Origin of the sequence: Escherichia sp. Marseille-Q3837, from assembly GCF_916618735.1 — a bacterium.
In the GTDB taxonomy this organism is placed as follows: Bacteria; Pseudomonadota; Gammaproteobacteria; order Enterobacterales; family Enterobacteriaceae; genus Escherichia; species Escherichia ruysiae.
Genome location: NZ_CAKAKC010000001.1, coordinates 2186746 through 2244416, shown reverse-complemented (window position 1 = coordinate 2244416; position 57671 = coordinate 2186746). Strand labels below are relative to the sequence as shown.

45 protein-coding genes (2 of these 45 only partly in view) are annotated in these 57671 nt (G+C 51.5%); 12 read left to right on the top strand and 33 right to left on the bottom strand.

The genetic code is table 11. From position 1 onward, the window contains the following. Positions 1-880, bottom strand: partial view of an AI-2E family transporter gene (locus tag LG381_RS10455; protein WP_000892038.1) — the 5' portion only. The gene continues 182 nt to the left of window position 1, outside the view; the window shows 880 of its 1062 coding nt (coding positions 1-880); it begins with the start codon at positions 878-880; its stop codon lies beyond the left edge, outside the window. A gap of 212 nt (positions 881-1092) precedes the next feature. Between LG381_RS10455 and bepA the strand changes: the two genes are divergently transcribed. Next, positions 1093-2556: a beta-barrel assembly-enhancing protease gene (gene bepA, locus LG381_RS10450; protein WP_085461010.1), complete on the top strand. Its 1464-nt coding sequence runs from the start codon at positions 1093-1095 to the stop codon at positions 2554-2556. A gap of 20 nt (positions 2557-2576) precedes the next feature. Further along, on the top strand, positions 2577-2936 hold the full coding sequence (gene arsC, locus LG381_RS10445; RefSeq protein ID WP_000166470.1) for an arsenate reductase (glutaredoxin): 360 nt from the start codon (positions 2577-2579) through the stop codon (positions 2934-2936). Between the two features lie 137 nt (positions 2937-3073). Here arsC and LG381_RS10440 read toward each other — a convergent pair whose 3' ends face one another. The 3 genes from LG381_RS10440 to upp form a co-directional block, all read right to left on the bottom strand. Further along, positions 3074-3775 carry a DnaA inactivator Hda gene (locus LG381_RS10440; protein ID WP_001307333.1) on the bottom strand — a complete coding sequence of 234 codons (702 nt, stop codon included), beginning with the start codon at positions 3773-3775 and terminating at the stop codon, positions 3074-3076. Positions 3776-3869: 94 nt separating this feature from the next. Continuing rightward, positions 3870-5159: a uracil permease gene (gene uraA / locus LG381_RS10435; RefSeq protein ID WP_000198328.1), complete on the bottom strand. Its 1290-nt coding sequence runs from the start codon at positions 5157-5159 to the stop codon at positions 3870-3872. Positions 5160-5244: 85 nt separating this feature from the next. Further along, complete coding sequence (gene upp, locus LG381_RS10430) at positions 5245-5871, bottom strand: uracil phosphoribosyltransferase (protein WP_001295473.1); 627 nt, start codon at positions 5869-5871, stop codon at positions 5245-5247. Between the two features lie 324 nt (positions 5872-6195). Here upp and purM point away from each other — a divergent pair, with 324 nt between their 5' ends. The 4 genes from purM to ppx all read left to right on the top strand — a co-directional run bounded on the left by purM (position 6196) and on the right by ppx (position 11654). Beyond that, the gene (gene purM, locus LG381_RS10425) at positions 6196-7233 is read left to right on the top strand and encodes a phosphoribosylformylglycinamidine cyclo-ligase (protein WP_010344571.1); all 1038 of its coding nucleotides are present in this window, start codon (positions 6196-6198) and stop codon (positions 7231-7233) included. Next, complete coding sequence (purN, locus tag LG381_RS10420; RefSeq protein ID WP_001028605.1) at positions 7233-7871, top strand: phosphoribosylglycinamide formyltransferase; 639 nt, start codon at positions 7233-7235, stop codon at positions 7869-7871. Before purM ends, purN begins: the two co-directional genes overlap by 1 nt. A 170-nt stretch (positions 7872-8041) precedes the next feature. Beyond that, positions 8042-10108 carry a polyphosphate kinase 1 gene (gene ppk1 / locus LG381_RS10415; RefSeq protein WP_010344570.1) on the top strand — a complete coding sequence of 689 codons (2067 nt, stop codon included), beginning with the start codon at positions 8042-8044 and terminating at the stop codon, positions 10106-10108. Positions 10109-10112: 4 nt separating this feature from the next. Further along, a complete protein-coding gene (ppx, locus tag LG381_RS10410; protein WP_001121374.1) occupies positions 10113-11654 on the top strand; it encodes an exopolyphosphatase in 1542 nt (513 codons plus the stop codon). Positions 11655-11698: 44 nt separating this feature from the next. Here ppx and LG381_RS10405 read toward each other — a convergent pair whose 3' ends face one another. Together LG381_RS10405 and LG381_RS10400 are read right to left on the bottom strand one after the other, a co-directional pair. Further along, entirely contained in the window at positions 11699-13942 is a 2244-nt protein-coding gene (locus LG381_RS10405) for a sensor domain-containing phosphodiesterase (RefSeq protein WP_222680739.1), read from the bottom strand. Between the two features lie 181 nt (positions 13943-14123). After that, complete coding sequence (locus LG381_RS10400) at positions 14124-14276, bottom strand: hypothetical protein (protein ID WP_000019881.1); 153 nt, start codon at positions 14274-14276, stop codon at positions 14124-14126. A gap of 17 nt (positions 14277-14293) precedes the next feature. On the opposite strand from LG381_RS10400, the gene LG381_RS10395 reads away from it, so the two are divergent. The 3 genes from LG381_RS10395 to LG381_RS10385 all read left to right on the top strand — a co-directional run bounded on the left by LG381_RS10395 (position 14294) and on the right by LG381_RS10385 (position 15868). Next, on the top strand, positions 14294-14485 hold the full coding sequence (locus tag LG381_RS10395; protein ID WP_000075999.1) for a YfgG family protein: 192 nt from the start codon (positions 14294-14296) through the stop codon (positions 14483-14485). A 309-nt stretch (positions 14486-14794) separates the two neighbouring features. Further along, the gene (locus tag LG381_RS10390) at positions 14795-15313 is read left to right on the top strand and encodes a glycine zipper 2TM domain-containing protein (protein ID WP_010344568.1); all 519 of its coding nucleotides are present in this window, start codon (positions 14795-14797) and stop codon (positions 15311-15313) included. A 15-nt stretch (positions 15314-15328) separates the two neighbouring features. Then, positions 15329-15868, top strand: a complete 540-nt coding sequence (locus tag LG381_RS10385; protein WP_000756785.1) for a DUF5384 family protein — start codon at positions 15329-15331, stop codon at positions 15866-15868. A gap of 92 nt (positions 15869-15960) precedes the next feature. Here LG381_RS10385 and guaA read toward each other — a convergent pair whose 3' ends face one another. Beyond that, a complete protein-coding gene (gene guaA, locus LG381_RS10380; RefSeq protein ID WP_000138265.1) occupies positions 15961-17538 on the bottom strand; it encodes a glutamine-hydrolyzing GMP synthase in 1578 nt (525 codons plus the stop codon). A 68-nt stretch (positions 17539-17606) separates the two neighbouring features. Continuing rightward, on the bottom strand, positions 17607-19073 hold the full coding sequence (gene guaB / locus LG381_RS10375; RefSeq protein ID WP_225762379.1) for an IMP dehydrogenase: 1467 nt from the start codon (positions 19071-19073) through the stop codon (positions 17607-17609). Between the two features lie 161 nt (positions 19074-19234). Between guaB and xseA the strand changes: the two genes are divergently transcribed. Further along, the gene (xseA, locus tag LG381_RS10370; RefSeq protein ID WP_225762378.1) at positions 19235-20611 is read left to right on the top strand and encodes an exodeoxyribonuclease VII large subunit; all 1377 of its coding nucleotides are present in this window, start codon (positions 19235-19237) and stop codon (positions 20609-20611) included. A 68-nt stretch (positions 20612-20679) separates the two neighbouring features. Here xseA and LG381_RS10365 read toward each other — a convergent pair whose 3' ends face one another. From LG381_RS10365 to yfhM, 14 genes are all read right to left on the bottom strand, one after another. Continuing rightward, on the bottom strand, positions 20680-27129 hold the full coding sequence (locus LG381_RS10365) for a DUF823 domain-containing adhesin (protein WP_225762377.1): 6450 nt from the start codon (positions 27127-27129) through the stop codon (positions 20680-20682). Positions 27130-27244: 115 nt separating this feature from the next. Beyond that, positions 27245-28210, bottom strand: coding sequence for a SinI family autotransporter-associated protein (locus LG381_RS10360; RefSeq protein ID WP_000683616.1), 966 nt, complete (start codon positions 28208-28210; stop codon positions 27245-27247). 55 nt (positions 28211-28265) lie between these two features. Then, complete coding sequence (gene sinH, locus LG381_RS10355; protein ID WP_222680736.1) at positions 28266-30446, bottom strand: intimin-like inverse autotransporter SinH; 2181 nt, start codon at positions 30444-30446, stop codon at positions 28266-28268. A 211-nt stretch (positions 30447-30657) separates the two neighbouring features. Beyond that, a complete protein-coding gene (locus tag LG381_RS10350) occupies positions 30658-30873 on the bottom strand; it encodes a zinc ribbon domain-containing protein (RefSeq protein WP_000422359.1) in 216 nt (71 codons plus the stop codon). A 62-nt stretch (positions 30874-30935) separates the two neighbouring features. After that, the gene (gene der / locus LG381_RS10345) at positions 30936-32408 is read right to left on the bottom strand and encodes a ribosome biogenesis GTPase Der (RefSeq protein WP_024165069.1); all 1473 of its coding nucleotides are present in this window, start codon (positions 32406-32408) and stop codon (positions 30936-30938) included. A 117-nt stretch (positions 32409-32525) separates the two neighbouring features. Further along, positions 32526-33704: an outer membrane protein assembly factor BamB gene (gene bamB, locus LG381_RS10340; protein WP_001177079.1), complete on the bottom strand. Its 1179-nt coding sequence runs from the start codon at positions 33702-33704 to the stop codon at positions 32526-32528. 10 nt (positions 33705-33714) lie between these two features. Further along, a complete protein-coding gene (yfgM, locus tag LG381_RS10335) occupies positions 33715-34335 on the bottom strand; it encodes an ancillary SecYEG translocon subunit YfgM (RefSeq protein WP_000409213.1) in 621 nt (206 codons plus the stop codon). A gap of 17 nt (positions 34336-34352) precedes the next feature. Continuing rightward, positions 34353-35627, bottom strand: coding sequence for a histidine--tRNA ligase (gene hisS / locus LG381_RS10330; protein ID WP_032225951.1), 1275 nt, complete (start codon positions 35625-35627; stop codon positions 34353-34355). Between the two features lie 110 nt (positions 35628-35737). Further along, the gene (ispG, locus tag LG381_RS10325) at positions 35738-36856 is read right to left on the bottom strand and encodes a flavodoxin-dependent (E)-4-hydroxy-3-methylbut-2-enyl-diphosphate synthase (RefSeq protein ID WP_000551807.1); all 1119 of its coding nucleotides are present in this window, start codon (positions 36854-36856) and stop codon (positions 35738-35740) included. Positions 36857-36882: 26 nt separating this feature from the next. After that, the gene (rodZ, locus tag LG381_RS10320; RefSeq protein WP_032225953.1) at positions 36883-37890 is read right to left on the bottom strand and encodes a cytoskeleton protein RodZ; all 1008 of its coding nucleotides are present in this window, start codon (positions 37888-37890) and stop codon (positions 36883-36885) included. Positions 37891-38174: 284 nt separating this feature from the next. Further along, positions 38175-39329 carry a bifunctional tRNA (adenosine(37)-C2)-methyltransferase TrmG/ribosomal RNA large subunit methyltransferase RlmN gene (locus LG381_RS10315; protein ID WP_000003318.1) on the bottom strand — a complete coding sequence of 385 codons (1155 nt, stop codon included), beginning with the start codon at positions 39327-39329 and terminating at the stop codon, positions 38175-38177. A gap of 149 nt (positions 39330-39478) precedes the next feature. Then, positions 39479-39910, bottom strand: a complete 432-nt coding sequence (gene ndk, locus LG381_RS10310) for a nucleoside-diphosphate kinase (RefSeq protein ID WP_000963837.1) — start codon at positions 39908-39910, stop codon at positions 39479-39481. Between the two features lie 148 nt (positions 39911-40058). Continuing rightward, entirely contained in the window at positions 40059-42371 is a 2313-nt protein-coding gene (gene pbpC, locus LG381_RS10305) for a peptidoglycan glycosyltransferase PbpC (protein WP_225762376.1), read from the bottom strand. After that, a complete protein-coding gene (yfhM, locus tag LG381_RS10300; RefSeq protein WP_225762375.1) occupies positions 42372-47330 on the bottom strand; it encodes an alpha2-macroglobulin in 4959 nt (1652 codons plus the stop codon). 205 nt (positions 47331-47535) lie between these two features. On the opposite strand from yfhM, the gene sseA reads away from it, so the two are divergent. Together sseA and timP are read left to right on the top strand one after the other, a co-directional pair. Beyond that, complete coding sequence (gene sseA, locus LG381_RS10295; RefSeq protein ID WP_000108601.1) at positions 47536-48381, top strand: 3-mercaptopyruvate sulfurtransferase; 846 nt, start codon at positions 47536-47538, stop codon at positions 48379-48381. A gap of 336 nt (positions 48382-48717) precedes the next feature. Further along, the gene (gene timP, locus LG381_RS22345; RefSeq protein WP_249940739.1) at positions 48718-48843 is read left to right on the top strand and encodes a small toxic inner membrane protein TimP; all 126 of its coding nucleotides are present in this window, start codon (positions 48718-48720) and stop codon (positions 48841-48843) included. A gap of 31 nt (positions 48844-48874) precedes the next feature. Here the strand turns inward: timP and sseB are convergent, their stop codons facing one another. From sseB to trmJ, 11 genes are all read right to left on the bottom strand, one after another. Then, a complete protein-coding gene (gene sseB, locus LG381_RS10290) occupies positions 48875-49651 on the bottom strand; it encodes an enhanced serine sensitivity protein SseB (protein WP_065227411.1) in 777 nt (258 codons plus the stop codon). A 141-nt stretch (positions 49652-49792) separates the two neighbouring features. Further along, positions 49793-51076: an aminopeptidase PepB gene (gene pepB / locus LG381_RS10285; RefSeq protein ID WP_225762374.1), complete on the bottom strand. Its 1284-nt coding sequence runs from the start codon at positions 51074-51076 to the stop codon at positions 49793-49795. Positions 51077-51133: 57 nt separating this feature from the next. Further along, positions 51134-51334, bottom strand: a complete 201-nt coding sequence (gene iscX, locus LG381_RS10280; RefSeq protein ID WP_000523619.1) for a Fe-S cluster assembly protein IscX — start codon at positions 51332-51334, stop codon at positions 51134-51136. Between the two features lie 11 nt (positions 51335-51345). Further along, positions 51346-51681: an ISC system 2Fe-2S type ferredoxin gene (gene fdx / locus LG381_RS10275; RefSeq protein WP_001124471.1), complete on the bottom strand. Its 336-nt coding sequence runs from the start codon at positions 51679-51681 to the stop codon at positions 51346-51348. A 1-nt stretch (position 51682) separates the two neighbouring features. Further along, positions 51683-53533, bottom strand: a complete 1851-nt coding sequence (hscA, locus tag LG381_RS10270) for a Fe-S protein assembly chaperone HscA (protein WP_001196584.1) — start codon at positions 53531-53533, stop codon at positions 51683-51685. Between the two features lie 16 nt (positions 53534-53549). Then, on the bottom strand, positions 53550-54065 hold the full coding sequence (hscB, locus tag LG381_RS10265; protein WP_000384413.1) for a co-chaperone HscB: 516 nt from the start codon (positions 54063-54065) through the stop codon (positions 53550-53552). A gap of 95 nt (positions 54066-54160) precedes the next feature. Continuing rightward, positions 54161-54484, bottom strand: coding sequence for an iron-sulfur cluster assembly protein IscA (iscA, locus tag LG381_RS10260; RefSeq protein WP_000028953.1), 324 nt, complete (start codon positions 54482-54484; stop codon positions 54161-54163). A 16-nt stretch (positions 54485-54500) separates the two neighbouring features. Beyond that, the gene (gene iscU, locus LG381_RS10255) at positions 54501-54887 is read right to left on the bottom strand and encodes a Fe-S cluster assembly scaffold IscU (RefSeq protein WP_000331707.1); all 387 of its coding nucleotides are present in this window, start codon (positions 54885-54887) and stop codon (positions 54501-54503) included. Positions 54888-54914: 27 nt separating this feature from the next. Further along, positions 54915-56129, bottom strand: a complete 1215-nt coding sequence (gene iscS / locus LG381_RS10250; RefSeq protein ID WP_001295373.1) for a cysteine desulfurase — start codon at positions 56127-56129, stop codon at positions 54915-54917. A gap of 240 nt (positions 56130-56369) precedes the next feature. Then, a complete protein-coding gene (gene iscR, locus LG381_RS10245; protein ID WP_001241357.1) occupies positions 56370-56858 on the bottom strand; it encodes a Fe-S cluster assembly transcriptional regulator IscR in 489 nt (162 codons plus the stop codon). A gap of 269 nt (positions 56859-57127) precedes the next feature. Then, a protein-coding gene (trmJ, locus tag LG381_RS10240; RefSeq protein WP_000940019.1) for a tRNA (cytosine(32)/uridine(32)-2'-O)-methyltransferase TrmJ crosses the window boundary here: on the bottom strand, positions 57128-57671 show its 3' portion. 197 nt of this gene lie beyond the right edge of the window; 544 of the gene's 741 nt are visible here — the last part of the coding sequence; its start codon lies off the right edge, out of view; its stop codon occupies positions 57128-57130.

The following is a 57671-nucleotide window of genomic DNA, read 5'->3' as shown; positions in this document are numbered from 1 at the left end:
TGCCATCCAGCGCCTGAATAATCAGATATACCGCGAAGCAGCTCCAGAATTCAGTGCCAGCGCCAAACTGGAATAGCGCCACGCCGACCACCGGAATGGTCACCACAAATGCGCCAATGTACGGAATAAGCACAGAGAAACCGACCAGCACCGCCAGCAGCAGTGAATAGTTCAACCCGAAAAGCAAGAACCCCAGCCAGGTGGCTATCCCCACCACAATCATCTCCAGTACCTTGCCACGGATGTAGTTGGTGATTTGCTGGTTCATCTCCTTCCAGACCTGACCTGCCAGCCCACGGTTACGCGGAAGCACCCGGCGGACGGCATTCAACATTTGCTCTTTATCTTTCAGAAGGAAAAAGACCATCAGCGGCACCAGAACAAGATAGACGGCAATGGTCAGCAGGCCCACCAGCGAGGCGAGAGAGATTTTCACCACCGAATCGCCCATGGTGAGCATCCGGCTGCGCATATTGTCGGCCATCGCATCAATAATGCCCGCATCCATTAACGCCGGATAACGGCGCGGCAACGTGGCGGCAAAATCAGATAGCTTATTGAGCATCCCCGGCATATCGCGGATTAAATATATGCCCTGCTGCCAGGCGATAGGCAGTACCACGAACGCCATCAGCAGCAAAATTCCAACGAAAACCACCAATACAATCGACGTTGCCCAACGGCGGGAACAGCCAATAGATTGCAGGCGCACGGTTGGCCATTCCAGCAAATAGGCCAGCACAATAGCAACCAGCAACGGTGCGAGTAGGCCACTAAAGAAAAAGATAATGCCAAATCCGGCAACTAAAATAACCAGCAAGGCAATCGCTTCCGGATCACTAAAACGGCGGCGATACCATTGCATCAACATTTCGAGCATAAAGACCTTCCCTGAACCTCAAGAGCGGGATTGCGATCCGCAATTGTATCGAAATGTCACAAAAAAGACTTCGCTTTTTATGACGGATTCAGGAAACTGAAAAGTCATTTGAGTGGGTTAATCTTCGCCGTTACACTCAAAGGCGGCGCGGTGGGAACGATATTTTACAGTATCGGTCAAATGACTATCTCCAGAAATACAGGACAGAGGTTATGTTCAGGCAGTTGAAAAAAAACCTGGTTGCAACCCTCATTGCTGCTATGACCATCGGTCAGGTAGCCCCGGCGTTTGCCGATAGCGCAGACACCTTGCCGGATATGGGAACCTCCGCAGGAAGCACGCTTTCCATTGGTCAGGAAATGCAGATGGGCGACTATTATGTCCGCCAGCTACGCGGCAGCGCACCGTTAATTAATGACCCGCTATTAACGCAATATATTAATTCGCTGGGGATGCGTCTGGTTTCGCATGCCAATTCGGTTAAGACACCGTTTCATTTCTTTCTAATCAACAACGACGAAATTAACGCCTTTGCTTTCTTTGGCGGCAACGTGGTGCTGCACTCTGCCCTGTTCCGTTATTCCGATAACGAAAGTCAACTGGCTTCAGTTATGGCACACGAAATCTCCCACGTCACCCAACGTCACCTGGCGCGAGCGATGGAAGATCAGCAGCGCAGCGCGCCACTGACCTGGGTCGGGGCGTTAGGTTCTATTTTACTGGCAATGGCCAGCCCGCAGGCGGGGATGGCGGCGCTGACCGGTACACTGGCGGGAACGCGCCAGGGGATGATCAGCTTCACCCAGCAAAATGAACAGGAAGCGGATCGCATTGGTATTCAAGTGCTGCAACGCTCGGGGTTCGATCCGCAGGCGATGCCGACCTTCCTCGAAAAACTGCTCGATCAGGCGCGTTACTCTTCGCGTCCGCCGGAAATTTTGCTGACTCACCCGCTGCCGGAAAGCCGTCTGGCTGATGCCCGTAACCGTGCCAATCAGATGCGCCCAATGGTGGTGCAGTCGTCGGAAGATTTCTATCTGGCGAAAGCGCGCACACTGGGGATGTACAATTCCGGACGTAATCAGCTCACCAGTGATTTGCTGGATGAATGGGCAAAAGGTAACGTTCGTCAGCAACGGGCAGCGCAATATGGTCGCGCTTTGCAGGCGATGGAAACCAATAAATACGACGAGGCACGGAAAACGCTGCAACCGTTACTGGCGGCAGAACCCGGCAACGCGTGGTATCTCGATCTGGCTACCGATATCGATCTTGGGCAAAACAAAGCCAATGACGCGATCAATCGCCTGAAAAATGCCCGTGATTTGCGCACCAATCCTGTGTTGCAGCTCAACCTGGCGAACGCTTATCTGCAAGGGGGGCAACCACAGGAAGCCGCCAATATTCTGAACCGCTACACCTTTAACAATAAAGATGACAGCAATGGCTGGGATTTACTGGCACAGGCGGAGGCCGCGCTAAATAATCGCGATCAGGAACTGGCAGCGCGAGCAGAAGGTTATGCGCTCGCCGGGCGACTCGATCAGGCAATTTCCTTGTTGAGTAGCGCCAGTTCGCAGGTGAAATTAGGCAGCCTGCAACAAGCGCGTTACGATGCGCGCATCGACCAGTTGCGCCAGTTGCAGGAACGCTTTAAGCCTTATACCAAGATGTAATTTGCATTAAAGGAAGAACAATGACCAAACAGGTAAAAATCTACCATAACCCACGCTGTTCAAAGAGCCGGGAAACGCTGACCCTGCTGAAAGAAAACGGCGTGGAGCCAGAAGTGGTGCTCTATCTTGAGACTCCCGCCGATGCGGCAACGCTGCGCGATTTGCTGAAAATGCTGGGGATGAATAGCGCCCGTGAATTGATGCGCCAGAAAGAAGATCTTTATAAAGAGCTGAACCTGGCTGACAGTTCGCTTAGCGAAGAGGCGCTGATTCAGGCGATGGTGGATAATCCGAAGCTGATGGAGCGCCCGATTGTGGTCGCCAATGGCAAAGCGCGGATTGGACGTCCACCGGAGCAAGTGCTGGAAATCGTGGATTAAGATGTGCCCCATCGCTAGTTAAGGCACATTGCCGGATGCGACGCTTGCCGCGTCTTGTCCGGCCCAGGAATACTATGGATTAACTTCGCGTAGGTCGGATAAGGCGCTCGCGCCGCATCCGACAATAAACACCTTATCTACAACTTCAGAATTTCTTTCACAAACGGAATGGTCAGCTTACGTTGCGCGGTAATCGACGCACGATCCAACTGATCCAGTGTCATAAATAGCGTGCGCATCTCTCTGTCGAGCCGCTTCAGCAAGAAGCGTCCCACATCTTCCGGTAGTTCAAAACCACGCAAACGCGCGCGTAACTGTAGCGCCTGCAACTTATCTTCATCAGAAAGTGGCTGCAATTTGTAGATCTGCCCCCAGTCAAGACGCGACGCGAGATCCGGTAATCCCAGATTCAACTGACGCGGTGGGCGATCGCCGGTGATCAACAACCGTGTTTTGCCCGACTCCAGAATCCGATTGTAGAGATCGAAAATCGCCATCTCCCACAACTCATCGCCGGCAATACACTCAATATTGTCGATGCAAACCAGCGACAAATGCTCCATACCGTCGAGCACTTCAGGTACAAACCAGGTGCGTTTATCCAGCGGGACATAGCCCACCGCATCACCACGCTGCGACAATTCCGCGCAAGCCGCGTGCAGCAGATGGCTGCGCCCCGCGCCTTCGCGTGCCCAGAGATAGATGTAACCGCTATGTTCCTGACGCAGCACGTTTTGCAGCGCGGCCAGTAGAGAGGAGTTATCCCCCGGCCAGAAACTTGCAAAGGTTTCGTCGTCAGGAAGATAAAGTGGCAAAGAGAGCTGTGCCGGTGTGTTCAGAGATACCTCAACCAGGATTTCACAAAATCGCGAGAAGTTTACCACAGAATCCCATGATGTTTGAACCGGGCAGCAGCACTGCCCGGTCAGTACATTATTTGTCTGTTATATCTGCGTCTTCTGCGTCCAGCACCACTTCTTCAGGGCGCAGCACGCTAATCAGTTTGAAGATCAGGCTTAAGCCGATACCGACGATAGTCGCCAGCGCCATACCTTTCAGCTCCGCCGCGCCGATGTTTACCTTCGCGCCACTGACACCGATGATCAAAATCACGGAAGTCAGGATCAGGTTCTGTGCTTTGTTGTAATCCACTTTCGATTCGATCAAAACACGAATACCGGAAGCACCGATGACACCATAAAGCAGCAGCGAAACGCCGCCCATCACCGGCAATGGAATCATCTGGATAGCAGCAGCCAGTTTACCGACGCAGGAAAGCAGGATAGCGAAAATCGCCGCCCCGCCGATAACCCAGGTACTGTAAACACGGGTGATCGCCATCACGCCAATGTTTTCCCCGTAGGTGGTGTTTGGCGTGGAGCCAAAGAAGCCGGAGATCACGGTCGACAAGCCGTTAGCAAACATCGAACGGTGCAGACCTGGATCGCGCAGCAGATCTTTTTTGACGATATTAGCCGTTACTACCAGGTGCCCTACGTGTTCGGCAATAACCACTAACGCCGCTGGCAGAATTGTCAGAATGGCAAACCACTCGAAGCGCGGCGTATAGAGGGTTGGCAGCGCAAACCAGTGAGCATTAATAATCGGCGTGGTATCGACAATTCCCATGGCGAAGGAGAGCGCGTAACCCACCAGCACGCCAATTAAAATCGGGATAATTGCCAGGAAACCACGGAACAGCACGGAACCTAAAACCGTGACCGCCAGGGTGGTAATAGAGATGATGATGGTTTTGGAGTCTGGCGTTTGCCCTTCAGCCGGGAGTAAACCCGCCATACCAGCAGCTACGCCCGCCAGCTCCAGACCGATGACGGCAACGATTGCGCCCATTGCCGCAGGTGGAAACAGCACGTCCAGCCAGCCGGTTCCCGCTTTCTTCACGATGAAAGAGACCAGGCAGAACAGCACGCCGCACATAATAAAGCCGCCCAGCGCGACTTCATATCCCAATGGCAACAGTAACAATACCGGTGAAATAAAGGCAAAGCTGGAACCAAGATAAGCCGGGATTTTCCCTTTACAGATGAAGAGATACAGCAGCGTCCCGATACCGTTAAATAACAGTACAGTCGCCGGGTTAATATGAAATAAGACGGGCACCAGGACGGTTGCACCAAACATGGCGAACAAATGTTGCAAACTAAGCGGGATTGTCTGTAAAAGTGGCGGTCTTTCACTCACCCCGATAGCACGGCGCGTCATAGTATATTCCTCTGTATTATGTGTTATAGGCGCTTTACTCAAAAAAAAGCCGACTCTTAAAGTCGGCTTTAATTATTTTTATTCTTTATTTTGTACCAAAGATTTTGTCACCGGCATCGCCAAGACCCGGAATAATGTATCCGTGCTCGTTCAATCCCTGGTCAATCGATGCAGTATATAGCTCGACGTCCGGGTGCGCTTTTTCCAGCGCAGCGATACCTTCTGGTGCAGCGACCAGCACCAGAACTTTGATGCTGCTGCAGCCCGCTTTTTTCAGCAGGTCGATAGTCGCGATAACGGAACCACCGGTTGCCAGCATTGGGTCAACGATCAGCGCCATACGCTCATCGATGTTAGAAACCAGTTTCTGGAAGTACGGTACTGGTTCCAGCGTTTCTTCATTACGGTACATACCGACTACGCTGATGCGCGCGCTCGGAACGTTTTCCAGCACGCCATCCATCATCCCCAGACCAGCGCGCAGAATCGGCACCACGGTAATTTTCTTACCTTTAATCTGGTCGATTTCCACCGGGCCGTTCCAGCCTTCGATGGTTACTTTTTCAGTTTCGAGGTCAGCGGTCGCTTCGTAAGTCAGCAGGCTACCCACTTCGGAAGCGAGTTCGCGAAAGCGCTTGGTGCTGATATCTTGCTCACGCATCAGTCCCAGCTTGTGTTTGACGAGTGGGTGTTTGACTTCCACGATCTTCATACTCTTTCTCCTTTGAGGGCAGCCACAAAAAAAATCGACGGATTATACCGCCTTTCTTCAAGGCGGCAATATTATTTTCGTTGACTTCAGTCAAGATCATAAAGATTTTAGATAAAGTTATTTTATAATCAAATAGTTAATATTGGTAATTATCCTGGCAAAAAATCATTCATCCTCTCTATGTACACATTTTTTTTGTCACTCTCTCGGTAAAAAGAGGTTAAAAAAGGTTATGTAAAGCAGTCTCGCAAACGTTTGCTTTCCCTGTTAGAATTGCGCCGAATTTTATTTTTCTACCGCAAGTAACGCGTGGGGACCCAAGCAGTGACCGATAAAACCTCTCTTAGCTACAAAGATGCCGGTGTTGATATAGACGCAGGTAATGCTCTGGTTGGAAGAATCAAAGGCGTAGTGAAGAAAACGCGTCGCCCGGAAGTGATGGGCGGTCTGGGCGGCTTCGGTGCGCTGTGTGCGTTGCCGCAAAAATATCGTGAACCCGTGCTGGTTTCCGGCACTGACGGTGTAGGCACCAAGCTGCGCCTGGCAATGGACTTAAAACGTCACGACACCATTGGTATCGATCTGGTCGCCATGTGCGTTAATGACCTGGTGGTGCAAGGCGCTGAGCCGCTGTTTTTCCTCGACTATTACGCAACCGGAAAATTAGATGTCGATACTGCTTCATCAGTGATCAGCGGCATCGCCGAAGGTTGTCTGCAATCCGGGTGTTCGCTGGTAGGTGGCGAAACGGCGGAAATGCCGGGGATGTATCACGGTGAAGATTATGACGTTGCGGGTTTCTGCGTTGGCGTGGTAGAAAAATCAGAAATCATCGACGGTTCTAAAGTCAGCGACGGTGATGTGCTGATTGCGCTTGGCTCCAGCGGCCCGCATTCGAACGGCTATTCGCTGGTGCGCAAAATTCTCGAAGTCAGCGGTTGTGATCCACAAACCACCGAACTTGATGGTAAGCCATTAGCCGATCATCTGTTGGCACCGACCCGCATTTACGTGAAGTCAGTGCTGGAGTTGATCGAAAAGGTCGACGTGCACGCTATTGCGCACCTGACCGGTGGCGGCTTCTGGGAAAATATTCCGCGCGTATTGCCGGAAAACACTCAGGCAGTCATTGATGAATCCTCCTGGCAGTGGCCGGAAGTGTTCAACTGGCTGCAAACGGCGGGTAATGTCGAGCGCCATGAAATGTATCGCACCTTCAACTGCGGCGTCGGGATGATTATCGCCCTGCCTGCTCCGGAAGTGGACAAAGCTCTCACTCTGCTTAATGCCAACGGTGAAAACGCGTGGAAAATCGGTATCATCAAAGCCTCTGATTCCGAACAACGCGTGGTTATCGAATAATGAATATTGTGGTGCTTATTTCCGGCAACGGAAGTAACTTGCAGGCAATTATAGACGCCTGCAAAACCAACAAAATTAAAGGCACCCTACGGGCAGTTTTCAGTAATAAGGCCGACGCGTTCGGCCTTGAACGCGCCCGCAAAGCCGGTATTGCAACGCATACGCTCATCGCCAGCGCGTTTGACAGTCGTGAAGCCTATGACCGGGAGTTGATTCACGAGATCGATATGTACGCTCCCGACGTGGTTGTACTGGCCGGTTTTATGCGCATTCTCAGCCCGGCGTTTGTCTCCCACTATGCTGGTCGTTTGCTGAACATTCACCCTTCCCTGCTGCCAAAATATCCCGGTTTGCACACCCATCGTCAGGCGCTGGAAAATGGCGACGAGGAACACGGTACATCGGTGCATTTCGTTACCGATGAACTGGACGGTGGACCGGTTATTTTACAGGCAAAAGTCCCTGTATTTGCCGGTGATACAGAAGATGAAATCACCGCCCGCGTACAAACCCAGGAGCACGCTATTTATCCGCTGGTGATTAGCTGGTTTGCCGATGGTCGTCTGAAGATGCACGAAAACGCCGCGTGGCTGGATGGTCAGCGTCTGCCGCCGCAGGGCTACGCTGCCGACGAGTAACGCCGCCGTAGTTAAAGCGCCAGCCCTGCGTTGGCGTTTTTCAATTCACCTGTAAATCGCAGGCTCCAGCAGTTTTTTTCTCCCTTTTCTGGCATAGTTGGACATCTGCCAATATTGCTCGCCATAATATCCAGGCAGTGTCCCGTGAATAAAACGGAGTAAAAGTGGTAATGGGTCAGGAAAAGCTATACATCGAAAAAGAGCTCAGTTGGTTATCGTTCAATGAACGCGTGCTTCAGGAAGCGGCGGACAAATCTAACCCGCTGATTGAAAGGATGCGTTTCCTGGGGATCTATTCCAATAACCTTGATGAGTTCTATAAAGTCCGCTTCGCTGAACTGAAGCGACGCATCATTATTAGCGAAGAACAAGGTTCTAATTCTCATTCCCGCCATTTGCTGGGCAAAATTCAATCCCGCGTGCTGAAAGCCGATCAGGAATTCGACGGCCTCTACAACGAACTGTTGCTGGAGATGGCGCGCAACCAGATTTTCCTGATTAATGAACGCCAGCTCTCTGTCAATCAACAAAACTGGCTGCGTCATTATTTTAAGCAGTATCTGCGTCAGCACATTACGCCGATTCTAATCAACCCTGACACTGACTTAGTGCAGTTCCTGAAAGATGACTACACCTATCTGGCGGTAGAAATTATCCGTGGCGACACTATTCGTTACGCGCTGCTGGAGATCCCCTCAGATAAAGTGCCGCGCTTTGTGAATTTGCCGCCGGAAGCACCGCGCAGACGCAAGCCTATGATTCTTCTGGATAACATTCTGCGTTACTGCCTTGATGATATTTTCAAAGGCTTCTTTGATTATGACGCGCTGAATGCCTATTCAATGAAGATGACCCGCGATGCTGAATACGATTTAGTGCACGAGATGGAAGCCAGCCTGATGGAGCTGATGTCTTCCAGTCTGAAGCAGCGTTTAACCGCAGAACCGGTGCGTTTTGTTTATCAGCGCGATATGCCCAGTGCTCTGGTTGAGGTGTTGCGCGAAAAACTGACGATTTCCCGCTACGACTCCATCGTACCCGGTGGTCGTTATCATAATTTTAAAGACTTTATTAATTTCCCCAATGTCGGCAAAGCGAATCTGGTGAATAAGCCACTGCCACGTTTACGCCACATTTGGTTTGATAAAGCCCAGTTCCGTAACGGTTTTGATGCCATTCGCGAACACGATGTGCTGCTCTATTATCCTTATCACACTTTTGAACATGTGCTGGAACTGCTACGCCAGGCCTCGTTCGACCCAAGCGTACTGGCGATTAAAATTAACATTTACCGCGTAGCGAAAGATTCGCGCATCATCGACTCGATGATCCACGCCGCTCACAACGGTAAGAAAGTCACCGTGGTGGTTGAGTTACAGGCGCGTTTCGATGAAGAAGCCAACATTCACTGGGCAAAACGGCTGACTGAAGCGGGCGTACACGTGATTTTCTCTGCGCCGGGGCTGAAAATTCACGCCAAACTGTTCCTGATTTCACGTAAAGAAAACGGCGAAGTCGTGCGTTACGCGCATATCGGAACCGGGAACTTTAATGAAAAAACCGCGCGTCTTTATACCGACTACTCACTGCTGACCGCCGATGCGCGCATCACCAACGAAGTACGGCGGGTGTTCAACTTTATTGAAAATCCATACCGTCCGGTGACTTTCGATTATTTAATGGTGTCGCCGCAAAACTCCCGTCGTTTGCTGTATGAAATGGTTGACCGTGAGATAGCCAACGCTCAACAAGGGCTGCCTTGCGGTATTACCCTGAAACTGAATAACCTTGTCGATAAAGGTCTGGTCGATCGACTGTATGCGGCCTCCAGTTCCGGCGTGCCGGTGAATCTACTGGTACGCGGAATGTGTTCGCTGATCCCCAATCTGGAAGGTATTAGCGACAATATTCGTGCTATTAGTATTGTCGATCGTTACCTTGAACATGATCGGGTTTATATTTTTGAAAACGGCGGCGATAAAAAAGTTTACCTTTCTTCCGCCGACTGGATGACACGCAATATTGATTATCGTATTGAAGTGGCTACACCGCTACTCGATCCCCGACTGAAGCAGCGGGTGCTGGACATCATCGAAATTCTGTTCAGCGACACGGTCAAAGCGCGTTATATCGATAAAGAACTCAGTAATCGCTACGTCCCCCGTGGTAACCGCCGCAAAGTACGGGCGCAATTGGCGATCTACGACTACATCAAATCACTCGAACAATCTGAATAACCCTATGCCAATACACGACAAATCCCCTCGCCCACAGGAGTTTGCTGCGGTCGATCTTGGTTCAAACAGTTTCCACATGGTCATTGCCCGTGTGGTTGATGGCGCAATGCAGATTATTGGTCGCCTGAAACAACGGGTACATCTGGCGGACGGCCTGGGGCCAGATAATATGTTGAGTGAGGAAGCGATGACGCGTGGCTTAAACTGCCTGTCGCTGTTTGCCGAACGCCTGCAGGGTTTTTCTCCTTCCAGCGTCTGTATTGTCGGAACCCATACTCTACGTCAGGCGCTGAATGCCACTGACTTTCTGAAGCGAGCAGAAAAGGTTATCCCCTACCCAATTGAAATTATTTCCGGCAACGAAGAAGCGCGTCTGATTTTTATGGGCGTGGAGCATACCCAGCCGGAAAAAGGCCGCAAACTGGTTATTGATATTGGTGGCGGCTCAACAGAACTGGTGATTGGTGAAAATTTCGAACCTATTCTCGTGGAAAGTCGCCGGATGGGGTGTGTCAGCTTTGCCCAGCTTTATTTCCAGGGCGGCGTCATCAATAAAGAAAATTTTCAGCGCGCACGCATGGCAGCAGCGCAAAAACTTGAAACCTTAACCTGGCAATTCCGTATCCAGGGCTGGAATGTGGCAATGGGCGCTTCCGGCACCATTAAAGCTGCTCATGAAGTGTTGATGGAAATGGGCGAGAAAGACGGGATAATTACCCCGGAACGTCTGGAAAAACTGGTAAAAGAGGTTTTACGGCACCGTAATTTCGCATCGCTGAGTTTACCGGGTCTTTCCGAAGAGCGGAAAACTGTCTTCGTTCCTGGACTGGCGATTTTATGCGGTGTGTTTGATGCCTTAGCCATCCGTGAACTGCGACTTTCTGACGGTGCGCTTCGTGAAGGCGTACTGTATGAGATGGAAGGACGTTTTCGCCATCAGGATGTGCGTAGCCGCACCGCCAGTAGTCTGGCTAACCAGTATCATATCGACAGTGAACAGGCACGACGGGTGCTGGATACCACTATGCAAATGTACGGACAGTGGCGAGAACAACAACCGAAGCTGGCGCATCCGCAACTGGAGGCGCTACTGCGATGGGCCGCCATGCTGCATGAGGTCGGGTTGAATATCAACCATAGCGGTTTGCATCGCCACTCCGCTTATATTCTGCAAAACAGCGACTTGCCGGGTTTTAATCAGGAACAGCAGTTGATGATGGCGACACTGGTGCGCTATCACCGTAAAGCGATTAAGCTCGACGATCTGCCGCGCTTTACCTTGTTTAAGAAGAAACAGTTCCTGCCACTGATTCAGCTATTACGCCTTGGCGTATTACTCAATAATCAACGTCAGGCTACCACCACGCCGCCAACATTGACGCTGATTACCGATGACAGCCACTGGACCCTGCGTTTTCCGCATGACTGGTTTAGCCAGAACGCGCTGGTATTGCTTGATCTGGAAAAGGAACAAGAATACTGGGAAGGCGTGGCTGGCTGGCGACTAAAAATTGAAGAAGAAAGCACGCCTGAAATTGCGGCTTAATATGAAATGAAAACGGGCCAACATGTTATGTTGGCCCAAATAAATTACGCGCTTTCCCGGACTGGCTCTCTTTCACCCAGTATCGCCACTAACGGCTGAGGTTCACCAATCAAAAATCCTTGCAGATAATCAATACCTAAAGAATGCACCGCTTTGCGAATCTCTTCATTTTCAACATATTCCGCAACCACTTGCATTTTCTTCATTCGCGCCAGATGACAAATTGACGCCACTATCTGGTAATCCAGACTATTCGAGGCAATATTGCGTATGAAGCTGCCATCAATTTTTAATAAATTGGCATTCACATTTTTTAGCCGCGCATAACTGGCGTAGCCGGTGCCGAAATCATCAATTGCAATTTGACATCCTAACTCCTGAAGATGCAGCAACGTATTCTGCGCCTGCTTAATATTAGTCAGGGTATTACTCTCGGTTACCTCAAAGATAAGCTGCCACGCTTCTATTTGATATTTACTTAAAAATTTACTGATATCTAAAGGGAAACTCGCCTGACAAACGGAAGTTGGCGACAGGTTAATAGCAAACCGACGAGCTGGCATTTTTTCTCTATTTCCCGCCATAAATTGCAGTGTATGCTCGATAACCCACATGTCGATACTGGACGATAAGCCAAACTCATGCGCGACCGGTAAGAAATTGTCAGGATTGATGAGTTCGCCATTATCTCCTTTCATGCGCAGCAGAATTTCATGATAAACATCACCGCGCACCCCTGTAATCGGCTGAGCCATCAGGCAAAAATCGTTATGCTCAAGCGCCTGTTGTAGCCGATTCATCATCGCCACCTTGTCTTTCAATTCACGTTGTAAATACATTGCCCCGCGACGCTGCATATTTTCCGGAGTATTGGTCACGATAGAAAGTTCGGCAACCGTATTTAGCTCTCCCAGCAGCAGATATATATGATTAACCGGTGAGCGGACATAGCAATAACTGACGCCAATCTGAGGCTGTAACGGCATTCCATCCCAAAAGAAACGAAACTGCTTCAGATGATTATCCAGCGTGGTAATGCGCTCCTGGTATGATTCTGTATTCAGTCGCAACGCAAGGTCGTTACCGGAAAGCTGATAAACAGCTTCGCCCGGTTCCAGCAACGGTGTCAGCCAGTGTGAAAGTTTTTGTTTATATTGAATGCGTAGCATGATGCCATAGTTCTTTACCAGCATTTCCATGCCAGGGATGCGTAAATAACATAGCGCGGACCAGGGAGCATCACGCAATGCGCGATTCAGGGCACGAATGTTTGGCAGATGAACAACCGGATCCACATATGCAAGCCGTTGAATGCGTCTGACCACCGCTCGCTGACGGGTTGCCAGAACAGCCATATAATTCACAATAAAAGAAAATACCAGATAACTGGAGGAAGTTATGGTCAGTTGCGTGGTATATCCAGGATAAAGGGGAATGTAATTCTGATAGCTGTGAATGCTGATCATCAGCACTACCGCCCAGAGCAGTGATATAAACTTATAGCCATAGCGCATTGCTCCCCACATCATCAGCGGTAGCAATAACGATAACGTATAGTTGGTGCTAAAAATTGTGCTTTTTTCATTTAATGGCATACATAGCAACAACAACAACGCACCCAATGCAAGCAACCAGATCGCAAATTCTTTTTTGGTAACCTTTTTGTCAACCTGCTGTTTTAATTGCGAATAATAGCTACGTAAATAAAACGGATTCCGCACCACCCGAATGATGAAGTAGCACAGTGGGACGCCGATAAGATTACCTACCAGCAAGGCCTGGTAATTGATTAATGTCCCGAGGTTAAAGGGCATAACCCCTACCAGATTATCTCTGCTCGCCAGTAACCCTACAAATGCCGCAAACTGGAAAAGCACCAGAAACAACGTTGCAGGAAAAACAATCTGCCAGAAAATTCGCTGGGAAATTAAGCGGATATCACCATGTGAAACGTTGTTACGCCGGGGAGAAAAGACCCTGTAACCGCCCCAACAAATAATAATAATGATAATAAAATTAGCTGTTAACGAAAGCGTTTCATAAAGGCCAAGCTCCGCATACTTACGAACAAAAATGCCTAATGCTATACCCGGTAATGCAGCCCAGCTAAAAAACATCATCATGCTGATCATCAGAGCCAGGGGCAGATAAAAGAGAAAGACTTCACCGGAGGAAATATGCGCAAAAGTATTTATTTGTGCGAAAATGGGCAAGATTAAAGAAGGCAGGATCAGCGGAAGCCCCCACCATTTATCACGTATTTTTATATAAGTTGCATTCAGTTTCATAGATGCTCAACAGAATTCCCCACATCCTGAAAGGGGTGTATTCAGACAGGCATCCCACCTGAATTCGACGGATGATTATTCATCACTATAGAGAGTATCGATTCTAAGTGTCATATGAAAGTTCCAATTGATATATATCAAACAAAATAACCATGATTAATGAATTATTACGTTTATCATGTTAAGCCATCATTATTACATCATTGTTGTAAATAATTAAATCAACTTCCATAACATTAGAATATGTATCCGCTGACGCTTTTTTACATAATAGAGAATTGACCATTTTGCCCAGGTGTGCCTTAATGTAAGTACCGTCCACAGAGTGGGACATACTTCAAGGAACCTTTTGTGAGTCAGGCAACCAGTATGCGAAAACGACACCGATTTAACAGTCGCATGACCCGTATCGTACTGCTCATCAGCTTTATCTTCTTCTTTGGTCGCTTTATCTACTCGTCCGTGGGTGCCTGGCAGCATCATCAGAGCAAAAAAGAAGCGCAGCAATCCACTCTCTCTATCGAATCCCCGGTACAACGTTAGCGGTTACCTTCTCCATTTTAACTTAACAAGACGGCGCATTGCTGCCCGATGTTTTTGCTCTTTGTAGTTAACAAAGCGGCAGGTATTCTTTCACCTTAAATTTCACCCATTGTCCCGACTGACGTAGATCCTGCCTTAGAAGGCATAAGCTCTAAATTAATACATATATTTAAATTATATTTATTTAATAATTTATTTCTCGCATGAATTTTCATAAATTTAATCTATTACTTTATACGCAATACATTTACTTTGCTCTTTTGATGATCTTAAATATCTTATTTTTCGTAATGTGTATAACAAGGAATAGTGATGAAATTTAAAAAATGTCTTCTGCCTGTGGCAATTTTAGCGTCATTCACCCTGGCTGGATGCCAGTCAAACGCTGACGATCATGCCGCCGATGTTTATCAAACCGATCAACTGAATACAAAACAAGAAACCAAAACTGTTAATATTATTTCTATTCTTCCTGCCAAAGTTGCCGTAGACAACTCACAAAATAAACGGAACGCACAAGCCTTCGGCGCACTTATTGGCGCAGTCGCTGGCGGCGTTATTGGCCATAACGTCGGCTCCGGCAGTAACTCTGGAACGACGGCAGGTGCAGTTGGCGGCGGAGCCGTAGGTGCGGCGGCAGGTTCTATGGTGAATGATAAAACCTTAGTGGAAGGTGTTTCTTTAACATACAAAGAAGGCACCAAAGTGTATACCTCCACCCAGGTGGGTAAAGAGTGCCAGTTCACGACGGGTTTAGCCGTTGTTATTACCACTACGTATAACGAAACGCGTATTCAGCCAAATACAAAATGTCCTGAAAAAAGCTAATAATCAGGAGGATTCATGAAGAAGGTTTTACTTTGCGCCATCTTAGCCGCCTTAAGTAGTTCAACTTTCGCCTCTTCATTACAGGATCAACTCTCTGCTGTCGCAGAAGCGGAACAGCAAGGTAAAAATGAAGAGCAAAGGCAGCATGACGAATGGGTAGCGGAGCGCAACAGGGAAATCCAGCAAGAGAAGCAACGGCGTGCAAATGCCCAGGCCGCCGCTAACAAAAGAGCGGCAACGGCAGCGGCAAATAAGAAAGCTCGTCAGGATAAACTGGACGCCGAAGCCACTGCGGACAAAAAGCGCGATCAAAGTTATGAAGATGAGCTGCGCAGCTTAGAGATTCAGAAACAAAAACTGGCGCTGGCGAAAGAAGAAGCCCGCGTTAAGCGAGAAAACGAATTTATCGATCAGGAACTGAAGCACAAAGCCGCGCAAACCGATGTTGTGCAATCAGAAGCTGATGCTAACAGGAATATGACTGAAGGCGGTCGCGATTTAATGAAGAGCGTAGGTAAAGCAGAAGAGAATAAATCGGACAGTTGGTTTAATTAATCGATGTTAGTAACTTCAAGCCTATAATTCTTGAGGATAAAAAACCCTCTGTAGTAACAGAGGGTTTTGTTCATTCATAGTGCAGGGTCAAATCATTCCCACTCAATAGTCGCAGGCGGCTTGCCGCTGATGTCATACACCACGCGGGAAATACCGTTCACTTCATTGATAATGCGATTGGAAACACGACCGAGGAAATCGTACGGCAGGTGCGCCCAGTGTGCGGTCATAAAGTCGATAGTTTCGACAGCACGCAGAGAAACAACCCAATCATACTTACGACCATCGCCCATTACGCCAACGGAACGAACTGGCAGGAAGACAGTGAACGCCTGGCTGACTTTGTCGTACAGATCCGCTTTACGCAGCTCTTCAATGAAGATGGCATCCGCACGGCGCAGCAGGTCGCAGTACTCTTTCTTCACTTCGCCCAGAACACGAACGCCGAGACCCGGCCCCGGGAACGGATGACGGTACAGCATGTCGTACGGCAGGCCCAGCTCCAGACCAATCTTACGCACTTCGTCTTTGAACAGCTCTTTCAGCGGTTCAACCAGGCCCATCTTCATCTCTTTCGGCAGGCCGCCAACGTTGTGGTGAGATTTGATAACGTGCGCTTTACCGGTTGCAGACGCGGCAGATTCAATAACGTCAGGATAGATAGTTCCCTGCGCCAGCCACTTCACATCTTCCAGTTTCAGGGCTTCTTCATCGAATACTTCAACAAAGACACGACCGATGATTTTACGTTTTGCCTCCGGATCGTTTTCGCCAGCCAGTGCTGACAGGAAGCGATCTTCTGCCGGAACGTGAACAATGTTCAGGCCGAAGCGATCGCCAAACATATCCAGAACCTGCTCTGCTTCGTTGAGACGCAGCAGGCCGTTGTCGACAAATACGCAGGTCAGGTTTTTACCAATTGCACGGTGCAGCAGCATCGCAGTAACGGAAGAGTCCACGCCACCAGAGAGGCCAAGGATCACTTTATCGTCACCCACCTGCTCGCGGATGCGGGCTACCGCGTCGTCGATAATTTTCGCCGGTGTCCACAGGGCTTCACACTGGCAGATATCACGCACAAAACGCTCCAGCATACGCATACCCTGACGGGTGTGAGTCACTTCCGGGTGGAACTGCACACCATAGAAGCGTTTTTCTTCGTTAGCCATAATGGCAAACGGGCAGCTTTCGGTGCTGGCTACGGTGACGAAATCTTGAGGAATCGCAGTTACCTTATCACCGTGGCTCATCCACACGTCAAGCAGCGGTTTGCCATCTGCGCTTAATGCATCTTCGATACCATGAATCAGCGCGCTATCAGTTTGTACTTCAACCTGCGCATAACCAAATTCACGTTCGTTAGAGGCTTCAACATGACCACCTAACTGCATCGCCATAGTCTGCATACCATAGCAAACGCCAAATACCGGTACGCCTGCTTCAAAGACATACTGCGGCGCACGCGGGCTGTTTTCTTCGGTGGTACTTTCCGGGCCGCCGGAAAGAATAATGCCGCTTGGATTGAAGTCACGAATTTGTGCTTCTGTCACATCCCACGCCCACAGTTCGCAGTAAACACCCAGTTCACGCACGCGGCGCGCAACCAGTTGAGTGTACTGAGAACCGAAGTCCAGAATGAGGATGCGATGCTTATGAATGTTTTCCGTCATTGACGCTTATTCCGAGGCAAGTGAAACAGATAATATAAATCGCCCGACATGAAGTCGGGCGAAGAGAATCAGGAGCCCAGACGGTAGTTCGGGGACTCTTTGGTGATGGTCACGTCGTGAACGTGGCTTTCCTGAATGCCCGCACCGCTGATACGTACAAACTCCGCTTTAGTACGCAGTTCGTCGATAGTACCACAGCCGGTCAGCCCCATACAGGAGCGCAGGCCGCCCATCTGCTGGTGGATGATCTCTTTCAGGCGGCCTTTGTACGCAACGCGACCTTCGATACCTTCCGGCACCAGTTTGTCAGCGGCGTTGTCGCTCTGGAAATAACGGTCAGAAGAACCTTTGGACATTGCGCCCAGAGAGCCCATCCCACGGTAAGATTTGTAAGAACGCCCCTGGTAGAGTTCGATTTCACCCGGAGATTCTTCAGTACCTGCCAGCATGGAACCTACCATCACCGCGCTTGCACCAGCAGCGATAGCTTTCGCAATATCGCCAGAGAAACGAATACCACCATCAGCGATAACCGGAATACCGGTGCCTTCCAGGGCTTCTACTGCATCAGCAACGGCAGTGATCTGCGGAACACCTACACCAGTAACGATACGAGTCGTACAAATAGAGCCAGGACCAATACCGACTTTAACCGCGCTGCAACCTGCTTCTGCCAGCGCGCGAGCACCAGCAGCCGTTGCCACGTTGCCGCCGATGATTTGCAGATCCGGATATTTAGCACGGGTTTCACGGATACGCTGCAGAACGCCTTCAGAATGGCCGTGAGAGGAGTCGATCAGCAGAACGTCAACACCTGCGGCAACCAGCGCATCAACACGCTCTTCGTTTCCAGCACCCGCGCCAACCGCTGCGCCAACACGCAGACGACCTTGTTCATCTTTACACGCGTTCGGTTTACGTTCCGCTTTCTGGAAGTCTTTCACGGTGATCATGCCGATCAGGTGGAATTCATCATCAACCACCAGCGCCTTCTCAACGCGTTTTTCGTGCATTTTTGCCAGCACAACTTCGCGGGCTTCACCTTCACGCACGGTTACCAGACGTTCTTTCGGCGTCATGTAAACGCTAACCGGTTGGTTCAGATCGGTCACAAAACGCACGTCACGACCGGTGATGATGCCGACCAGTTCGTTTTCTTCAGTAACGACCGGGTAGCCCGCAAAGCCATTACGTTCAGTCAGTTCTTTCACTTCGCGCAGCGTCGTGGTTGGAAGAACCGTCTGTGGGTCAGTCACCACGCCAGATTCGTGTTTTTTCACACGGCGAACTTCTTCAGCCTGGCGTGCAATAGACATGTTTTTGTGGATAAAGCCGATACCGCCTTCCTGAGCCAGAGCAATAGCCAGGCGCGCTTCCGTTACGGTATCCATTGCTGCGGAGAGCATAGGGATATTCAGACGAATAGTTTTCGTCAGCTGGGTGCTGAGGTCAGCAGTATTCGGCAGAACGGTAGAATGAGCAGGAACGAGGAGAACGTCGTCAAATGTGAGAGCTTCTTTAGCGATACGTAGCATGGGCAATATCTCGACCAGAGTGGTTAATAAATATTGCCGTGGCATTATACAGAGCGTAACCGATTGCATCTACCCCTTTTTGCAAATAATGCTTGCTATCCCCAGAAGGCGGGTTACTATCGATTGAATAACTTGCTGATTTAGAATTTGATCTCGCTCACATGTTACCGTCTCAATCCCCTGCAATTTTTACCGTTAGCCGCCTGAATCAAACGGTTCGTCTGCTGCTTGAGCAGGAGATGGGACAGGTGTGGATCAGCGGTGAAATCTCGAACTTCACACAACCGGCCTCCGGTCACTGGTACTTTACGCTCAAAGACGATACCGCCCAGGTTCGCTGCGCGATGTTCCGCAACAGCAACCGCCGGGTTACCTTTCGCCCACAGCACGGGCAACAGGTTCTGGTTCGCGCCAACATTACGCTGTATGAGCCGCGCGGTGATTATCAGATTATCGTCGAGAGTATGCAGCCAGCCGGTGAAGGCTTGTTGCAACAGAAATACGAACAGCTAAAAGCGAAGTTGCAGGCTGAAGGTTTGTTCGATCAGCAACTAAAAAAACCTCTCCCCTCCCCCGCGCACTGTGTCGGTGTGATTACATCCAAAACCGGCGCGGCGCTGCACGATATTTTGCATGTGTTAAAACGTCGAGATCCTTCTCTGCCGGTGATTATTTACCCTACCGCCGTACAGGGCGATGATGCGCCGGGGCAAATCGTTCGCGCAATTGAACTGGCGAACCTGCGCAACGAATGCGACGTCTTGATCGTCGGTCGCGGCGGCGGTTCGCTGGAAGATTTGTGGAGTTTTAACGACGAGCGCGTGGCGAGGGCGATTTTTGCCAGCCGTATTCCGATTGTCAGCGCCGTCGGTCATGAAACCGATGTGACTATCGCCGACTTTGTTGCCGACCTACGCGCACCAACCCCCTCTGCCGCCGCCGAAGTGGTGAGCCGCAATCAGCAGGAGTTACTGCGCCAGGTGCAATCTTCCCGCCAGCGGCTGGAAATGGCGATGGATTATTATCTCGCCAACCGTACCAGGCGCTTTACGCAGATCCACCATCGTTTACAGCAGCAACATCCGCAGTTACGTCTGGCGCGCCAGCAAACCATGCTGGAGCGGCTGCAAAAGCAGATGAGCTATGCACTGGAAAATCAACTCAAACGAGTCGTGCAGCAACAGCAACGGCTTGAACAGCGTCTGAATCAGCAAAATCCTCAACCACGCATTCATCGCGCGCAGACTCGCATTCAACAACTGGAATATCGCCTGGCAGAAACTCTGCGAGCACAGCTTAGTGCCACGCGTGAACGCTTTGGTAATGCAGTGACACATCTGGAAGCCGTGAGTCCACTATCCACGCTGGCGCGTGGCTATAGCGTCACCAGCGCCGCCGATGGGACAGTGCTGAAGCAAGTTAAGCAGGTGAAAACGGGCGATACGTTGACCACGCGGTTAGGTGATGGCGTGGTGATTAGCGAAGTCAGTGCTGTAACAAAAACGCGTAAACCGCGTAAGAAAGCGGCTAATCCGTAGGCCGGATAAGATGCGCCAAGCATCGCATCCGGCACAGGCTCTCGCTCATGCCGGATGCGGCGTAAGTGTTACTGGAAGCAGGTGGCAAACCCTGATGTCGTCGCCGGGGAGATTGCACAGTCCAATGAGCCCGCAGGTTCAATGATACCGCAATAGAGGCTGCCAGAGCGGCTTTGCGATAAATACGGGAAGCTGGGCGATGACGGCCATCCCAACGCGCTAAAGCTGGAATGCAGCGTTTGCAGTTCGCTGTATTCCGGTGCATTCCCCAGTCTGCCGCACTGTTTCGCCAGATCCCATTTACTGCTGTCAACCGTATGCGCCAGCGCCCAGATTTCATTATTGACGACCGGCGTTACCGCTGCGACAGCATTCGACGGCAGTTCTGACTTCAGCAACGGACGGTGCAATGTTTTGCCGCTTACCGTCTCGGTGTCGCTCATATGCCCCCAGAAGTAGGCACTTGCCACGTTCGGGCTGGTCACTACTGTGAAAATGGCATCCATCGTCGCGGTGATGCTGGTGTTATCGGTCAGTGTCACCGTCAGCGGCGTTTTATATCCAGGCGTATTATCCTGTTTAATCATAAACGTCGCCGTACCGTCAGAACCGGTGGTTCCCTGAAGTGTATTACCGCTATCGGATAACGTGACCATCGCGCCAGTGGACGGCTGAACGCGCAGGTCATCCATCGCCGCCACGTCGCCATACAAAGTCGCCCCTGGGTTGCGTGGCACGGCATCACCGCGCGTCAGTGTAAAGGCCACGTTCGGCACCGGTTTCCCGGCGCTGTCTTTCACTGTGACCGTCACCGGCATAGATTCCCCTTTCTTCACCTTCGCAGCCTGAGTGGTAGCGTCAAATACCGTTGAGGTGAGCGTTACGGTAGACACCGAAACGTTAGGGTTCAGCAAGCAGGCCTGCAATGCGCGGCTTCTGCTCGCCGCCTCAGCCTGACCATTATACAAATCGACAGTCGCGCATCTGTTGGCTCCGCTGGTATCACACGTCGAGTCCACTGCCCACCAGGCATACCCCGATGACTCCACCGGCCAGCCGGTATCAGCCATCAATGTTCCATTGGGATGACGGTTATACAGCGATATAAGTTGCTCGTTGGTCGGCCAGCGCGCGGCCTCACACGCCGCCGTGCCGCTACGTTCCCTTTCCTGAACAGTAGGCACAAGCCAACTTTCACTATTTAAATCCTTAACGTGAACGCCTGAGGTGTTCGTTAACTCAGCCTTTATTTTAGGCCGCACAAAAACGGTGCCATCTGCCGCCGTCACCGTTTCCGCCATATGCCCCCACATGTTGGCTACTCTAACGTCCGGGCTGGTGAGAACCGTGAAAATTGCGTCCAGCGAGTCGGTTAGCATAGGGCTACTGCCAAGTGCTGATGCGGTTATCGGTGTTCTAAGACCGGTCGAGCTATCCTGGTGAAGATTCAGCGTCGCTTTACCCTGAGCATCGGTCTGAATAACCAGATAACTGGTATTACTCCGACCATTCATGCTGGCGCTTTGTATGGTTTGTGCTGGGTTGAACGTATCGGCCACCAAATCATCCGTCGTTACCGTTTCGCTGAGCGATGTGCCCGCACGATTGTAACTGGCGGCACGCAAAATCCCCACCGACTCAAATGCCGCAGGAGAGCCATCTGGTCGGGTCACCGTAATCGTCAGCGGCAGCGGTGAGCCTTTATGCGCTTTTCCGGCCGGCAACGAACTATCCCAGTTTTCCGCCGCCGTGGTCAGGGTAATTTTGCCTACCGACTCCGCACTCTCCAGGCAGGTCTGGAAGTTGAGATCTGTAGCATCTGAAGCTGCCTGCCCAGTCGTTCCCGATTTGAGATTAATGTACTGATAACTGATCTTCGCTGTGCCTGGACTGGTGACTACGCTTCGCGACCAGAAGTACGGTCTTGGCAATGTTGACTTATCCAGCGGCCAGCCCTGTGCCGTTTCAATGATTCCCGAAGGATACGCTTCATATAACGATTGCAAATCGTTAATAGACGGCAGTTTATCTTTACAACCTCCCTGCATACCACTCAGCGCATTAGCGATAGTCAGTCGCTGCCAGTTCTCATTGTTGACAATAAGCCCGTTTGAAGAACCTGCCTCCACTTTTAACAATGGACGTTTAAATACCTTGCCGTTATGTGCTGTTAAGGTTTCCGGCATATGCCCCCAGAAATTCGCTTTTGGCGTATCCGGGCTGGTGATGGCAGTGAAAATAGCACTCAGGGTATTCGACGTTATTGCGCTACCGTCATCGATTTCCGCCGTCAGTGGAATACGCGTCCCCTTCCCATTATTGGGCTGATATAGCGTAAATGTCGTCGTACCATCAGCCCCAGTCACGCTGTAATATTTATTGCCATCATCAAGGTAGTCGCTACTGTTACTGTAGCTGTCCCCTACATGTAACAACCGTGACTGGTTATCTATGCTAATCGAATTCGGGTTACGTGGCAGTGTGATACCATGATTCAGCGTAAACGGTACATAGCCCAGCGGGTTACCCTGCGCATCTCGGGTCGTCACTACCATAGTGATTTGATCCCCGACTTTGTTGTAATCTGTTCTGACTTTTACCGCATCGTTACCATCATATTTAGCCGCCTGGGCTGACCTCAACTCAATGGTGCTAACCGACGGGTTTGCCGTTGTCTGACAGGTCAAATACCCGTTGTCCGTTGCCGCCAGACTACTGCTGGTGCCGCCGTTAAGCTGCACGCCTTTGTATTTACGATCGTCAATACTGTTCTGGTCCGGCGTACTGGAGTCATAGGATTTCAGTATCGGCCAGCCGTCAACCGAGTGCCCGTGCCAGGCGCCAGAGAGCGCGACCAGCGAGTTCATGGAGGGGACATAATCCGTACCACAGCCGCCATTACTGTTCTTCGCTGCCTGCGCTTCTGTAAACAGCGCCCAGATTTCGTTATCTTCTTCCGGCCCCTTGCGTTTATTGCCGGGGCTACCGGTCAACTCTGAAAACAGGATCGGGCGCTTAAACGTCAGACCACCTGCCGTTAGCGTTTCCGGCATGTGCCCCCACATTTTTGCTTTTGCACTATCCGGGCTGGTGACGACGGTGAAAATGGTATCCATCGATGCATTTTTTGTTGGATCGGAATAGAGCCCAGCGGTGAGTGCCGTTTTCGTGCCATAGGTATCCGGGCGCGTAATGTTGAGTATTTTACTGCCATCGCTACCTGTCAGGGCGGCATACGCCGTAGCGGTATCATTGAGCGCCATTTCATCTGGCAGACCAGCATCAACCACCACCGATGAGACAACCCCATCGCTGCTGCCTGCCGTATGACGCTCACCTGGGCGGGTATAGCCATCACCGCGTTTCAGGGTAAACGGCATATCTGCCATCGGGTTACCGGCAGCATCTTTTACCGTCACTTTCACCTGCAACGTCTCGCCCTTTTTCAGCTTCGCTGCGTTAAGCGAACTGTTCCACTGCGCCTGGTTCACAACTTCAAGCATGATGATACTTGCAGGCGGATTAGCGGTAGCTAAACACGTCATATACGTTGGCGTGGTATTCGCACTCTCTATACTGCCGTTATTCAACCAGACCGCCGCCAGATGCGGCACTTTATCGACAGGTGTGCTGCTCCAGTACTCTTCACGCTGGGTTGGCCAACCGTGAACCGTCTGGATAGTATTATTGTCGTTGGCGGCATAAAGCATATTTAGCTGTTCTTTGCGCGGCACTTTATTGACTCCGCAACCGCCCGCCGCCGTATTTTCAATATCCGCCTGCGCCACGCGTACCCAGGTTTCGTTATTTTCAGCCAGTTGACTGGTTTCACCACTGACTTCATTAATCAGTTTTGGGCGTTCAAAGGTTAGCGACCCAACGGTGATGGTGTTATCCATGTGACCCCACATTTTCGCACCGGTCACATCCGGGCTGGTGGGAACGGTAAAGATCACGTAGTAGTTGATTGTGTTCGGCAGCACGGAATTGGTCGGTGTGACGATAAGTTTGGTTCTTAAACCTACCCCCTGCGGCTGCTCGATAACGACGGTCGCCATGCCCTGCGCGTCCGTGGTGCCAGAGTAGACCATCGAAGGCTGTGAGGTGCCATATTGCGTGCCGTTCAGGGTTATCGCACCATTGCTGGAATCGCTATAGTCGGTTGCCTTTCCTTCTCTATCAAGGCTGATATCTTTCGTGATAGTAAAGTCAGCATAAGGAATGGGCGCATTATTTTGACCATTGACTGTACGCACCGTCATGGTGATTTTTTCGCCGACTTTTGCTCTTGCCTGTTTAGAGGTGGGTGAAACATCTTTATCGGTTTCCACCACCACCCGCGCAATCAGTTCGTTGGCAGAACAGGAGAGATAGTTGGGTTTAAAACCGGAATAGGTATCCACTCCCCCCGTTCCCAGGTCTACAGACGAATGCAATTCGGCTTGCTGGGCGGCGGTAAGATAATCATAGTTTGCCGTCGGCCAGCCATGTTCAGTGCCTATCGTATTTCCCTGATGACCCGCAAATAAAATCTCCAGAGAACTTTGCGGGGGAATATGCCCCACACCGCATTCCGCCTGCATACTGGTATTCTGGTCAAACAATGCCCAGTCTTCATTATTTTCACGCATCATCCCTACTTCATGCGTCGTTTCATCCGCCAGGCGTGGGCGTTTATAGAGATTCCCCTCCGCCATAATCCCACTGCCCATATGGCCCCACATGCGGGCATATTCGCTGTCCGGGCTGGTGACCACGGTGAAGATGACGTCTTTGGCATCCGATGCGTTATAGTTACTACGCATCGCCGCCGTGATGTGTGTTTTCACACCAACGCCGTCTGGCTGACTTAACGTCAGCGTGGCCTGGCCATTAGCGTCAGTAATCCCTTCGTAATTATGCGCATCTACCTGTTGTAGGTTGGTGCCACCACTGATTTGAACCGGGTGCGTCTCCCAGGTGGGATTGGATTGATTTTTACGGTTAACGCCGTCGTCCAGATGCAAAGAGAAATAGTAATACGCTAACGGCTGATCGTTATTTTTGTTGTCAGTAATAGTCAGACGCATGATGGCGTCTTCCCCAACCTTCGCTTTCATCGCCTGCGCCGTATCATTAAAACTCGCGGGCGTGAGAACAATTTTCGGTTCGACGTCCGGAGCTTCTTTATCGACACAACTGACCAGGAATTTCGTCGCATCTGGTTTTTGCGCCTCGCTACGGTTAGAAACGTCAGCCGCGTGGTGCATTCCACTTGCCCCCGCCAGCGAAGACCAGTAATAGTTTCCCTGCATTGGCCATCCCGCCACTTCCTGAATCGAGGTGGGAATGACCGTTGCCAACGCGCCGAACTGACGCATACCCGGCAAAATGTCACAGTGGTTATCAGCCCCACTCCAGACAAACGTGGACCAGGTTTCATTGTGATCGTCTGCGGTGCCATCCTCATTGCTGACTTCCGCCGCCAGTTTTGGTCGGCTGAAGGTGTACTGCTGCGCTTTCAGCGTATCCGGCATGTGACCCCACATACTGGCGACCGCAACGTCCGGGCTGGTCAGAACGGTAAAAATCACTGCCGTTTCGCTGGTTTGTGTAATGCCTGGCAGACTGACAACCAGCGGAGTTTTTACGCCTGGTCCGGCAGGCTGCGTGACGGTGACGGTCGCGGTGCCGTTGGCATCGGTTGTGCCGTGATACTCTGTTGTGGTCGTGGTAAGTTCCGTGCTATCGATGCTCACCGGGCTGGTGTTATTGACAACATCCTGGCGATTCCTTGCGTCTTTCCGTTTGATAACAAAGGGAAGATTTCCTGTTGGGTTACCCTCGCAGTTTTTGGTGGTCACCGTTAAGGTTATCGTACTGCCGACGGTGGTTTTTGCTGCCTTTAGCGTATCGTCATAACCACTGACGCTTGCACTCACTAAATCCCCCTGGGCTGCGGCAATATTGAGCGTCACCTGCTTTTCGTTCAACAACACCGAACCCTGATTTGGCACGCCGGTCAGGGTAAAAAGATTCAGCGTCGGAAGCGTTTCTTTAGGGTCAAACTGTGGAATGACTACCAGCTTATGCCCCGCCAGGTTTTGCGCGCAGAAGGAGCGATCGGCGCGAGGCTGCGGGTCGAGCGGCACATTAGACGTGGCAGCCTCCGCCCATACCAGCGAAACGTCAGGTAGCGTTTGGTTTTGCCAGCGCAGCAGCGGCGGAGTGCTGAACATGTCACCTTCGGTATCGCCCGGGTTAATTAAAATCATACTGGTTGCGCTGGCATCCACGCTGAAGTTCCCCGGCGTGGCCGTACTGGCGACATTGTGCTCTTTGGCGGGATCAAGCTGGACGCTGCCCTGATAAACGGGCACGCTGGCGCTGTCTGCTATGGGAGGGGTGCCATTTATGGCATCCGTTGAAACGGCGGTATGTTGCCACTGGCTCCCTTTCAATGCTGCTACTGCTGGCGTAGCCAGAGTAAGCATTAAACATGCCATCACCATTTTTACGCGTTTCAATTTCCCGTCCATGAGTGAAACCTGCCCGTTAACGTTACTTTCTTACCTCAACCCACTTTGCTTAACGTTGGCTAAGCAAAGTGTGCGGAAAAGCACCATTCCCATACGGGAATGGTGCCGGTAAAGATTATTTTCTCTGGTAGTCGATAGACAAACCGTAGCCCTGAACACCGTCTGCGCCAATAGTGAGGCCGCCTTCGGAATAGTCGAAAGAGGTCTTCGCTTCGGCGTTGGTAACCGGGATGACCAGGTCGTTGTTGTTGTGGCTCGGGTTGACAATCCCGCCGTTAGTACCCAACTGCAAACTGGTGCCTGTAAAGCGCCAGCGGTAGTTGTACTGGTTGGTAACTTCTTCACCCGTATCATAGGTTCCATTGCTGTTTCCATCTTTCCACAGCATGACCTGATAGGTGGTATTGGTTTTGAGTTTGGTTGCTTTGCCCAGCAGGTTGGTATTAACGCCCTGTTCATGAATGACCACTTTAACCGCATCATCAAACACCGGACCTTCAGGAATATCATCGCTGTCAGAACCACCACCAGCATTTGTCGAGAGGTCAAGCATCACCAACTGTTCTGCGACGTTAGGGTCACCGGTTGTGGTGGTTGGTGTGATCTTCAAGCCGATGTATCGATCCGCATCTGCTGCAGCGATGGTGTAAGTGTCACTGCCAACTGTACCAATCTCTCTTGGGTCACCACCCGCTTGATCTTTGTAGCTCATCCATTGCAGCGTGGCTTTTGTCGCTGTGTTGTTGTCATCAAGATCGCCCTGGGTATCGCCAATGGCCCAGTTTGCCGTTAACTTATCGCCAACATGAAATTGCTTTTCGCCATCCGTTGAAGCAGTTCGCGCACCGCGATCAATAGTAATAGTCACATGAGATTTATCAGCATCGCTCGTTTCTGTCGCGCTACGAGTTATCCACGGCACTGTACCCTGAATCGTTCCGGTTGATTGCGTCTCTGATTGCCACTGACCAGCTCTTAGATTACCCTGCCCTTCTGCCATGGCTGCTGGCACTGCGCAGTACCCTGCTAAAGCCAGCGCCAGCGCAACTTTGGTCATCGGTCGCTTTAAATAATGTTTCATTCAACTCTCTCCTTGATTAATATCCAGTGACTGGCCGATCGAGCATTACGCCGATCTAGTGCTTGCTGTAAACCACACGTAATCCATACCCCTGCACGCCATCTTGTTTTTGGGCACCAAATTTCTGCACGGCTTCTTCGTTAGTGGCAGGGATGACAATATCTTCATTGCTGGTATTTGTTTGGGCACCGGTGTAGCCGTTAACGCTTTGCCCGGTAAATTCCCACTGGTAGTCGTATTGCGTCATTTCCTCTTCCGTCAGTTTTTCCGACTGCTGGAAAACGCCATCTTTGTTGGCATCGCGCCACAAAACAAAGCGGTAGGCGTTATCCACAGGCAAATGCTCTTTCTCATTGTCGATAAGATTGACGGGATTAGTCGCAGATACACGGTAGATAAACGCATTAACATCATTCCCTCCCGCACCAAGGAATGTCACATCCACATAGTTGCTGTCGTCATACGGAGCAGCTTTTGCTTTCCAACGGAAAGTGCCGGGTAACGTACTGGAGAGTGTGACGGTTCCTTTTTCTTTATCTTGTTTGGCGATAAAGACGCAGGGATTCTCGGTTGAACAAGGTTTATTGGTGAGCGTGACTTTTTTATCCTGCGCATCGTAAAGCTGCGGGGAAAGGTTATCTTCTGGCAGTGTATTGCCGTTGCGGTCAGTGTCATCACCGAAGCTGTCAGTGACGTCGAGATCCATCACCACGCCATCAACGCCGTCTGCCTGGGCGCTGGCTTCGTGGCTGTGATTGTTCTCTTCAGGTACATCCGCAATATTGTTGACGATCAGCTCAATTTTACGGTCTTGCTGCACGGTGATTTCCACCACACCGGAATTCTGCCGATTACCCTTTTCATCCTCCAGCGCCAACCGTACCCGCCAGGTATTCAACTTTTCCTGCTCTGCTTTATCGGAACTGTACTGCCAGGCGGGCAGCACCAGATTCCAGTGGTTGTTGTTACCTTCAGTGATGGTATTCGCTTTAACAACAGGCATGACCAGCGTGCGGGCAGCGTTATTTTTCGCCTGCCACGAGGCGGAAATAATTTTGTAATGATGGTTGATCAGCGCGTTGATGGTCCATTTACATTTTTCCAGTCCAACCGCTTCTTCTGGCGTGTCTTTAATCACACATTCCGGGTGCTCATTGGTGGCGTCCGCTTTAAGCCACAAGGTGACATCAAGTGGGTCTTTTTCTTTGTATTCCAGCACGATAAAGTTATTACGTTCGACGAAGTCATGGCGGCTCCCCATCAGCGAGTGAGCGACTTTGACGTTATCGCTATTCAGTTGATCTTTTAGCGGAACACCGAACTGATAATTAATCGTGGCGTTAACACTAAGATCACTGTTATCTCCAGTGCCTGCTTTATAGTCCGCCCCGACTGTCAATAACGGAACTGGTTGATAGTTCACGCCGAGCGTCACTGCATAGGGATCTTTTTCTAAATTATCGGTGCCGAACAACGCAACTTCGTCACCATAATATTGCTCGAAAACAACTTTGCCCCCCAACTGTGGATAAGAAGGTAGCCAGGCTTCCGCACGAACATCCCAACCACGCGCAGGTCGTTCTAAATAGAAGTCGAAATCTTTTGAATCTTTCCAGTCAGAAAGTGGATGATAATAGTTACCAGAAAGTTTTAAATAATCCGTCCAGGCTTCAGTCCCTAACCCTAAACGGCGATGTCCACGAGTGAAATCATAATCATAAAATATATTTCCACCCAATAACCATTTATCTAAATTATGTCTAACGCCGAAGCCAATATTACCTATCGTGCGTTCCTCTTTACGTTGAGCGGATAACTGGCTGAAATAAACACTTTTTTGAGAATCATATAAAGGAACAAAATAGTCGATTGAACTGCCGTCCAGCGAGCCATCATGACCGATAGAAAGATTCGAACGGACTTTACCGTATGGAGAAAGCGCACCTTCGATATAAGACTGTGCAGATGAGGTGATTTGCCCTTGCAGATAGCTTCTTGCTTGAGATTCCAGAGCTTCTGGGGTCAGGTTCTCAAATCCCTGCTGGGCGGATTCGGCGACGTAGTTGACACCACGCTCTTTCAAGGATTTACCTTTATTATTTTGTTCTTCTTGTAAGGCAGCTTCGCTTCCCAAATCCGGTAATGAAGAGTCACTTTGCTTAACATTTATCTCTGGTGTCGCATAAGCAGCACCAGAGATAAAAATTAGCATAAAATAGCGTATCCATCGCAACATGCCTTTTCCCTGTAACGATTTTATAATCTGAAATCAGCTTCGGCATTGTATTCCAGATAGTTCAGATATTACACACCAGAAATGCTAAATATATTCTTAAAGTTATAACAATGGGAGTTTGTTCACTCTAATTACGTGTTAAGCTAATAGAAATTGGCTCATTATATTTATACCAGGAATATATAAAAGAAAAATATATATTCCCGTGATATTAAGCAGTGGTAAATTTAACGCGCTTTTTAGAAATTAAACCGTGTCCATTCTGGCAGAAATAATCCACCGCGCCACAGGCTTTTAATACCTGTAACGGCTGATGACAGTCAGGGCAAAGCGCCTGAACAGTGAAATCTTTATCGCAAGTTGTGCAGTGAGCCGTCTCGCCATTGCGTTCGAGAGGGTTTTGGCAGACAGGGCAGTTGAGTTCCATATTTGTTCCTCGCGATTGGTTGGGTTTCTCTTCCTGGATGGCAAGAGAAACCCAATAAGTAATTACTTACTTTTCTTAATGTGCTTCATCAGACGCTTACGTTTACGCATCTGGGTCGGCGTCAGAGTGTTACGCTTGTTCGCATACGGGTTTTCCCCTTCTTTGAACTGAATACGAATCGGCGTACCCATCACGTCCAGAGATTTGCGGAAGTAGTTCATCAGGTAACGTTTGTACGAGTCAGGCAGGTCTTTCACCTGGTTGCCGTGAATCACCACAATCGGCGGGTTGTAACCACCGGCGTGGGCATATTTCAGTTTCACACGACGCCCGCGAACCAGCGGCGGTTGGTGATCTTCAACAGCCATCGTCATGATGCGCGTCAGCATAGAGGTCCCCACACGACGGGTGGAGCTGTCATACGCTTCACGTACTGATTCAAACAGGTTACCAACACCGCTACCGTGCAATGCAGAAATAAAATGCACACGGGCGAAGTCGATAAAGCCCAGACGGAAGTCCAGCGTCTCTTTCACCTGCTCTTTCACTTCCTGGCTCAGGCCGTCCCACTTGTTCACCACAATCACAAGTGAGCGCCCGCTATTGAGAATAAAACCAAGCAGGGAGAGATCCTGATCGGAAATACCTTCGCGTGCGTCAATCACCAACATCACAACGTTGGCATCTTCAATCGCCTGCAATGTTTTGATTACCGAGAACTTCTCTACCGCATCAGTAATTTTTCCGCGTTTACGCACGCCCGCAGTATCAATGAGTACATACTCACGTCCGTCACGTTCCATCGGAATGTAGATACTGTCACGCGTCGTGCCTGGCATGTCGTAAACCACGACGCGCTCTTCACCCAGGATACGGTTAGTGAGTGTAGACTTACCGACGTTTGGACGACCCACAATCGCCAGTTTGATCGGCAGACTTTGCGGGTCGAAGTCGTCTTCCTCTTCTTCTTCACCGTTCTCTTCCGCTTCAAATTGCGCCCAGTATTCAGCGTCTTCGTCGACTTCTTCTTGCGGTGCGAGATCTTCCATCCACGGCAGCAGCACGTGCTCCAGCAGACTTAATACGCCACGACCATGCGAAGCGGCAATTGGGTAAATTTCACCTAAACCAAGTGAATAAAAATCAACAATTGCTTGATCCGGGTCCAGTCCATCGGTTTTGTTCGCCACCAGGAAGGTTGGCTTTTCACGGGAACGCAAATGTTTGGCAATGGCTTCATCCGCAGGCATCAGACCCGCGCGCGCATCGACCATAAACAGTACGACGTCCGCCTCTTCAATCGCCAGCAGCGATTGTTCCGCCATGCGGGTTTCTACACCGTCTTCTGTACCGTCAATCCCGCCGGTATCAATACAGATAAACTCGCGGCCTTCAATTTCTGCACGACCGTACTTACGGTCACGAGTCAGACCCGGGAAATCCGCAACCAGCGCATCTCGGGTGCGAGTTAGACGGTTAAATAACGTGGATTTTCCTACGTTAGGGCGCCCGACAAGCGCGACCACAGGTACCATGTTTAAAGCCTCATTTTTATAAATCATCAGACAACGCACGCTATTTTCGCGTCGTTGTTAAAAACAGGAAAACGGCTCCTGTCCAGGAGCCGTTTTCAAAGTGAACGACAGAGACGATTAACGTGTAATGGAGTACACGGTTCCGTCTTTTGCCTGGATCAGCAGTTTGCCATCAGCGGCAACCGGGTCAGTCTGGAAACCAGAGCTATCAACTTTTTGTTGGGCAACGAAACGTCCATCTTCCACATTAATCCAGTGCAGATAACCTTCGCTATCACCCACCACCAGGTTGCCATTATACAACACCGGGGAAGTCAGCAGGCGGTGCAGCAGATCGCTTTGTGTCCACAGCGTCACGCCACCATCGATGGTCAACGCCATTACCCGGTCATTTTGATCAACCAGATAGATACGGTTACCGTCAACGATGAAATCATTCACCGAGCCCAGTTCGCGTTTCCACATAATCTGACCACTGCGCAAATCAAGCGCCGTCAGGTTACCATTATAGGCCAGCGCGAAAACAACACCGTTCACAACTACAGGCGTAGTATCAACATCGCTCAGACGGTCAATTTCGGTAGAACCCGTCGCCTGGGAGATACGCTGTTGCCAAATCATCTGTCCCTGCTGCATCAACACAGCACTGACGCGACCATTATCGCCACCAACGACTGCCGCACCAAATGCGGTTGCTGGCGCAGACTCGCCACGCAGAGAGAGCGAAGGCATATCAAGGTTAACGGTCCATTTAACAGCGCCATCAGCTTCGTTCAGCGCCTGCAACTGGCCGTTGCTGGTGTGAATCAACACCAGACCATCGCTGACCACCGGGCGAGAAAGTGCTTCACCCGCTACTTTGGTTTGCCATGCCACAGTACCATCGCTGGTGTTCAGCGCGTAAACCTGCGCTTTTTCGCTGCCAATATAGACATGACCACCTGCGACGGTCACGCCGCCGGAAAGTAATGCCGGCTCTTTAGATAACCAGCCATCTTTTTCAGCCAGGCTGACAGACCAGATTTCTTTACCGTCATCCGCATTCATCGCCTTTACCAAACCAGCGCGATCGGCTGCATAGACAACGTTATCCGCCAGTGCCGGATGAAGATTAGAGTAGAAGTTACCAATGCCGCTACCAACGGAAGTGCTCCACGCCGTGGTCGGCGTAAACTGGTTTTCAACGGTCGGCAATGGGGACATCTTGACCACATCTTCTTCACTGTTAAACAGCGAACAGCCGCTTAAAAGGGTAACGGAAAGCACTCCTGGCAGCAGTAATTTACGCAATTGCATCGGGTCCCTCTCAGATGGACAAATTATTAATTTTCATCTGCATCATTTCACTCAGTGCCGGGGTCACATCGCTTTTCACGCCTGCTTCCCACGCACTACGCGCACCTTGCTTATCACCTTTGCTCAGTAATGCTTCACCACGCAAGTCGGCAACAATAGCAGCCCAACCTTCACCTTTAATGGTATCGAGGGTTTTCAGCGCGGCATCAGTCTGCTTGAGCTGCACCTGAACTCGGGCAAGACGCAGATTTATCACGGCTTTGAGATTTTCATCGCTCGTGTCCGCCAACCCTTGTTGCAATTGAGCGGCGGCTTTCTCTAGTTCATTTTTGTCAACAAATTGCTGCGCAAGTTCCAAAGAAGCCAGCGCGCCGTAAGTATTTTTATTTTCAGCAGCGAATTTTTCCGCCGCCGGGATGCTGTCAGGTTTGCCTTCGCTAACTGCGGTAACCGCATTTTGATAGGCAAGAGAAGCGGAGCGTGCAGACTCAACCTGATGGCTGTTCCAGTAGCGCCAGCCAATCAGTGCGCCAACGCCTAAAATCACCCCAACAGCCAGTGCCTTGCCATTTTCAGCAAAAAAGCGTTTAACCGCTTCAACCTGGTCGTTTTCGTTCTCGTAAATTTCCACGCTGTCCTTCTCCTTCCTTAACCCAGTAACGTGTGCAAATGCGCGGCTACGCTATCCTGCGCAACTGCCGTTTGCTCACCAGAGCGCAAATCCTTCACTACTGCCGTACCATTAGCCACTTCGGACTCACCCAGCACCACAGCAACGCGGGCACCCCATTTATCAGCGCGGGCAAACTGTTTCTTAAAGTTGCCGCCGCCGTGGTTGGTCATCAGTTTCACGCCCGGTAATTCATCACGCAGACGCTCTGCTAATGCCATAGCCGCAGATTGTGTATCAGTACCCGAAGCCACCAGGTATATATCGACAACAGGATCGGCTTTAAATTCCGGATTAACTGCCTGAACTAACAACACCAAACGTTCCAGGCCCATCGCAAAACCGACTGCCGGTGTGGCGCGACCGCCCAGTTGTTCCACAAGACCGTCATAACGACCGCCTGCGCACACGGTGCCCTGGGAACCGAGGCTGTTAGTGACCCATTCGAAAACGGTACGATTGTAGTAATCCAGACCACGCACCAGACGCTGGTTTACGGTATAGGCAATACCTGCGCTCTCAAGCAGTTTGCACAAACCGTCAAAATGCTCGCGAGACTCCTCATCCAGATAATCGCCCAACGCCGGAGCGTCGTTGAGAAGCGCCTGCACTTCCGGATTTTTAGAATCCAGCACACGCAGCGGGTTGGTATACATGCGACGTTTGCAGTCTTCGTCCAGTTTTTCTTTATGCTGTTCAAGGAACGCAACCAGCGCATCGCGGTAATTGGCACGTGCTTCCAGCGAACCGATAGAGTTCAGCTCAAGAGTTACGTGTTCGGAGATACCCAGCGCGCGCCACCAGCGGGCAGTGAGCATAATCAGTTCGGCGTCGATATCGGGGCCTTGCAGACCGAAAACTTCGCACCCCAACTGATGGAACTGACGATAACGCCCTTTCTGCGGACGCTCGTGACGGAACATCGGCCCGATATACCACAGACGCTGTTCCTGATTGTACAGAAGACCATGCTCGATGCCGGCGCGTACACAGCCCGCCGTCCCTTCAGGGCGCAAAGTCAGGCTGTCGCCATTGCGATCCTCAAAGGTGTACATCTCTTTTTCAACCACGTCGGTGACTTCACCAATCGCACGTTTGAATAGCGGGGTCTGCTCTACAATCGGCAAGCGGATTTCACTGTAACCGTAGCTGCCGAGCACGTTTTTCAGTGTGCCTTCAATGCGCTGCCAGATGGCCGTTTCGCCAGGCAGGTAATCGTTCATGCCGCGAATGGCTTGAATGTTTTTTGCCACGTTTATTCTCTTTCTGAATATAAAAATGAACCCTCAACGCTTCCCTCAATGTTTCGGGAGCCATGCGGGTTCAATCATACACGGGAAGCGAGGCGCTTCCCATCACGTTATTATTTTTCAACCTGCTGAACGTCAATTCGACGCGCTTCGTCCAGTTGGCTGGCTTTCGCACGAATGCGTGCTTCCAGCTGGTCGATCATGTCGTTGTTGTCCAGACGGTCTTTGCGCACGCCATCTTCATAGAGGCCGCTTTTCTTGTTGCCGCCCGTAACGCCAAGCGTAGAAACCAGCGCCTCGCCCGGGCCATTCACCACGCAGCCAATAATCGAAACGTCCATCGGGGTAATGATATCTTCCAGACGTTGCTCCAGCGCGTTAACCGTACCGATAACGTCAAATTCCTGACGCGAGCAGGTCGGGCAGGCGATGAAGTTGATGCCGCGCGAACGGATGCGCAGCGATTTCAAAATATCAAAACCGACTTTGATCTCTTCGACCGGATCAGCCGCCAGCGAGACGCGCAGTGTGTCGCCAATACCTTCCGACAACAGCAGACCTAAACCAATAGCCGATTTCACCGCCCCGCTGCGTGCGCCACCGGCTTCGGTGATCCCCAGGTGCAGCGGCTGATCGATCTGTTTTGCCAGCAGACGATAAGACTCAACGGCGAGGAAAACGTCAGACGCTTTCACGCTGACCTTGAATTGATCAAAGTTCAGACGATCGAGATGATCAACATGGCGCATGGCAGATTCCAGCAGCGCCTGCGGCGTCGGTTCGCCATACTTTTCTTGCAGATCTTTTTCCAGCGATCCGGCGTTAACACCAATACGAATCGGAATGTTTTTATCGCGCGCACAGTCAACCACCATGCGAATGCGTTCTTCATTACCGATATTGCCAGGGTTAATGCGCAGACAGTCAACACCGTATTCCGCTACTTTCAGCGCAATGCGATAGTCGAAGTGGATGTCGGCTACCAGCGGCACGTTAACCTGCTGCTTGATGAGCTTGAACGCTTCTGCCGCGTCCATCGTCGGTACAGAGACGCGAACGATATCAGCGCCGACACGTTCCAGCGCCTTAATTTGATTGACCGTAGCTTCGACGTCTGTCGTACGCGTATTGGTCATGGACTGTACGGCGATGGGTGCACCATCGCCAATCGGCACATTCCCAACGTAAATACGTGTTGATTTTCTACGTTGAATTGGAGCCTGGTTATGCATGAAAAATCTCCCGCGTTACCCGTCTGTTACTGCGCCGGTGATTGTTCGGCATTGAGGGTCAGACGCGCAACCTGGTTAGTTCTGATAAAACGACTCAGATCGACAGGTTTCCCTTGATACTGGATCTGCACTGCAGCTGGGGCACCAATTTTCAGTTTATACGGTGCCTGACCGCTTAAATTCAAATTACCGCCTTTACGCTGCATCCCGCTAAACAGTTTTTTGCCGGTAGAATCGGTGACTTCCAGCCAGCAATCAGCAGTAAAGTTCATCACCAGCGCATTAGGATCAGCCGCTGGAGTGGTCACGCCAGCCTGATCGATTGGCAACGGCGCTGCGCCATCTGGCGTTGTTGTTGCGACCGGAGCCGCTGGTGTAGTAGCCGCGATATCAACATTTGCCTGTGAAGGAGGAACAACTGCGTCCTGCTGCGGCGCTACAGCGGGTGCTGGCGTCGTCACGGCTGGCGTTTGCGTGTTCGTGGCGGTGGTATCTACAGCCGCAGGCGATGTAGTCGTCTGGGTTTCGGTAGCAGACGTATCTAACGGTACACTCTGGCTCTGGTTATTATTCAGCTCCGCAGTGGATTGATCAGCCATAGTGCTGATCTCTTCCTGCTGGGCTTTGTGATCCTGCCACCACCAGGCGCCGCTCAGGCCAATCACCACAAACAGCACCAGCCAGGTGAAAGTCATCAGCCAGCCATCGCGTTTTTTGCGGCGTTTGCCGAGGGAAAAACTCTGCATTGGCGCAACTTTTGCCGCCCGCAGTGGTGCCTGCTTTTCCAGTCCCGGCAGCAGTTCTTCTTCCGGAATATGAACCAGACGCGCATAAGAGCGGATATACCCGCGCAAGAATGTTGAAGCAAGATCGGCTGGCGCCTTATCTTCTTCAATGTCGCGTACCGTGGAAACCTTCAAACAAAGTCGTTCGGCAACGGCTTGCTGGCTAAGTCCAAGTTGTTCACGGGCATTACGCAAGCGAGCGCCGGTGGTAAGTGCTTCATTTTGGTCGTGCGTGGCTTCAGTATTCATTCGCTGCAGGTACGTTTAAAAGAGAATTGGGATGCCGGTGAACCATCACGCCCACCCACACCGCGAAACATCCGTAAAGTTAACCTTTATCATACAGTATAAGACTGTCTGTGTGCTCGTGACAAAGCCCACATGAATCAAAGCTAACTTACTGTTGCATCGTTACATACTGCCTTAAAGTCAGCAAAAACGCACCGTTAATATTGATCAGACAATTGCAACTTAATGCTACATTCATAAAACATTACGCCACGGTACATAAAGTAACCGTGGCGTAATAACTATCAGACCGTTTTAATGTCGATAGCTTCACCCTGCATCCGTTTACGCAGAGTACGTTTAGTACGGTCAATGACATCACCTGCCAGCTGACCACAGGCGGCGTCGATATCATCACCACGAGTTTTACGCACAATGGTGGTGAAACCGTAGCTCATCAGCACTTTTGAGAAACGGTCGATACGGCTGTTCGAACTGCGTCCATACGGCGCGCCGGGGAACGGGTTCCATGGGATCAGGTTAATCTTACACGGCGTATCTTTCAGCAGTTCAGCCAGTTGGTGCGCATGTTCAGTGCCATCGTTAACGTGGTCAAGCATCACGTACTCGATAGTGACGCGCCCCTGGTTCGCATTGGATTTCTCCAGATAACGGCGCACTGCAGCAAGGAACGTTTCGATATTGTACTTTTTGTTGATTGGTACAATTTCGTCACGAATTTCGTCGTTCGGCGCGTGCAGGGAAATTGCCAGTGCAACGTCAATCATATCGCCCAGTTTATCCAGCGCCGGAACTACACCGGAAGTGGAAAGCGTCACGCGACGTTTAGACAGGCCAAAACCGAAATCATCAAGCATGATTTCCATCGCCGGAACGACATTGTTCAGGTTGAGCAGCGGCTCGCCCATACCCATCATCACTACGTTAGTGATCGGACGCTGACCGGTGACTTTTGCTGCGCCGACGATTTTCGCCGCACGCCACACCTGGCCGATAATTTCCGACACCCGCAGGTTGCGGTTAAAGCCCTGCTGGGCGGTGGAACAGAATTTACACTCCAGCGCACACCCCACCTGCGAAGAGACGCAGAGCGTGGCACGGTCGTCTTCCGGGATATACACCGTTTCGACGCGCTGATCGCCAACGGCGATCGCCCATTTAATGGTGCCGTCAGATGAACGCTGTTCTTCAACCACTTCCGGTGCGCGGATTTCCGCCACCTCTTTCAGTTTGCCACGCAACACTTTGTTGATGTCGGTCATCTCATCAAAGTTGTCGCAGCAATAGTGATACATCCACTTCATCACCTGATCGGCGCGGAAGGGTTTTTCACCTAAATCTTTAAAAAACTCCCGCATCTGCTGACGGTTGAGATCCAGCAGGTTGATTTTTCCATCTTTCGTGGTGACGTTTTCAGGTGTGACTAATTGTTCAGACATATGCTATTCCGGCCTCGTTATTACACGTTATGGCCCCTGGAGGGTTGAAAAAAGAAACGCCCCGGTGAGCGGCTGCTCGTCCGGGGGCGCTGCATTGTACAAATTCTGGCGCACGGATGCCACGTTTGCACGCGGCATTTACGAAATTATTAACGAGTGCGCGGGCACACTTCGCCTTCACCGAAGAAGTAGGCGATTTCGCGAGCGGCAGATTCTACGGAATCAGAGCCATGTGTGCCGTTTTCGGTCAGGCTGTCAGCGTAGTCTGCGCGCAGAGTTCCCGCCAGAGCGTTCGCCGGGTTGGTCGCGCCCAGCAGATCGCGGTGACGCTGAACGGCGTTTTCACCTTCCAGCACGGAAACGACGATCGGACCAGAGGTCATGAACTCAACCAGACCATCAAAGAACGGTTTCCCATCGTGTTCAGCATAAAAGCCACGAGCCTGTTCAACGGTCAGGTGCAGCATTTTGGTGCCGACAATTTTGAACCCTGCAGCTTCAAAGCGCGCAAAGATATTACCAATGACGTTTTTTGCTACCGCGTTCGGTTTGATGATGGAAAAAGTACGTTCAATAGCCATTTTTACCTCTGTAAATTATTCTGTTGTTGTCTGTACCAGCGTACGAGATGGCGCGGATTATAATGAGCAACAGAGCCGTTGACCATTGACGAAGGTAACATTTTTTTAAAATAAACCTAGTTTAAGCAACAAACATGGTGGAAACAGACTATTGCATAACAAATCTCACTGTCGCTACCTGCCCCACTTCATCCATTACCAGCAATTGATAATCGCCTTTTTCCGTTAAATGCAGAGTCACACTGCGCCCACGTTCAGCTAACGGTTCGCCATTCAGAAACCACCAGCGTTCTCCGGCACCACCGCTGGATTGCACCGGCAAAGTCGCTTCCGCCGCACCAGGTAAACGCTTGATAATGGCGCCATCACGGATGCCAGTCAGTTGCAGCGGGAGTTGGGCGTCGTGACCATACGGTGGGCAAATTGTCGAGACCGCTGGCAAGCGTGCGGCACGGCGTTCCGATGCGGGCAGCCAGGGTTCCAGCGGTAGTGGCCAGACATTCATCATTTCTTGTCGCGCCTGTGGGCAATCGGCGGCGACGCGTTTGCCATTTTCATCCAGCCAGATGGGAAAGCGGATGCCATTAATCCCTTCTTGCTCTGGCAGTAACAGGGTTGGCGGCTGGCTTCCATCCAATAACCAGGTTGCCAGACGACGACGGCAATTACTGTCACCCACGGGCAAAGACTGCCCACCTGGCCAACAGATAACACCACGAGTGACGGAGTTCGGGCGCGGATCTTCCGGCAGATTTGCACTGCGTGACAGTAAGATATTATTGACCTGATTCATCAACGGTACGGCGCTGGCAAAACCAAACTGACCGACAACGGGCGTGCCATCCGGCCTGCCAGTCCATATTCCTATCACATAGCGAGCATTTACACCTATCGCCCATGCATCGCGATATCCATAACTGGTTCCTGTTTTCCACGCCAGTGGTACAACGCGCGGCAAGGCGCCGTCCGGCAGGGGCTGCGCTTCATCAGCCATGATCCGGCGAATGATCCACGCGGCGCCCGGCGACATTAAGGGGCGTTCAAGCAGGGGATCGTCAGGCTGTAAGCGCAATTTGCCTGCCTTGCCGTGGCGAGCAAACGCGGTATACGCTGCCGCTATATCTTCCAGTTTTGCACCTGCGCCGCCGAGGATCAGCGAAAGGTTCGGCGCAGCACCGTTGGGCAGGTACAACGGCAATCCAACATTGCGTAATTTTGCCGCAAACCGTTTCGGGCCATAGGCTTCCAGCACCTGCACGGCAGGTAAGTTCAGCGAGCGTACCAGGGCCTCACTCATGCTGATTGGGCCATGAAAACCGCTGTCAAAATTACCAGGTCGGTAATCACCGGTGCGTCGGGGAACGTCTTGCAACAGCGATGCCGGATGGAGCAATCCCTCATCCAGCGCCAGACCATAAACAAACGGTTTGAGCACCGATCCTGGCGATCGGATCGCACTAACCATATCGACATGGCCAAAGCGTGAATCATCATTGAGATCGACCGATCCCACCCAACCGCGAACGCGCATATCAGTATGATCAACCACGATCATCGCCAGCGAGCTGCGCGGCGGCAATCGTCCTTTCCAGTTTTGTGCCAGTTCTTCCAGACTCCTCTGAAGGCCGGCATCCAGCGTAGTAACGATTTTGTCGCTTTTGCTTTTACCGAGCATCATGCGCGAAAACAGCGGTGCCAGTTGCGGCATTTGTCGGGGTGCCAGCCAGATGGGTTCTTCCCTTGACTCTTTTACCTGCTCACGGGACCACACACCTTGCGCAGCCATCCGTTCGAGCACTTTATTACGCGCGGCTTCGGCACGTTCCGGCCAGCGATCCGGGCGAAGACGGCTGGGCGCTTGCGGCAAAACAGCCAGCATCGCCGCCTCGGAATAGCTTAAATTCGCAGGCGCTTTTCCGAGGTAAGCCCAGCTTGCCGCACCTATCCCCTGCAACGTACCGCCAAACGGAGCGCGGTTAAGATACAGGGTCAGAATGTCACGTTTAGACAGATGCCACTCCAGTTGAAACGCGCGCCAGAGCTGGCGAATTTTACCGCCAAACGTTTTGGGGTGAGGATCAAGCAGACGAGCAACCTGCATAGTGAGCGTGCTCCCGCCGGAGATAACTCGACCAGAAGTCAGATCCTGCCAGGCAGCGCGCGCCACCGAGAACGGGTTTACGCCTGGATGCTTCCAGAACCAGCGATCTTCGTAATTGATCAGTGCTTCAAGATAACGCGGAGAAACATCTTCGATAGTCACGGGATAACGCCAGATACCGTCAGCATCGGCGAAACGCCAGAGCGGCGTACCATCCTGCGCCACGACCACACGTGCGGGATTGACTTCATGCAGCGGCAGAGGCCAGAGTTTATCTGCTCCCCACGCCGCCAGAATGATAATAAAGGGCGCGGCTGCCAGCGTTATCCAGCAGCCGCGTTTACTTAACAGACGAGGCATTTACGGTCTGACAATCAACAGATCTTCAGCCGCGCCGGTCGCCCGCCATTGAGGAACATACATCGATTCCACCATCGGCTGCGGCACCTGATACGTTCCCGGCGTCACCGCCCGCGCCAGATATACCAGCGTAACCGGCTGGTATTCATCAACGGCAACCGCCGCCACAAAGCGATCATCACGAAACTCAATGTGCTTAATGCTCGCCTGCTGCATTTGATTAAGCAGGTTTTGCACTTCGCTACCACTTTGCTCCAGACTGGCGTTGCCGTTAGCCAGGTTCTGGTTTTCCAGCTCCAGACCCGCTGGCAGCAAATCAACCACCAGCGCATCTGGCACGCTGTTACTGGCTTTTACCTGCAACCAGACCAGTACCAAATCACCGCTACGTAACGAGTCCAGCGATTTGCTCTTACCGTCAGTACCAAGAATATGACGCTCGATTTGCAGCACATTGTTCGCCGGTAAAGGTGCGGATTGCGGATAACCGCTGGCATCCACACGCAGCCATAACGGCTGGGAGCCACTGTTAGTTACCTGCAAAGTTGCAAGTTGATCGCTATTCAGATTGCTGTTTTGCGCTTTCTCGCCTGTCAGCGGCTCAGATGAGAAAGAGGTTTGCGCCTGCCATTTACCCGGTAAATCCTGAATCGTACGGGCAGCCAGGAACAACGAGTTACTTTCCTGCGTCGATAGCCAGCGTTCACCAAACGCCTGCTGCGAAAGCGTGTTCAGCAAAGTGTACTGCTCATCTGGTAGCAGTTTATTTTCTTCCAGCAAGGAGAGCATTAACGCGTTGTCGCGCAGTGGGCTACCGTAATCGCCCAGCCATTTCCGCTCATCATTACGCGGCGTTTTCAGCGCCAGCGCAATCGCTTCTTCACCACGCGTCGCATCACCCATGGTTTTCAGCGCAACGCCAAGTTGCAGCAGCGGTAAACCAGAAGCGGCATCTGCACGATGCTCCCAGATTTCACGCAGCGCACCCAGCGGAGCCTTTTGCTGACGAGCCAGTACCAGCGCAGCGTAAGACTGTACGGCGAATTTACTGGCTTTGAGATTATCGGCGTACGGGATCGACATCATGCCCGGATCTTGTAAATAGCGCAGCAGACGCTCATTCCCTTGGTTAATGGCTTCTGTCGGCACGCTGTAACCCTGCTCACCTGCGCGAACCAGGAAATCCATCACATAAGCCGTCAGCCAGTACTCTTCGTCGCTGTATTTATCCCATAGCGCAAAACCGCCATTATCGCGTTGCATTTGCAGCAAGCGGGAAATGCCAATATCAACTGCCGCACGGCGTTTATCATCACTGTCGCCTTTGATGCCCAACGCCTGTAGCTGGGCTGCATTGGTATAGAGCGACGGGAACAGGCCGCTGGTGGTTTGCTCCAGACAGCCGTACGGATATGCTTTTAACTCTTTGATATAACGTGCAATGTTCAGCGGTGGCTTGCCGCTCAACAACAATTGCCCTTCCAGCGTAACAGGCGAGAAGTTTTGCAGTCCGCCAGCCGGAATCGCCCATGTTTCACCAGGCTGCAACACCGTACCATAATTGACTGTTTGTGCCGGGAATGCCGGACGGACGCCAATTTTCCACTGCTTATGCTGATCGGCAACGGTTTCTCCTGGCAAATTAAGGCCACTGATAGTCGCCTGAATTTCACCATCGCCATAACCCGGCAATGCTCGCACCGGGATAAACAGCGTGGTTCGCACGCCTGGCGCTAATTCAACTGGTGCGGGTGAATCGCTTACCAGTTCAACCAAGCCGCTGGCGGTCAGGGCAACGTTCAGTTTTTGCGGTTTATCAGTAAGATTAGTGATATCCAGCGTCAGACGCGAAGTGTCGCCACTCGCCATAAAGCGCGGCATGTTCAGTTCGGCTATCACCGGTGCAGCAACAATCACTTTGCTTTCGTTGCTGCCGAAGTCATCTGCCGTCCAGGCTTGCGCCATGACGCGCAATTCACCGTTAAAATCGCCAATCGGCAGTGTAACCGTACCTTCGCCCTGTTCGTTGAGCGTTACCGGCTGTGCCTGTTGCGCGACAATATTGACGTGATTGACCGGTGGCTTACCACCACGTTTCAGTTCATCGCCATCGCCACCAAAACGCAGTGCTGCCAGGCGTCCCTGTCCTTCAATGACCTGACCGTAAATATCGTATATGTCTGCGCCATAGCGTTTCTGACCGAAGAACCCCTGCCACGGATCTGGCGTAACGTAATCAGTAATATTCAACACACCGCTATCAACGGCAGACACCAGCACATTCACCTGTTTTGGCATCTCACCATTTTTATTGCTGGCTTTGATTTTCACAGTTAATGGCTGATTGGGGCGCATTTTTGCCGGTGTTTCCAGCGCCAGATCAAGACGACGGTTTTCATCGCCAAGCGGCAAATGCAACACACCAACCGCACGTTTTGGCGTCGCGGAGCGAGATTTATCGCCTGGACGCACCACCAGCGTACTCAAATAAAGATCATGACGATTCCAGGTTTTATCGACCGGAATCGTCAGATCCAGCCCTTGAGCCGGAACATCAATCTCTTGCCACCACAGCGGCCCTTCACTGGACTCAACCATCGCGTAGCCTTTACCCGCCGTTGGCGCGGCAATATGCAACTTAATGGTATCGCCAGGGCGATAACTGGCTTTATCCAGTTTCATCGTGACGCGATCTGGACGCACCGCACCGCCACCGTCGCTGTTGTCCTGCCAGCTATAGCCAGCCCAGAAACGCACACTACTGACCGCTTCATTCGGCGCTTTGACTTCCAGACGATAAGCGCCCCACTCTACCGGAAAACTGACCTTACCGGTTTCATCCGCCTGAAGATCCAGCGTTTGTTCATTTTCGATCAGATCTTTTTGATCAAACTGAGACTGCCAGCCTTCATCTTCTGACCAGTTCCAGAAGTAATCACGGCGTTCGCGAATCAGACGCACCTGCAAGCCCGACACGGCTTTTTTCACGCCCTGCGCATCGCTATAAACGATATCAAAAGCGGCGTTGCTGCCTTCATCAACAATGGGTTGTTTTACAGTCGTGTCAGTACGGTAATTGTAAACCGATTTCGAGGCGAACTGCGGGCGGATCCCCGGCAATGCATCGGCAGGCCAAATAGCCTGTTCAGCACGGCGCGTCACCGGGCGACCACCCGATTCCAGCAAACTCCCCTGGAGAATAACCTGCAATGGGGAATGCGTTTCCTTCCACTGGCTTTCTGTAGATACTTCGCCGCGCCCTTTATCATCCAGCGTCAACTGAACTTCATCCAGCGTGCGGGAAAGGTTTTCGGCAGCGATATCGCCAAATTCGAAGCCGGGTAATGCAGAAACCGCTTCACGCAGAGGGCGCAGGAAAAGCTGCCCTTGTAATGTGTTGCCGTTCGCGGGCGCACCATAAAGGTAGTAACCCACTACGGAGAATTTCACTTCATCTTTCGGCGCTAACGGGGTTTTCTCGCCAGTCAGATTCAACGCCATGCGCTCTGGCATAAAATCTTCGACGTGGAAATCCCACATCCGATACTGGTTATCGCCAGTGTTAGCGCGAATATGCCACATGCCGGTTGCCGCACTGCTATCCAGTTGCCAGTTAAAGCGATAGAGGCCATTCTCCGGCTGACTAACGACACTACGCAGTACCTGCCCGTCGGGTTTAATCACGTCTAACTTGATGGGTTGATCGGGCAATGTTTTACCGTCTGCATCACGCAGTAATCCATTGAGGATTACTGTTTCACCCGGGCGATAAAGATCGCGCGGACCAAACATAAAGAACTGTTTGCTATAACCCGGTGCACCTGCAATGTTAAATTCCGCTAAGTCCAGCGCCGGAAGTTTTAAATCGAGCAGCGTTGTCTGACCATCTTTACGTGCCAGCAGTAATGCCGCGTTTTTATCGTTTTCCAGCTGTACATGACCCTGTGCATCACTGGTCGCCTGAGTCAGAATCTGCCCTTTCTCATTTAATAACGAAACTTCAATTCCTTGCTGAGCCGCGCCGTTTTCCAGGCTTTGGGTAAAGATATCCAGACGATTGTGATAACGGTGAGCTGAAATGCCGATATCACTTAACGTAAACAGCGTCGCGGGATTACTGTAATCGTAACGTCCAGCCTGATTCATCACAGCAAGATACACGCCCGCCTGCTGAAGCGGTTTGATATCGCCCAGCGGCAGCAATAATTTTTCACGGGTATTACGCGCAGGATTGAGATCAAAACGTCCGGTGTAAACAAGATCCGCCATCTGCAGGAGTTTGTCTGACTGCCAGTTCGCCAGCGAATTGCGGTATTCCCATTGGCTAATGAATGCTGGCAGAGATTCGGGTTTAACACGGAAGAAGTTAACATCGACATTGTTAACGTTGAGCGCCATTACCGGCAGCCCTTCAACGACTTTTCCAGGCAGCAGTGAACCACGGCTGGCAAAACCGACGCTGGGTTGAATATCGCGGGTGGTGATCGTTTTTTCGTAATCTTTACTGAAGGTTGCGTTATTGAGCGCCTTCATTTCCTGCCCAATAGTCACGATCAAATCACGTTTAGGTTCGAGGTGGCGTAAACGCAGCTCTTTAAGATTATCTGACAGCTCCCAGGCACCATCCACTTTACCGCTCTTTTTATCGACGACATGAACAACACGCGAGAAATCCTGATCCGGGTCGAGGGGGATAGAGAAAGTCAGCACCAGCGTGGCTGCACCATCGAGTTGAACCTCAGAGAGATCAAGCAATGTCAGTGTCTTACCGGCACTCTGTTGTGCCAGCTTTTGCCTCTCCGGTGCAGAGAGTTTTGCAGAACTCGCGTTTTCCGAAGATGTACCTTTAGCAGCTTCAGAAGGGGTATCTTTTTTAACCGCTGTTGGCGCGTTATCGTTGTTGTCGCACCCTGCCAGCGCCAGCATTAACATGCAGGCGGCTATGCGTAACTTTTTCATTTATCATCCCTGCCACAATGGCCCGTTAGCAACGTCGAATAATTATTATGCGTGAGAATTAGCGTTATGTAATTCAGTATCACGTCCACAGAATCTGAATTTTGGTGATAAATGTGGCTCAGGCAGCCAAATCAGCCTCTTTTGCTTGTCGCTTTTCACTAAACGTCCGACAATTTAGCCTACCCCGGCAAAAATGGAGATGCCTATGTCCACGACATGGTTTGTAGGAGCCGACTGGCTCGCCGAACATATTGATGATCCTGAAATTCAGATTATTGATGCCCGCATGGCACCGCCCGGACAGGAAGATCGTAACGTTGCCCAGGAGTATCTCAATGGGCATATCCCCGGCGCAGTATTTTTCGATATCGAAGCTCTTTCCGATCACACCTCCCCGTTTCCGCACATGCTGCCGCGCCCGGAAACGTTCGCCGTAGCGATGCGTGAGTTAGGTGTTAATCAGGACAAACATCTGATTGTCTATGACGAAGGTAATCTTTTCTCAGCCCCGCGAGCATGGTGGATGCTGCGCACCTTTGGCGTGGAGAAAGTGTCGATTCTTGGTGGTGGACTGGCGGGCTGGCAGCGTGATGACCTGCTGTTAGAAGAAGGCGAAGTAGAACTGCCAGAAGGAGAGTTTAACACCGCCTTTAACCCGGAAGCCGTGGTGAAAGTAACCGATGTATTGCTGGCAAGCCATGAAAAAACGGCACAAATTATTGATGCCCGTCCAGCTGCGCGTTTTAACGCTGAAATTGATGAACCTCGCCCTGGTTTACGTCGCGGGCATATTCCTGGTGCGCTAAATGTTCCCTGGACGGAGCTGGTGCGTGAAGGTGAACTGAAGACGACAGATGAACTCGATGCGATATTTTTTGGTTACGGTATCAGCTATGACAAACCGATTATTGTCAGCTGCGGCTCTGGTGTAACGGCCGCCGTTGTGTTGCTGGCACTTGCTACGCTGGATGTGCCAAACGTGAAACTGTACGACGGCGCATGGAGTGAATGGGGGGCGCGAGCAGATTTACCGGTCGAGCCAGTGAAATAAGCTTTCTACAGGCAACAAAAAACCGCCAAAATCAGGCGGTTATTTGTTGCCGGTTTGGTTCGCGGCCTTTCCAGCAGGTTGTATTACCGTAGTAATGCAAGCGCGTCTCAGCGGAGACAATACTCGCCAGTAACTCTCTTTTTGTCAAGCAAAAGAGAGTTATTATTGTTCTGTTAGTGTATTATCCACTGCGGCCCTTTCCGCCGTCTCGCAAGCGGGCGCTGGCTTAAGGAAAGGATGTTCCGCGACCGTTAGGGCAAGCGCGTCTCAGTGCTTGCTATCGCGGCAATATCGCCAGTGGTGCTGTCGTGATGCGGTCTTCGCATGGACCGCACAATGAAGATACGGTGCTTTTGTATCGTACTTATTGTTTCTGGTGCGCTGTTTTCCGAAGTAAATAATAACCGGAGTCTCTCTGGTAATAATTTACTGGTGGCTAACATCCTTCAGAGCAGCAAGTAAGCCCGAATGCCGCCCTTTGGGGCGGCATATTTTAGATTATCCGGTTCTGTTTAAAGTCACGCAAAAAACCACCCCAGCGACGTTCATAGAATGGCACAATATGTTCGGTAATAAAGTGGCTAATTCCTTTTTCCCCTTTTTTCACCTGACAAATATCGATTGGTTCATCGCCAGGTAATGTATCGGTCGCTACACTTCCCGCCGCCTGAATAATTTCTTCGATATCACCATCGGCTTCAATGCCAATAAGTAAATTAGGCTGTGCCTCTTCGCTCTCTTTAATTAAACAAATAAAAGCACGCTTCACCGGCTTAATAGTTTTAAATAAGGTGGTGAGTGAATCAATCATTTGTGCTGGTGGCTCTGCGACTTCCGATAATATCAGCGATTCACCGCCCTCCAGTACTTCCTGGCTGCTCAGCGGATTTCCTTCTTCACCAATCAACAAACTGATTTCACGCGGCATAAATTCTTTACCGGTTGGCAGTTTGGCATTAAGGAAGAGCGTTTCGCCAAGGGTCATCTCAAACAATGTGCGAACGGGCATTACGACAAATGCCTGTTCGTCTTCAACCGCCTGTTGAAGTGCTTCTAACGAGGTAAAAAAAGGAATGACGCTGGTGCCGTCTTCTTTTTCCCAGTGCTGTAAATCAAGCGCGCTATCTTCAACCACAGCCTCGCCCTGCGCCGCCGTACCCGGCACCCAGACGGTGGATTCCAGTAGAGTACGGAAAAAGGCCGGGCGGTGCGCCGGTTCGGTTGCTGCTTTTTCCAGCAGGTCTTCAAGTTCGTTTTTTGTTTCGGACATAAGAACCACAATTCATTCAACGTTCGGGGCACAAGTGCCTGATGCGCCACGCTTATCAGGCCTACAAGGGAGTCGCAATCTATTGGATTTTCGCAATTTGTAGGCCGGATAAGGCGTTTACGCCGCATCCGGCATATTAGTTTACGCCGTTAACAGATTAGCAATCGTGCGCACACCTAGCCCGGTCGCGCCCGCAGACCACTGTTCAACCGGCGATTTACGGTAAGTCGCCGAGCAGTCGATATGCAGCCAGCCTTGCTGATAGTTCTCAACAAAGTGCGACAGGAAGCCCGCCGCCGTGCTCGCGCCTGCCGGATACGCCGCGCTTCCGGTATTGTTCAGTTCCGCAAAGTTAGACGGCAGCTGGCTGCGGTGGAACTCCGCCAGCGGCAGACGCCAGAACGGTTCATTCTCCTGCGCGGCACTCGCCAGCAAGCGACCGGCAAGCGCATCGTCAAAACTGAACAGCGCGTGATAATCATTACCCAGCGCAGTTTTCGCCGCCCCGGTGAGGGTCGCCGCATCAATGATCAGTTCCGGTTTCTGCGCACTGGCATCAATCAGGCCATCGGCCAGCACCAGACGCCCTTCGGCATCGGTGTTCATCACTTCGACTTTTTTACCGTTGCGATAGGTAATAATATCGCCCAGTTTGAACGCGTTGCCGCTGATCAGGTTATCCGCACAGCAGAGGAACAGCTTCACGCGCTTGTTCAGTCCGCGCGTAATGGCAAACGCCAGCGCCCCGGTAACCGTTGCCGCGCCGCCCATGTCCGACTTCATCGAGTCCATAAATGCGGTCTGTTTGATGCTGTAGCCGCCGGAATCAAAGGTGATGCCTTTACCAACCAGGCACGCGTACACTGGCGCTTCTTTATCGCCAGTCGGGTTGTAATCCAGCGCCAGCAATACCGGCGAACGTTCTGAACCGCGTCCGACGGTGTGCAGCCCCATATAGCCTTGTTCGCGTAGATCTTCGCCTTTGGTGATCCGATAAGTCACACGATCGCCTGCGACGTTGCTGATCAGATCAACAGCACGCTGTGCCAGTTGTGATGGCCCCAGTTCTTCCGCCGGTGCGTTGATGGTGTCACGCACCCAGTCGATGATCATTATACGATTATCCAGTTCCTGGCGTTGGGCATCGTCCAGATCCGGCCACTCTACTTTACGCGTGCCTTTCGGAGCTTTGTAACCTTGCCAGAATGCCCAACAACGATCCGCATCCCAGCCTTCACCGCTTAGCTGAACATGTTTGATGCCCAGACCGTCAATTTTGCGCGCTGCACGTTGGATAAGGCCCGGATCGTCAGCCCCGTTCAAATGCAGGGTAATGCCATCATTATTAATGCTGTAAGTCGCTTTTTCTCCCCAGCGCGCGTCGGCAGGTTGGGTAGAGAGGGTAATTTTCATCGCTTCTGTCATTTTAGTTATCCTTATTTGTTTAACAGCAAAACGGGCTACCCCAGGCAGCCCGTTTATTCACTCAGCTTCGTCCAGCCAGACTAACAAAATCGCTTCGAGGATTTTCTCGTTAGATGCCTGCGGGTCGTCGTCGAAATCTTCCAGCTCGCAAATCCACTGATGCATATCGGTGAATCGAACCGTTTTCGGGTCGAGATCGGGATACGCATCGTACAGTGCTTCGCCAATTTCGCGGCTATCGGTCCACTTAAGTCCCATACTAACCTCTGTTAATGCTCACGCGCATGGTTGATAGTGTAACGCGGAATTTCGACCACTAAATCTTCGTCAGTGACACGCGCCTGGCAGCTTAAACGGCTTTCCGGCTCCAGTCCCCAGGCTTTGTCCAGCATGTCGTCTTCCTGCTCAGAACTTTCCGGCAGCGAGTCAAAACCTTCACGCACGATGCAGTGGCAGGTGGTGCAAGCGCAGGATTTTTCACAGGCGTGTTCAATCTCGATACCGTTACGCAGCGCAACGTCGAGAATGGTTTCACCGCTATTCGCTTCCAGAACAGCGCCATCAGGGCAGAGATCCTGATGAGGCAAAATAACAATCTTTGGCATATTAAACCTCGTCCACGGAATGGCCTTTCAGCGCACGACGAACCGACTGGTCCATGCGGCGAGCGGCGAAATCCTGGGTTTGTTTGTCTACGTTTTTAATCGCTTGTTCGATGGCGTCAACGTCATCGCCCTGCGCCACTTCACTCAGGTGAGCGGCAGCATCGTCAATGACCTGACGCTCTGCGGCGCTTAACAGCGCGGCATCAGCGGCCAGCGCGCCATTCAGGCTTTCCAGCACGCGCGCCGCTTCGACTTTTTGTTCTGCCAGCATACGGGCCTTTACGTCCTGCTCGGCATAGCTCATTGAGTCTTTGATCATCGAGGCGATTTCACTGTCGGTCAGACCATAAGACGGTTTGACCTGAATAGACGCCTCAACGCCGGTCGATTTTTCCATCGCCGTCACGCTTAAAAGACCGTCGGCATCGACCTGGAAAGTCACGCGAATATGCGCGCCGCCAGCCGGTAACGCCGGGATACCACGCAGCGCAAAACGCGCCAGCGAGCGGCAGTCCTGCACCAGTTCGCGCTCACCCTGCATTACATGGATAGACATCGCCGTCTGACCATCTTTAAAGGTGGTGAAATCCTGAGCGCGGGCCACCGGAATAGTGGTATTACGCGGAATCACTTTCTCCACCAGGCCGCCCATCGTTTCGAGGCCCAGCGACAGCGGGATCACATCCAGCAACAGCATTTCGCTGTCCGGCTTGTTACCCACCAGAATATCCGCCTGAATCGCCGCGCCAATAGCGACGACTTTATCCGGATCGATGGAAGTCAGCGGCGGACGACCGAAAAATTCGCCTACCCGTTCACGCACCAGCGGCACGCGAGTAGAACCGCCAACCATCACCACTTCCAGCACTTCATCAGCTTCAACACCTGCATCTTTCAGTGCTCGACGACAGGCCAACAAGGTACGTTTTACCAGCGGTGCGATCAGTTCGTTGAATTGTTCACGGCTGATTTCGCCCTGCCAGCCCGCGACGTTAACGGTCACAGAGTCCGCATCGCTCAGCGCGATTTTGGCTGCAATGGCGGCATCCAGCAGTTCACGCTGAACGCGGTTATCGCTACGATCAGGAATGCCCGCTTGCTCGCGAATGTAATCCGCCAGCAGATGGTCGAAATCATCGCCGCCGAGCGCGGAATCACCGCCGGTCGCCAGCACTTCAAACACGCCGCGACTTAAGCGCAGAATGGATATATCAAAAGTCCCGCCGCCAAGGTCATAAACGGCGATCACGCCTTCCTGACCGGAATCCAGCCCGTAGGCGATAGCCGCAGCGGTCGGTTCGTTAAGTAAGCGCAGAACATGCAACCCTGCCAGACGCGCCGCGTCTTTGGTGCCCTGACGCTGGGCATCGTCAAAGTACGCCGGAACGGTGATAACTACACCGTCCAGCTCGCCTGCCAGGGCTTCAGTTGCCCGCGCCGCCAGTGCTTTGAGGATGTCCGCAGAAACGCGCACCGGGTTCAGCAGCCCCGCCGCCGTTTCAATCATCGGCAGGCCGTTTTCGCTGGCCTGGAATTGATAAGGCAGATGTGGATAGCGTTGCTGGATATCAGCCAGCGAGCGCCCCATCAGGCGTTTAACAGAACTAATGGTGTTGGCGGTGTCACACGCTGCGTTAGTACGCGCGTCATAACCCACCGAATGCCCTTGCTGTTGATAGTGAACAACAGACGGCAGCAGGTGACGGCCTTCATGGTCGGCTAACGTTTCGGCCTGACCGCTGCGTACTGTCGCCACCAGCGAGTTGGTTGTGCCCAGGTCGATACCGGCCGCCAGACGACGCTGATGCGGCGCAGCACTCAAACCAGGTTCACTAATTTGTAATAAGGCCATGTTTAGCTTCCAGAAATTAAAAATCGAGCAGTTTTTCTTCGAGTTGTTCGGCACTGCTTCGCAGTTTATCGAGAAAACGCAGCTTACGCACGGTATCCGCCGCCGCGTCCCACGTCTCGTTGTCTAACTGTTCAACCATCAACTGATGGCGCGTATCAAACATCTTTTTAACGCGTTTGATAAAGCTTTCCAGCCGCGCTTCGTCTTTCGCCTGTTCGATCTCGTCCAGTTCTTCACGCAGTTCCAACTGTTCCATCAGGAACGCGGTGTCGCGCACAGTATGCTGCTCGCTGGCGAGATCAAAACCGTGCAATGAAAGCAGGTATTCTGCCCGCATCAATGGATGACGCAGCGTTTGCCATGCCTGGTTAATGGTTGCGGATTGCTGTACGGCGGCGAGTTGTTCCGCCTGGCTTCCGCTGGCGAATTTATCAGGATGATACTGACGTTGTAGATCCTGAAAACGCAGGCTCAGTGCCTGGGTATCGAGTTGATAACGGGCAGGCAAGCCAAAGAGGGTGAAGTAATCCATAACATTCTCAGGGCTGCGATCCGCCGCGATGGCGGCGAATCAGGTAAAACAAACCCCACGCGCAGGCGACCACGGTGGGGTTATCGGTATGCGCATCAGACGTGGAAGCTTTCGCCGCAACCACATTCATCTTTTACGTTCGGGTTGGTGAATTTAAACCCTTCGTTCAGGCCTTCTTTTACGAAGTCCAGTTGCGTACCGTCCAGAAATTGCAGGCTTTTGCCATCGACCACGACTTTCACGCCTTTGTCTTCAAACACGATGTCTTCCGGCGTCGGTTCGTCAACAAATTCCAGTACATAAGCCATACCTGAACACCCGGAGGTTCTCACGCCCAGACGCAGGCCAAACCCTTTACCACGGTTAGCCAGAAAGGTATTTACTCGCGCTGCTGCACTGTCGCTCAGTGTAATCGACATAACCAAACCTCAACTCTTATTTTGCTTCACGTTTGCTTTTATAGTCCGCAATGGCGGCTTTGATCGCGTCTTCTGCCAGAATAGAACAGTGAATTTTCACCGGTGGCAGTTCAAGTTCTTCTGCAATATCGGTGTTTTTGATCGCCTGTGCTTCGTCGAGAGACTTCCCTTTCACCCATTCGGTCACCAGGGAGCTGGAAGCGATAGCGGAACCGCAGCCATAAGTTTTAAAACGCGCGTCCTCAATGATACCTTCATCGTTGACTTTAATCTGCAACTTCATCACGTCGCCACAGGCCGGTGCACCCACCATGCCGCTGCCCACGTTCTCGTCGTTATTGTCAAAGGAACCCACGTTACGCGGATTCTCGTAATGGTCGATAACTTTTTCGCTGTAAGCCATTATAAATTCTCCTGATTCCGATACCGATTAATGATGAGCCCATTCGATGCTGTTCAGATCCACGCCCTGCTTGTACATTTCCCACAGCGGAGAAAGGTCACGCAGACGACCGATGGATTTACGAACTAACTCGATGGTGTAGTCGATCTCTTCTTCAGTAGTAAAACGACCTAAAGAGAAACGGATAGAGCTATGTGCCAGCTCGTCGTTCAGCCCCAGCGCGCGCAGCACGTAGGACGGTTCGAGGCTTGCCGACGTACAGGCGGACCCTGAAGAAACCGCGAGGTCTTTCAGCGCCATAATCAGCGACTCACCTTCAACGTAGTTGAAGCTGACGTTGAGAATGTTCGGCGCACCGTGTTCCAGGTCACCGTTCAGGTAAACTTCTTCGATATCTTTGATGCCGTTCCACAGACGGTTACGCAGACCGCGCAGACGTTCCATCTCGGTCGCCATCTCTTCTTTTGCGATGCGATAGGCTTCGCCCATACCGACGATCTGATGAACAGGCAGTGTACCGGAACGCATACCGCGCTCGTGACCACCGCCGTGCATTTGCGCTTCAATGCGTACGCGCGGTTTACGACGCACATACAGCGCACCGATACCTTTCGGGCCGTAGATTTTGTGGCCGGAGAAAGACATCAGGTCAACTTTCAACTGGCTCAGGTCGATAGGCAGTTTACCTACGCTCTGGGTTGCATCAACGTGATAGATAATGCCACGAGCACGGCACATTTCGCCGATAGCCGCGATATCCTGCACCACGCCGATTTCGTTATTCACGTGCATGATGGAAACGAGGATGGTGTCATCACGCATCGCTGCTTCGAGTTCTTTCAGGTCGATAATACCGTTACGCTGCGGTGCCAGGTAGGTGACTTCGAAACCTTCGCGCTCCAGCTGACGACAAGTATCCAGTACCGCTTTATGTTCAGTTTTACTGGTGATGATGTGCTTGCCTTTTTTCTGATAAAAGTTGGCTGCACCTTTGATCGCCAGGTTGTCAGATTCGGTTGCACCAGAGGTAAAGACGATTTCACGCGGGTCAGCGCCGACCAGATCGGCAATCTGATTACGGGCGATATCTACGGCTTCTTCAGCCTGCCAGCCGAAACGGTGAGAACGGGAGGCCGGGTTACCAAAGGTTCCGTCCATCGTCATAAACTGCATCATTTTCTCGGCAACACGCGGGTCCACCGGCGTGGTTGCGGAGTAGTCGAGATAAATCGGTAATTTCATTGCTCTATAAACTCCGTACATCACTCAATGCAAGGAACCAGGCTACCGGCTGGATGTACGACCGTATTTACGGAGCGCGATACGCCCCGGCCTGATTCTAATATCTTGTTATCTTTAACCTAACTGTTTCGGGTTTCAGCAAGTTGACAAACTTACGAATCTCCGGGAGCTTACATAAGTAAGTGACCGGAGTGAGTATGTGCAGTCAACGCAGATGCAACACGAAACAGGACGGTTAAATTAAGCGCGTAACTTAACGTCGATCGCGTCTTGTGTGCGGGTGCGTGGCGCGTCGTGAGTATGCTGACGACCAGACACATCCAGCACTTCCTGGTTATTAACCAGTTCGCCTAAAGTAATGTTGTTGAGAAAACCGGTGAGACGGTCGCTCAAATCACGCCACAGCGCGTGGGTCAGGCATTTATCGCCGCCCTGGCAGCCGCCTTTACCCTGACAACGGGTAGCATCTACAGATTCGTCAACGGCGCTAATCACTTCGCCAACGGCGATGCTGCTGGCATCTTTGCCTAACAGATAACCACCGCCTGGTCCACGTACGCTGGAAACCAGACCATTTTTACGCAGACGGGAAAACAGTTGTTCCAGATAAGAAAGGGAAATTCCCTGACGTTCGGAAATATCAGCCAACGGTACCGGGCCCGCTTCAGAGTTGAGCGCAACGTCAAGCATTGCGGTCACGGCATAGCGCCCTTTAGATGTCAGTCTCATGTCTTACTTCACCTCAAACTCGCCCCTGCCCGGGGTTTTTTATTGTAAAAGTGGGGGTATTGCATAGCAGGGTCAAGTCTGACATTCCCGAGTAAATTGGTCAACTATTTACTTGACTGATTTAGTCGGGTATTTAACCTTCAGTGCCATTTTTTTATCGTGCCGTTTGTACCTGTTGTCGGATGCGACGTGAACGCCTTATCCGACCTGAGGCTCTGTGCACTGCAGGCCTGATAAGACGCGTTAAGCGTCGCATCAGGCAACCACTATTATTCGGCCTTATTACCTTTATTCTGCTGCTCTATAGAAGCCAGAATCCCGCGCAGGATATTCAATTCCTGGCTTTCCGGGCGCGCACGGGTAAACAGACGGCGCAATTTATTCATCACCTGCCCCGGATGGTTTTCACGAATAAAACCGGTTGCCAGCAGCGTTTGTTCCAGATGACCATAAAAACGCTCCAGATCATCGACCAGCGGATACGGCGTCTCTTCATGCTCGACCTGCTCACCATTTTCCTGAGTTGCCAGCCAGGCCATGCGCACTTCATAGGCAATAACCTGAACCGCCATCGCCAGATTCAGCGAACTGTATTCCGGGTTAGCGGCAATCGCGACATGATAATGGCATTTCTGCAACTCTTCATTGGTCAAGCCGACGCGCTCGCGACCAAAAACCAGCGCCACCGGGGTATTTGCCGCTTCAGCGACGCTTTTCAGACCGCATTCGCGCGGGTCGAGCATCGGCCACGGCAGAGTGCGGGAGCGTGCGCTGGTGCCCACCACCAGGCTACAACCGGCTAACGCTTCGTCG

Bases quoted from the DNA above. Each gene is read 5' to 3' on its own strand.
- bepA (WP_085461010.1), top strand. From the start codon at position 1,093: ATGTTCAGGCAGTTGAAAAAAAACCTGGTTGCAACCCTCATTGCTGCT.
- arsC (WP_000166470.1), top strand. From the start codon at position 2,577: ATGACCAAACAGGTAAAAATCTACCATAACCCACGCTGTTCAAAGAGC.
- uraA (WP_000198328.1), bottom strand. From the start codon at position 5,159: ATGACGCGCCGTGCTATCGGGGTGAGTGAAAGACCGCCACTTTTACAG.
- upp (WP_001295473.1), bottom strand. From the start codon at position 5,871: ATGAAGATCGTGGAAGTCAAACACCCACTCGTCAAACACAAGCTGGGA.
- purN (WP_001028605.1), top strand. From the start codon at position 7,233: ATGAATATTGTGGTGCTTATTTCCGGCAACGGAAGTAACTTGCAGGCA.
- ppk1 (WP_010344570.1), top strand. From the start codon at position 8,042: ATGGGTCAGGAAAAGCTATACATCGAAAAAGAGCTCAGTTGGTTATCG.
- ppx (WP_001121374.1), top strand. From the start codon at position 10,113: ATGCCAATACACGACAAATCCCCTCGCCCACAGGAGTTTGCTGCGGTC.
- LG381_RS10405 (WP_222680739.1), bottom strand. From the start codon at position 13,942: ATGAAACTGAATGCAACTTATATAAAAATACGTGATAAATGGTGGGGG.
- LG381_RS10400 (WP_000019881.1), bottom strand. From the start codon at position 14,276: ATGTCCCACTCTGTGGACGGTACTTACATTAAGGCACACCTGGGCAAA.
- LG381_RS10385 (WP_000756785.1), top strand. From the start codon at position 15,329: ATGAAGAAGGTTTTACTTTGCGCCATCTTAGCCGCCTTAAGTAGTTCA.
- guaA (WP_000138265.1), bottom strand. From the start codon at position 17,538: ATGACGGAAAACATTCATAAGCATCGCATCCTCATTCTGGACTTCGGT.
- guaB (WP_225762379.1), bottom strand. From the start codon at position 19,073: ATGCTACGTATCGCTAAAGAAGCTCTCACATTTGACGACGTTCTCCTC.
- xseA (WP_225762378.1), top strand. From the start codon at position 19,235: ATGTTACCGTCTCAATCCCCTGCAATTTTTACCGTTAGCCGCCTGAAT.
- LG381_RS10365 (WP_225762377.1), bottom strand. From the start codon at position 27,129: ATGGACGGGAAATTGAAACGCGTAAAAATGGTGATGGCATGTTTAATG.
- LG381_RS10360 (WP_000683616.1), bottom strand. From the start codon at position 28,210: ATGAAACATTATTTAAAGCGACCGATGACCAAAGTTGCGCTGGCGCTG.
- sinH (WP_222680736.1), bottom strand. From the start codon at position 30,446: ATGTTGCGATGGATACGCTATTTTATGCTAATTTTTATCTCTGGTGCT.
- LG381_RS10350 (WP_000422359.1), bottom strand. From the start codon at position 30,873: ATGGAACTCAACTGCCCTGTCTGCCAAAACCCTCTCGAACGCAATGGC.
- der (WP_024165069.1), bottom strand. From the start codon at position 32,408: ATGGTACCTGTGGTCGCGCTTGTCGGGCGCCCTAACGTAGGAAAATCC.
- bamB (WP_001177079.1), bottom strand. From the start codon at position 33,704: ATGCAATTGCGTAAATTACTGCTGCCAGGAGTGCTTTCCGTTACCCTT.
- ispG (WP_000551807.1), bottom strand. From the start codon at position 36,856: ATGCATAACCAGGCTCCAATTCAACGTAGAAAATCAACACGTATTTAC.
- rodZ (WP_032225953.1), bottom strand. From the start codon at position 37,890: ATGAATACTGAAGCCACGCACGACCAAAATGAAGCACTTACCACCGGC.
- LG381_RS10315 (WP_000003318.1), bottom strand. From the start codon at position 39,329: ATGTCTGAACAATTAGTCACACCTGAAAACGTCACCACGAAAGATGGA.
- ndk (WP_000963837.1), bottom strand. From the start codon at position 39,910: ATGGCTATTGAACGTACTTTTTCCATCATCAAACCGAACGCGGTAGCA.
- pbpC (WP_225762376.1), bottom strand. From the start codon at position 42,371: ATGCCTCGTCTGTTAAGTAAACGCGGCTGCTGGATAACGCTGGCAGCC.
- yfhM (WP_225762375.1), bottom strand. From the start codon at position 47,330: ATGAAAAAGTTACGCATAGCCGCCTGCATGTTAATGCTGGCGCTGGCA.
- sseA (WP_000108601.1), top strand. From the start codon at position 47,536: ATGTCCACGACATGGTTTGTAGGAGCCGACTGGCTCGCCGAACATATT.
- timP (WP_249940739.1), top strand. From the start codon at position 48,718: ATGAAGATACGGTGCTTTTGTATCGTACTTATTGTTTCTGGTGCGCTG.
- sseB (WP_065227411.1), bottom strand. From the start codon at position 49,651: ATGTCCGAAACAAAAAACGAACTTGAAGACCTGCTGGAAAAAGCAGCA.
- pepB (WP_225762374.1), bottom strand. From the start codon at position 51,076: ATGACAGAAGCGATGAAAATTACCCTCTCTACCCAACCTGCCGACGCG.
- iscX (WP_000523619.1), bottom strand. From the start codon at position 51,334: ATGGGACTTAAGTGGACCGATAGCCGCGAAATTGGCGAAGCACTGTAC.
- fdx (WP_001124471.1), bottom strand. From the start codon at position 51,681: ATGCCAAAGATTGTTATTTTGCCTCATCAGGATCTCTGCCCTGATGGC.
- hscA (WP_001196584.1), bottom strand. From the start codon at position 53,533: ATGGCCTTATTACAAATTAGTGAACCTGGTTTGAGTGCTGCGCCGCAT.
- hscB (WP_000384413.1), bottom strand. From the start codon at position 54,065: ATGGATTACTTCACCCTCTTTGGCTTGCCTGCCCGTTATCAACTCGAT.
- iscA (WP_000028953.1), bottom strand. From the start codon at position 54,484: ATGTCGATTACACTGAGCGACAGTGCAGCAGCGCGAGTAAATACCTTT.
- iscU (WP_000331707.1), bottom strand. From the start codon at position 54,887: ATGGCTTACAGCGAAAAAGTTATCGACCATTACGAGAATCCGCGTAAC.
- iscS (WP_001295373.1), bottom strand. From the start codon at position 56,129: ATGAAATTACCGATTTATCTCGACTACTCCGCAACCACGCCGGTGGAC.
- iscR (WP_001241357.1), bottom strand. From the start codon at position 56,858: ATGAGACTGACATCTAAAGGGCGCTATGCCGTGACCGCAATGCTTGAC.